Here is a 55,977-nt window from a genome sequence, read left to right on the forward strand (position 1 = left end):
CCGTGGGCGGCGCCGGAGGTCGGCAAGGCGGGCACCGTCCATCTCGGAGGCACCCGAGACGAGGTGTACGCCGCCGAAAACGCCATCGTGCGCGGGCAAGATCCGGACGACCGGTTCGTGCTCGTGTCGGATCCGATGGCGATCGACCCGTCGCGTGGGCTGCCGGGCAAGCGGCCGGTGTGGGCGTATTGCCATGTGCCGAATGGGGATCCGCGAGACGTCACCGAGCTCGTCCGGCGCCGGATCGAACGGTTCGCGCCCGGCTTCTCCGACACGATCCTGGCGAGCCGTTGCGTCACCGCGCCGGAACTGGAGGCCTACAACGCGAACTATCCCGGCGGCGACGTCGCGGCGGGCGCGGTGACTCTGCGGCAGGTGCTCGGACGGCCGGTCGCCCGGTGGAAGACACACCGGACGCCGCTCGGCGGTGTCTTCCTGTGTTCGGCCGCGACGGCCCCGGGCCCCGGCGTGCACGGGATGGGCGGCTGGTACGCCGCGAAAGCCGTGCTGGGGAAGGATTTCGAGCGGGTGATTCAGGAACCGCGCGGTCGCACGAGTCCCGTTTCGTAGGCCACCACCACGGCTTGGGCCCGGCTGGAGATCCGGAGCTTGGTCATCAAACGGTTCAGATGCGTTTTCACCGTGGCCTCGCTGACCAGCAGGCTCCGGGCGATGTCCGCGTTCGGCATGCCGGTGCCGACGAAACGCAGCACCTCGATTTCGCGTTCGGTCAGCCCGGCCAGCGCGGGCGGGGCCGCCGGCTTTTCCGGCGGGCCCTGGGTGAAGGCCTCCACCAGCCGCCGCGTGATGGTCGGGCCGAACAGCATGTCGCCGCGCGCGACGGCGTGGATCCCGGCGATCAGGGTCTCCGGCGGGCTGTCCTTGAGCAGGAAACCCGCCGCGCCCGCGCGCAACGCCGTGTAGACGTATTCGTCGAGGTCGAACACCGTCAGCATGAGCACGTGCGGCTTTTCCGCCCTGGTGTCCGCGAGGATCCGCTCGGTCGCCTTCACTCCGTCGAGTTCGGGGAGCCGGATGTCCATCAGGATCACGTCGGGACGCAGTTCACGAGCCTTCTCGACGGCTTCGAGCCCGTCTCGCGCCTCGCCCGCGACCCGGACACCGGGAACGGCTTCGAGCAGGGCGACGAATCCCGCCCGGACGAGATCCTGGTCGTCGACCACCAGCACACTGGTCACCGGGCTCGCTCCTGCGGCAGATAGGGAAGGGTCAGTTCGATCGCGAAACCACCGGATCCGGCCGGTCCCATTTCGATCGAACCACCGTACATTCTCGCCCGTTCACGCATTCCGATGAGGCCTTGTCCCGCCGGATTCGGTGGTGGTGTCCCTTCGGACGCGGAATTGCGGACACTCAGCACGAGCGCGTCTTCGCCGTATTCGAGGACGAGTTCCACGATCGCCTGATCCGCGTGTTTCAGCACGTTGGTAAGCGCTTCCTGTGCGATTCGGTAGGTGCACAGCTGCTGACCCGGCGGAAGTCGTCGCGGTTCGCCGATGGTCCGCGTCTTCACCGTGAGGCCGGCTTCACGCACTCGGGTGACCAGTGCGGGAAGGTCGGCGAGGCCGGGCTGGGGGCGGTACTCGTGGGTTTCGCGTTGAGGCGGGCGCAGTACGCCGAGCAGGCGCCGCAGTTCGTCGAGCGCTTCGGTCGTGGTCCCAGTGATGGTGTCGAGTGCGGTGCGCGCGGTGTCCGGGGAGGATTCGAAGACGTACCGGGCCAGATTCGCCTGCACCGCGATCACCGAAATGTGGTGGGAGACGACGTCGTGCAGCTCGTGGGCGATGCGGATGCGCTCCTCGACGACGGCCTGTTCCGCCTCGAGCCGGATCTCCCGTTCCGCGCGGACGGCGCGTTCCACCATCCGGTCCGCACGCAGGTAGCCGAGCCGTCCGACGATGATCGTGCCCGCGCACTGCGCGAGCAGGCGGGTCGTGTCCACCACGAAGGACGGCACTTCGCCGAGCACGAGTCCCAGTTCGAAAAGGGCGATCCAGGCGATCGTCGGCGGGACGGCCTTGGCGGGTGGATACCGCGCCCACACCGTGTACGCCGCGATGAACGCCGACGGCTCGCCCAGCGTGGCCCGGTAGCCCAAGGCGGTGTAGACGGTCATGAGGGAGACCGACGCGAGCAGGACCGCGATGGGATGACGGCGGCGCATGATCAGCGGGAGGGCGATGAGCACCGCGAGGATGACGCCCGCCCCGGCCGGGTCGCCGAACGAACCGCCGCGGGGTGCCGCGCCCAAGGCGAGAAGGGTGGCCGCCGCCGCGGTGATCAGGCAGTCGATGAGCAGCGGCCGTGCGCGGAGGAGAGAGAAGAGGGACGGCACTTCCGCAAGTTACCGTCGCGGCGAGAGGGCGCCCAATTCCTGCAACCAGCGCGGTATTCATCGCGTCATATACCGCCAAGGTTTACCCCGGCTTCCGACTCGCGGGGATTCCGCTCGGTGATCGGTCCGGATAACGTCGCAACAGGATGGATATTCCATTCCCCGACTCGGCGAAGAGGATGACCCGCTCCGGGTAAGAGGGCCTTCGGGAGGGGATATCCGGAACAGGCCGCCTCTTCGCCGAGCTTCAGCCCAGATAGGCGTCCAATGTAACGGCCAGCGCCCGCTCCGGTGTCGGCGCGAAGCTCGCGCCCGCCAGCCCGCCCCAGAGCCACAACTGGGCGAGGCCGTGCAGTGACGCCCACAGCGACGACGCGAGCAGCCGCGGATCGGTCGCGGGATGCCAGCCGCCTTCCTGCACGTCCTCGACCAACGCGGCGAAGAAGTCGAACACCGCGCTGCTCACCCGGGTGAGCTCTGGATCGTCCGGATCGATGAGATCGCGGCGGAACATCAGCTCGAACATCGCCGGATTGGCCAGCGCGAAATCGAGATAGCCGTGGCAGGCAGCGATGAGCCGCTCCCGGGGTGTCCCGGCCGGCAGGTCGGCGCCGCGTTCGAGCAGCTCGATGTAGCCACGGGTGGCGACCGCCGATAGCAGCGCCGCGCGGCCGGTGAAATGCCGCAGCGGCGCGCCGTGTGAGACGCCCGCGGCCTTGGCGATCCCGCGCAGCGTCACGGCGCCGACGCCTTCTTCGGCCAGCAGGGTCGCCGCGGTGTCGATCAGGCGGGTTCGGGCGCCCACGACCGGGTCTCCTCGAGAACGGGCAGCAGGTCGGGGCGTTTCGGCAGGAACCCGTCACCCGGCTGGCGGCCGATGAGCCGGTTGCGGAACCGGCTGACCGCGACCGGGAAGACCTCCCTGGTCAGCCAGCGCAGATCCGCGCGCAGGCCGGGCCGTCCGGCCGAACCGGGCAGCGGAGCGAGCCAGGCCGGGTCGTGGGTGACGTCGAGCTTGCCGAGCACGTGCCCGGCCAGGCGCCGGTGGCCCTGCTCGGACAGGTGCAGCCGATCCGGGCCGAAGTAGCGGGAATCGTGTGCCGCGTCGTCCGGCCAGAGGTCGACCAGCGTCGCGCCGTAGCTGACGGACGCCTCGCGGACGGCGTCGTTCAGCGCGACGATGCGCGGGCGCATGCGGTGGCCCATCGGCATGCGGTGGGAGATGTCGCTGAGGGTGAAGGTGACGACCCGCGGCGCGATCTCGGTGCACGCGCGGATGGCGGTGTCGACGCGGCGGGCGACCGTGCGCGCGTCCCAGCCGCGGCTCATCACGTCGTTGCCGCCGCCGAACAAGGCGATCAGATCCGGCTGGAGCCTGGTCGCCGCCGGGATCTGCTCGGCGTGGATCTGGTCGAGCCTGCGCCCGCGGACCGCGAGATTGGCGTAGCGGAAACCGGGCTCGTCCTCGGCGAGCCGGTGCGCGACGAAGTCGGCCCAGCCGCGGTAGAAACCGCCCGACGGATGCGGATCGGCCAGCCCTTCGGCGCAGCTGTCGCCGAGCGCGACGAAACGTTGGTAGCCCATCCAGATCTCCGTAACCGCGAGTTCACCTTGTAGACACTGTCTATCAAACTGATGTAGACGCTGTCTACTCAGCGGTCGAGACGGTTCCGATGGGTGAAGGCGACGGCGCGCCGCGGATCGCCGTCCGGGAGCACCCGGCACAGCGCGTCGACGATCTCCAGGTCGTCGGCCCCGCACGGGGTCTCCCAGTACGACCACAACGCCGACGCGTCGCCGCTGCCGAGGACGACCCGCCGGACCGACGCGGTGACGGCTTCACGCTCCTCGCGTACGGCGGGGGATTCCGATTCGGCGAGCAGCGGACCACGGAAGGCGTCCGCCGCGGCCGCGACGTCGCCTCGTTTGAGTGCCGCGCGGACGCGCAGGAAGTCGGCGTCCACCTCGGCGGAAAGCCGGTACGGCCGCGTCTGCACTATGTCCGAGCCGAGCTGTGTCCGGAGCCGGTGGATCTCGGCGCGCACGGTCACCGGATTGCCGCTCTCGCCGTAGAGCAGCAGGGCCAGCCGCTCCGCCGAGAGTCCGCCCGGGTTCAGTGCGAGCAGGGTGAGGATCTCCGCGTGCCGCAAGGTGAACGGCACCTCGCGACCGTCCACTGTGGTCGACGGTGGCCCGTCGGTGAGGAACTCCAGCGCGAGCCGCGGCCGCCGCGCCGCGGCCCGGTTCCGCAGGCGCAGCAGGTAGCCCTCGGTCAACGGCTCCACCGTGCCCAGCCGCCCGTCTGGCAGGGTGACCGCGCCGCCGCCCGGCCGGATGTCCACAGTGGAGGGAAGGTCGCCGCAGGATTCGGCCGCCAGCACGCGGCCCTTCGCCGAGAGTAGTGCTCCCGGCGCGCCACGCAACGCTTCCAGATGGGTCATGTTCGCGGCCCGCAGCCGCTCGTCGCGCATCGCGAGCCGGGCCCGCAGCTGGCCCTCGGCGAGCTGGGCGGCCGCCGTGACCAGCGCGAGCATCGCGGGATGGACGGTCCGCAGCGGACCGCTGACGTCGATCGACCCCAGCAGCGCGCCGGTCTCCGGATCGCGTACGGGCGCCGCCGCGCAGGTCCAGCCGTGATAGGTCCGCACCAGGTGCTCGGCCGAGTAGATCTGCACCGGCTCCCCAGTGGCGAGCGTGGTGCCCATCGCGTTCGTCCCGATGACGTCCTCGCTCCAGCGCGTGCCTTCGGCGAGCATCACGCCGTCCGCTCGCCGCAGCACACCCGCGGCGCCCTCCCGCCACAGGATGTGCCCGGCCGCGTCGGTCACGATCATCATGTGCTCGGCGTCGTCGGCGATGCTCACCAGCGTCTGACGCAGGATCGGCAGGACCGGGGCCAGCGGATGCTCGTCGCGCAGCCCGTTCACCTCGCCGGAGTCGTAGACGAGCGGGGCGACGCCGGTGTCCGGATCGACGTGCGCGGCGAGCGAGCGATTCCACGACGCGGACACGATCGACCTGGGGGAACGTGGCGCGGGAACCCCGGAGAGAACGGCGTCGTGGACGTCCTTCAGCAGCCGCGCGTACGCCTGAGGGTCACGCGGCGAGGACTCTCCAGCGGGCCGCTCTGCCACGTTTCCGAGAATAGGTGACCGCGCTCACTTCGTTGCAACGTGCGTGCAACCTCACCCGCCCTAGCTTCGCCGTCATCCGCCACCCCTAGCGATGAGGCAGGAAAGATGGCCAAGTACGCGGCACCGAACACCGAAGGCAGCGTCGTCAGCTACGAGTCGCGCTACGACCACTACATCGGAGGCGAGTACGTACCGCCCGCGAGCGGTCAGTACTTCGAGAACCCGACCCCGGTGACCGGACAGGTGTTCACCGAGGTCGCCCGCGGCACCGCCGCCGACATCGACCGCGCGCTCGACGCCGCCGAAGGCGCGGCCGCGGCCTGGGGGCGGACGTCGGTGGACGAGCGCGCGAACGTGCTGCTCCGGATCGCCGACCGGATGGAACAGAACCTCGAAGCGATCGCCGTCGCCGAATCGTGGGAGAACGGCAAACCGGTCCGCGAGACCCTGGCCGCCGACATCCCGCTGGCCATCGACCACTTCCGCTACTTCGCCGGCGCCCTGCGCGCCCAGGAGGGCGGCATCTCCCAGATCGACGACAACACCGTCGCGTATCACTTCCACGAGCCGCTCGGCGTCGTCGGCCAGATCATCCCGTGGAACTTCCCGCTGCTGATGGCGGTCTGGAAGCTCGCGCCCGCGCTGGCCGCGGGCAACGCGATCGTGCTGAAACCCGCCGAGCAGACCCCGGCGTCGATCCACCTGCTGATGTCGCTCATCGGCGACCTGATCCCGCCGGGCGTGCTGAACATCGTCAACGGTTTCGGCGTCGAGGCGGGCAAGCCGCTCGCGTCGAGCAACCGGGTGCGGAAGGTCGCGTTCACCGGCGAGACCACCACCGGACGGCTGATCCTGCAGTACGCCAGCGAGAACATCATCCCGGTCACCGTCGAGCTCGGCGGCAAGAGCCCGAACATCTTCTTCGACGACGTCGCCGCCGCGAACGACGCGTTCTATGACAAGGCGCAGGAAGGCTTCGCGCTCTTCGCGCTGAACCAGGGCGAGGTCTGCACCTGTCCGTCGCGGGCGCTGATCCAGTCCGGCATCTACGACCGGTTCCTCGGCGACGCCGTCGAGCGGGTCAAGAAGATCAAGCAGGGGCACCCGCTCGACACCGAGACGCAGATCGGCGCGCAGGCCTCCAACGACCAGCTGGAGAAGATCCTTTCCTACATCGACATCGGTCAGAAGGAAGGCGCGAAGATCCTCACCGGCGGCGAGCGCAGCGACCTCGGCGGCGAACTGTCCGGCGGGTACTACGTGCAGCCGACGGTCTTCGAGGGTGACAACAAGATGCGGATCTTCCAGGAGGAGATCTTCGGCCCGGTCGTCTCGGTGGCCAGGTTCGACGACTACGCCGACGCGCTGAAGATCGCCAACGACACCCTGTACGGCCTCGGCGCCGGTGTCTGGTCGCGTGACGGCAACACCGCCTACCGCGCCGGCCGCGACATCCAGGCGGGCCGGGTGTGGGTCAACAACTACCACGCGTACCCGGCGCACGCGGCCTTCGGCGGCTACAAGGCGTCCGGGATCGGGCGCGAGAACCACAAGATGATGCTGGACCACTACCAGCAGACCAAGAACATGCTGGTGTCCTATTCGGACAGTGCGCTCGGGTTCTTCTGATGGCCGAGCGGGTCGGCTTGACACCGGCCGCCGCGGATCTGCTGCGGCGGCTGGTGTCGCTCCACGGACCGGTGATGTTCCACCAGTCCGGCGGATGCTGCGACGGGAGCGCCCCGATGTGTTACCCGGCCGGCGAATTCCGCACCGGGGCGTCCGACGTCCACCTTGGTGACCTGAGCGTCGAAGGCGTCGGCGACGTTCCGGTGTGGATGTCGGGCCCCCAGTTCGAGTACTGGAAGCACACGCATCTGACCATCGACGTCGTCCCCGGCCGGGGGAGCGGATTCTCCTTGGAGGCGCCAGAAGGGGTCCGTTTCCTGGTCCGGTCCCGGTTGTTCAGCGACGAGGAGTCGGCTGAGCTGAACGGCCCAGCAACGCGATGAGCCGTGCGCCCGGTCCGGCGTCCGGCGATGCCTCGACAGCGTGGTCGAAGGCGCCGCCGGGCCCGCGGACCGGCGTGACGTCGGGATAGCGGCTCGCCACCTTCAACGCGGCCGTCGCGAGCTCGTCGTCCCAGCGGTGTTCACGGCCAAGAGCGGTGTTGAGGTCCCAGTCGTGGGTGAGCGTGTCGACGAACAGCACGGCCAGCGCGTTCTTCCCGGGGAGCGGGCCGAAGCTCCCGAAATCGAAGGTCTTCTCCAGCGCTTCGCCGTCGAAGGCCGCGAGGAACTCGGCGGAACTCGCTTCGTAGGACCCGGCGAGGTCGTCGTCGGCCGACGGCCGGCTCTTCATCGGCTGGCCCGTCGCCTGCGCGGTGCGGGAATCGTGGCCCTCTATCAGGTGTTTCACGATGTCACGGACGGTCCATTCGGCGCAGGGGGTCGAGCGGTCCCAGTCGTCCGCGCCGATTCCGGCGATCGTGGCTCCGGTGGCCCGATGGGCCCGGGTGGTGAGTGCGATGAGATCCATGGCGGCAATGTATACGAACGATCGTGCTATCTTCTAGAGGTGAACACTCTCGAAGTGAACGAGGTCTTCGTCGGCCGTCCGTCGGTGCTGGGGACGAAGCGCGACGTGCCGGTGTACAGCGCCATCGCGAAATCACGGGTCGAGACGCCGTTCCTGGAACTGGACGAGATCAATCTGGCCGGCGACGACCAGGCCGATCGCACCGTCCACGGCGGCGTCGACAAGGCGGTCTACGTCTACCCTGCGACGCACTACGCCGCCTGGGCGGAGCAGGGTTTCCCGGTGTCGGCGGGTGATTTCGGGGAGAACGCCTCGGTGACGGGTGCCGACGAGTACGACGTCAGGATCGGCGATGTCTGGTCCTGGGGAGACACGCTGGTCCAGGTCTCGCAGCCGCGGACGCCGTGCTTCAAGCTCGCGATGAAGACCGGGCGCAAGGACGTCATCCCGGCGATGATCGATTCCGGTCGCAGTGGCTGGTACCTGCGGGTGCTTCGGACGGGCGTGGTGCCCACGTCGGGACGGATGACGCTCGAAGAACGCGATCCGGTGAATCCGACGATCGCCGAGGTGTACGTCGCGTCGTTCACCAACGTCGCCCAGCTCGACGACGAGCGCCGGGAGGCGTACTGGGCCCTGCTGGACCGGGTGCTCGCGGCGCCGTCGCTTTCCCGGCAGTACCGTGACGGCCTGGCATCGGCGAAGAAGCGGCGAGAGGAACGGAATGCCGGTTGACGGCCGGGTGGCCCGCGGTGACGCGACGAGGCGGATCGTGCTTCGGCGCGCCGTGGACATCGCGTCCGTCGAGGGGCTCGACGGGTTGTCCCTCGGCAGGCTCGCCACCGAATTGGACTTGAGCAAATCCGGCGTGTTCGCCCTGTTCGGTTCCAAGGAGGAACTGCAGCTCGCGGCGGTCGAGACGGCGAGCGCGATCTTCGCGGAGAACGTCGTCGAGCCGACGCTCGAGGTCGAGCAGGGGATCACGCGGCTGCGCGCGTTGTGCGCGAACTGGCTCGACTACTCGGAACGCCGCGTGTTCCCGGGCGGCTGTTTCTTCTTCAACACCGGCGCCGAATTCGACGCGCGGACCGGCCGGGTGCACGACGCGGTCGCGAACGCGAGCCGGGCCTTCGCCCAGTTCATCCGGTCCACCGCCGTCGAGGCGCGGAAGGCCGGGCACCTGCGGGAGTCCGTCGACGTGAACCGGCTGGCCTTCGAGCTGCACGCGCTGGGGCGGGCCGCGAACGCCGATTCGGTGATGTTCGGCGGGACCGAGCCCTACGCGCTGGCGCGGGCCGCCATCACCGCCCGCCTCGACGCCGCGGCCGTGCAATGAACGGGACGTTCCTTGCAAATTTCGCAAGGAACGTCCCGTTCATGGCGCGCTACTTCCAGTCGACCTGCGTGGACCGGTAGAAGTCGATGCCCTGCTGAACCCACCGCGGGCTCTGCTTCGCCAGCCGGAGCCGATAGGCGTCCCAGGTGCGGGAATCCTTCGGCGACCACCCGATCTCGGCGTACCCCGGCAACCTCGGGAACGCCATGAACTCGATGTGGTCACTGGTGATCAGCGTTTCCGACCACAGCGGCGCCTCGACCCCGATCACGTTCTTCTCCGTCACGCCCTCCAGGTACGTGGCCGGATCCCAGTCGTACCCGGTCTTGACCTCGATCAGGCCCGCCCAGCTCAGTCCGAGCGGCGTCTGTGGGTGGTACTTCATGTCCAGGTACGCCTTGTTCGCGGGCGACATCAGGATCTTGTTGCCGCGTGCCGCCGCCGCGGCGACGTTCGCGTCGGTGCCCGTCGTGCCCCAGAACTGCGGGACGGCCGAAACCGGCGGATTCGTCTTGGCGATGTCGTGCCAGCCCGTGATCGTCTTGCCGTACTTCGCGACGATCGGGTGCACCTTCGTGGCGAAGGTCTGGTAGTCGGCCGGGGTGGTCGAGTGCGCTTCGTCGCCACCGATGTTGATGTACTTCCCGGGGGTGATCGCCGACAGCTCGCGGATGACGTCGTCCACGAACTTGTAGGTGATGTCCTTGCCGATGCACAGCGAGCTGTAGCCGACCTCGATGTCCGTGCGCGGCGGTATCGGCTTGCCGTCGCAGTTCAGTTCGGCGTAGGAATACTGGGCCGCGTTGGTGTGGCCCGGCATGTCGATCTCGGGAACGATCGTGATGTGCCGCGAAGCCGCGTAGCGCACCAGGTCCTTGTACTGCTCCTGCGTGTAGTAACCGCCGGGAGCACCGCCGACGGCCGTCTGGCCGCCCACGGTCGCCAGCTTCGGCCAGCTCTTGATCTCGATCCGCCAGCCCTGGTCGTCGCTCAGGTGCAGGTGGAGGTTGTTGATCTTGTACTGCGCGATCTGGTCGATGTACAGCTTGACCTGGTCCGGCGTGAAGAAGTGCCGGGCGACGTCGAGCATCGCGCTGCGGTAGCCGAAGCGCGGATAGTCGAGCACCGTGCCGCCCGAGACCACCCACGACCGCTTCTGGACGGTCTTCGCCTCGATCGCCGAAGGAAGCAACTGACGCAGCGTCTGCACGCCGAGGAACAGGCCTTCGTCGGTGTTCGCCTTCAAGGTCACGCCGGAGGGCGACACCTTGAGCTGGTAACCCTCGCTGCCGACGCGGTCGCCCGCGTGACCGGTTTCGAGCGAGATGGCCGGGCCGCCGCCACGGTGGCCGCTGACGACGGGCAGCCGGTAACCGGTGGCGGGCCGGAGCAGGCCCGCCAGGTATTCGGCGACCTGCTTGCCGTCGCGGTCGGTGCGGATGACGGTCGCGGGGCCGAGGCGGAAGTTCGCGCGGGGGTCGGGTTTCGCGTCGACCGGCGCGGGGACGACGTCGGTGACGGTCCGTTCGGCCTTCGCGTGCTGTCCCGCGCTCGCCGTGGCGGGGAGCCCGAGCGTCACGAGGCTCAGGACGGCCACGCCGAGCACGGTTCTGGACAGGCGTTTACTCATGGAGCACCTCCGGTCGGGGTACCTGGAGACTCTCTTCTTCTAGAGGTATAGACCAATAGGGCAAACACGACAACACCCGATCGGACCAGTACGCCGTACCGATCACCGGTCACTCGCCGCGCAGAACCGCTTTCAGGGCATCGAGAACGCTCGCGTCCTCGATCGTCGAGGGCACCTGCTCGTCGCGGCCGTCGGCAATGCCGCGCATGGTCTTGCGCAGGATCTTCCCGGACCGCGTCTTCGGTAACGCGTCCACAATGGACACGTCACGGAACGCGGCGACCGGGCCGATGTCGCGCCGCACCAGCGCGACCAATTCGGCCTTGAGCGTTTCGGCGTCGACGTCGGCGCCCGACTTCAGCACCACGAAACCGCGCGGAAGCTGCCCCTTGAGCTGATCGCGGACCCCGATCACGGCGCATTCGGCGACGGCGGGATGCGACGCCAGCACGGCCTCCATGGAGCCGGTCGAAAGCCGGTGCCCCGCGACGTTGATGACATCGTCGGTGCGGCCCATGACGAACAGATAGCCGTCTTCGTCGACGTACCCGGAGTCACCCGTCAGGTAGTGGCCTTCATACCGCGAAAGATACGCCTCGTGATACCGCTCGTCGTCTTGCCACAACGTCGGCAGCGATCCCGGCGGAAGCGGCAGTTTGATGGCGATGGCGCCCTCGCGCCCGGCGGGAAGCGGATCGCCGGCCTGGTCCAGGATCCGCACGTCCCAGCCCGGCACCGGTTTCGTCGCGGAACCGGGTTTGACCGGCATCGGTTCCAAACCGCGCGGATTCGCGGCGATCGGCCAGCCGGTCTCGGTCTGCCACCAGTGGTCGATCACCGGTACGCCGAGCTTGTCGTGCGCCCAGTGATAGGTCTCCGGATCGAGTCGTTCCCCCGCCATGAACAACGTCTTGAATCCGCTGAGCTGGTATTTTCCGATTTCGACGCCATCCGGATCGACCTTTTTGATCGCCCGCAGCGCGGTCGGCGCGGTGAACAACGCCTTCACCCCGTGATCGGAAATGACGCGCCAGAACGCGCCCGCGTCCGGAGTATTGACTGGCTTGCCCTCGTACATGACCGTCGTCGCCCCGATCAGAAGCGGCGCGTAGACGATGTAGGAATGGCCGACGACCCAGCCGACGTCGGACGCCGTCCACCACACGTCGCCGGGCCGGATGTCGTAGATCGCGTTCATCGACCAGGCGAGCGCGACCGCGTGCCCGCCGGTGTCGCGCACGACGCCCTTCGGCTTCCCCGTGGTGCCGGAGGTGTACAGGATGTACAGCGGGTCGGTGGCGGCGACCGGCACCGGATCGGCGGGGGAGGACTTCGCGACCAGTTCGGCCCAGTCGGCGTCGCGGTCACCCAGTTCGGCGCGGGCGCGCTCCCGCTGCAGCACCACGACCTTGCCCGGCTGGTGCGCGGTGCCCGCGAGCGCCTCGTCGATGATCGGTTTGTATTCGACGATCCGCGTCGGCTCGATCCCGCACGAGGCCGCGACGATGACCTTGGGTTTCGCGTCTTCGATCCGCGCCGCGAGCTCCTTGGGTGCGAAGCCGCCGAAAACGACCGAATGCACCGCGCCGAGCCGGGCGCACGCGAGCATCGCGACCGCCGCTTCGGGGACCATCGGCATGTACACGATGACGCGGTCGCCCTTCCCGACGCCGAGGGAAGCGAGCGCGCCGGCGAAGCGCGCGACCTCGTCCAGCAGTTCCGCGTAGGTGAACCGGCGAACCGAATCGGTTACGGGCGAATCCCAGATCAGCGCGGTCTGCTCGCCGCGGCCGTCCCGTACGTGCCGGTCGAGCGCGTTGAACGCCGTGTTCAGCTCCCCGTCCGGGAACCAGCGGTAGAAGGGCGCTTTCGACGCGTCGAGTGCCTGCGTCGGCGTGCGGGTCCAGTCGATCGCCTGCGCGGCTTCGAGCCAGAAACCCTCCGGGTCTTCGAGGCTCCGCTGGTACGACTCGGCGTGCATCGAATGCTCCTTCGCGTTCGGGTACGGGGACCATCATGGACTTCCGGACCGGCCGATGCCTGGTGGTAACGGCGGAGAGACGCCCGCGACAACCCGGCAACCCTGTGAGGGCATGGAGCGTCCTAAGCTGGACTAGGGGGAAAACCGCCGGAAACGGCCTCGACGAGCGAGGGGAGCAGGGTCCATGGGACTAGCGAGCGCGCTGCTTTCGTTCGCGCACAGCCTGTTCGGGCCAGGGATCTGGCCTGGGGACTGGGTGTGGGCGACGAGCACCGCGGGAGCGCTGGTCGCGCTGCTGCCCGCACTGGGAGCGATGATCGTCGCGATCATCCGCAAAGGCACCGGCAACCGCTACGACGTGGTGACCCTGTCCGTCTTCGGCGGGATCGGCGTCGTCGCCGTCTTCCTCCTGCCGTGGCTGCTGGCCACCGGGGTTTCGCAGACGTACCAGGAGGCCGCGTCCAAGTCGGGCGGTCAATCCGGCTTCTCCAGCAGTGATCTGGCGACCTACAACGCCGACTACAGCCCGCTGATCGGCAAGCAGAGCGAATACCTCGGCCGCGGCCAGAACGTGTACGAGGTCCTGTTCTACCCGAACGGGATGCAGCTCAGTTACATCTTCTACCTGATCCTGCTGGTCGGGCTGCCCGCGCTGTCGCTGCTGTTCGTGATGCTGCAGGCGCGTACCGCGTTCCGCCGCGGCCCGAAGTGGCCTTCGCGGTTCTTCTGGATCCCGTTCGTGCTGATGGTGCTGGCGAGTGTCGGCATGGGCGCGAACACGGCCGTGCACTTCTGGCTTGGGTTCTTGCCGTTCAGCGTGCTGGGCCTGATCCCGGTCGCGCTCGTCGGTCCGCCGCCGTGGTCGGTGATCAACCGGCCCGACCCGCAGCCCCGGCAGAAGGTGGAGCCGTACCGCCCGGAGCCGCCCGCCCCGAAGCCGCAACCGCAGCTGCCGCCCCCGCCCGCCAAGCAGTACCCGGCGACCGCGCTGGCGCAGGCGCCCGAACCACCCGCGCTGGCCGCGGCCCCGGGCCCGATCCCGCCTCCGCCGGGTTCCCGTAACTCCGGCGGCAGCCGCTACAAGCGCGTCCGGCGGCTCGGCCACGGTGGCTTCGGCACCGTTTGGGAAGCGGTCGACACGCAGCTCAACCGCACGGTCGCGCTGAAGATCGCGCACGCGCCGGACCGGGACACCGAGGAACGGATGCAGCGCGAGGCCCGTGCGCTGGCCGTGGTGAACCACCCCAACTGCGTCAAGGTGTACGACCTCGTCGAGGAACCCGACGGGCTCGCGCTGGTGATGGAGTACCTCGAAGGACGCTCGCTGGCCGAGATCGTCGACTCGCAGGGCCCGCTCGACGACATCGCCGCCGGGCGGCTCTGGTCGACCATGGCCGGCGCGCTCGCGGCGGCGCACGAGAAGGGTGTGCTGCACCGGGACCTGAAGCCGTCGAACATCATCCTCGACCGCAACGGGCTCGCCCATCTGATCGACTTCGGCATCGCCCGCAGTCAGGGCGATTCGAAGATGACCGCGACCGGGATGATGATCGGCACGCCGGACTTCGTCGCCCCCGAGCAGGCGATGGGCTCGCCGGCCAGTCCGGCGTCGGACGCCTGGCAGCTCGCCGCGACGGTGAGCTACGCGCTCTCGGGTCAGCCGCCGCGCGGCACCCGGGAGACCCCGATGGCCGCGCTGATGGCCGCGGCCCGCGCCGAACCGGTGTCGAAGCTGCCGAACCGCAGCGCCCACGCCCGGATCCTCATCGCGTCGCTCGACCAGGAGCCACGCCGCCGCCCGACGCTCACCGCCGTGCGGCGCGACGTCGAAGGCTGGCTCGCCCGGGCCGGGAAGTCGCCGGACGGCCCGGTGACGCAGATCGTGACGCGTCGCCCTCCGCAGCAGCAGCCGCAGCCCCGCCAGCAGCCGCAGCCTCAGCGTCACCCGCGCTGACCTGCGAAAAGGGAGCAAGGGACCTTTGCTACCACTTGTCTCGACATCGAGATAAGGGGTAGCAAAGGTCCCTTGCTCTCCCTCAGTCGACGATGACCCAGGTCCCGCCTCGCCAGGCCATGGTGAACGTCTTGGGCTGAGCCGCCATCATCGCGATCTGCGGAGCGATCGCACCCGGCGGGACGACGACCTTGTCCGGCCCCTTGCTCTGCAGTTTCGCCCGATCCACGCGGGTGGCCTTCAGCTTCTTCACGTCGTCGGCCGAGAGCATCCCGAACTGCATCGGGGTGAGCTGGCGGCATTCCTTCATCCCACCGTCGAACGCCGGCCCGGTGATCCGGCAGACGGTTTCGAGGTCCTTGTCGCCCAGCGCGTGGTGGTACTCCTCCATCACGCTCGCGGCGCCGTCCGGGGTGTGCGCGACGGTGCCACCGGCGGCGGGTGTGGTGGCCTCGGAGACGGTCGCCGCGGTCGCCGAAGGCCTCGAAGCGCTGGCTTGTGTCGTGCTGGTGGCAGGCGCTTCGGAAGTGCTCGGAACGGCCGAGGTCTGCGGCGACGCCGTTCCCGGCGTCTGCTCTTCGCACCCCGCGATCAAGAACAACGCCGCGGCCGCACAGGCCGCTCCGAGCGGTCGGATCGTCATGATGCCCCCTGTAGAGCTGCTGTTGACCAGCGAAGAGTAACAACTCGGGGGCAAGTGTCACACTTGAATCGGGAAAATCACGAGGTTGCTCGACCGATCGCGGTCACTTCCAGGACGGAAGCCACAATTCGGCGTTCCAATGCTCGTTCGTGATCGCGTTGCCGTTCAGGATCGGCCACAACCAGGCGAAGTTGGCCACGACGAGCCCCACGTAGAGGGCGACGACGAGCAGGCCGGTGCCCCGCCGCTCGAATCCGCGTTTCGCGCTGCCGAGGATCTGCCCGAGGACCAGCGTCAACCCGAGTACCAGGAACGGCGCCAGCGGCGTCGCGTAGAAGTAGTACATCTGGCGGTCGAGGTTGGTGAACCACGGCAGGTACCCGGCGAGGTAGCCGACGAGCACGGCGGCGTAGCGCCAGTCCGCGCGGAAGACCGAGCGCCACACGCTCCAGCCGAGCATCGGCAGCGCCAGCCACCACATCGCCGGCGTCCCGATCAGCATCGTCGCCCGCACACAGGTCGACTCGCCGCAGCCGGTCGCGTCGGTGCCGCCCGCGTACGCGTACAGCATCGGCCGCAGCCCCATCGGCCAGGTCCACGGCTTCGACTCCCACGGATGCGGTTTGTCCTTGGGCGTCACCAGGTTCGCGTGGAAGTCGAGCACGTTCATCGAGTAATCGCCGAGCGACCGCAACGCGGGCGGCACCCAGGCCCAGAAACCCGGATCGATTTCCTTGATCGCCACATAGTTGCGGTCGGTCGCGGTCTCGCTCGCGAACCAGGCCCAGTAGCAGGCGAAGTACACCAGGATCGGGATGACGACGATCGCCCACAGCGCGGGCAGCACGTCGCGGCGCAGCGTGCCGACCCAAGGCCGCTGCACCCCGGCGGCCCGGCGCGCGGCGACGTCGAAGAAGACGGTGAGCAGGCCGAACGCGGCGATGTAGTAGAGCGCCGACCATTTGACCCCGAAGGTCAGCCCGATCATCAGGCCGCCGGCGAACCGCCACCAGCGGAAACCCAGCTTCGGGCCGAACCGGGATTCGTCGATCCAGCCTTCGCGGACGGCCACGGCGAGCCGTCGCCGCACCTGGTCGCGGTCGCACAGCACACAGGCGAATGCGGCGAGGACGAACAACGCGATGAAGATGTCGAGCATGCCCATGCGTGACTGCAGGTGCAGGACGCCGTCGCTGATCACCAGGATCCCGGCGACCGCGCCGAGCAGCGTCGACCGCGTGAGCCGCCGGGCGATCCGGATGGTGAGCAACACGATCAGCGTGCCCGCCAGCGCCGGCATGATCCGCCAGCCCCAGGCGTTGTAGCCGAACAGCCACTCACCGATCGCGATGAGATGCTTCGCCAACGGCGGGTGGACGATGAGTTCGTAGCCGTAGTTGTCCTCGTAACCGCCGTTGCGCAGCATCTGCCACGCCTGCGGGACGTAGTGCTTCTCGTCGAAGACAGGGGTGCCCTTGTCCGTGGGCGTCCCCAGGTTCTGGATCCGGACGATGCCGCCGATGAGCGTCAGCACCAGCGTGACGATCCAGCCGCGCAGGCGGTCCGTCGGCATGCCGCGGCCGAGGAGGGTGGCCTCCCGGTCGTTCGGTGGCCTGAGCGCGTCGACCGGGTCCGGCCGCACGCTCTCGTTGTCGCGGGTCAGCAGTGCGGTCACGGGGCATGATCCTACGGGCGGAAGAGTGAACTCGGTGTCCGGATCTGCGAACCGGTTAACCTTCGGGAATGACCGAAGGACGCCTCGTGCTGGCAGCCACCCCGCTCGGAGACGTCCGTGACGCTTCGCCGCGCCTGTCCGAAGCCCTCGCGACGGCCGACGTGATCGCCGCCGAAGACACCCGGCGCCTGCGCTCACTCACCGCGGCCCTCGATGTTTCGCCGGTCGGACGCGTCGTCAGCTTCTACGAGGACGTCGAGACCGCCCGTCTGCCGAAACTGCTCGAATCGCTGCAAGCGGGCGAGACGGTGCTCCTGGTGACCGACGCGGGGATGCCGAGCGTCTCGGATCCCGGATTCCGTCTGGTGGCGGCCTGTGTCGAGGCGGACGTGCCGGTGACCTGCCTGCCCGGCCCGTCCGCGGTGACCACGGCGCTCGCGCTGTCCGGCCTGCCCTGTGACCGTTTCTGTTTCGAAGGTTTTGCCCCGCGCAAGCCCGGTGAACGCGCGAAATGGCTCGGTTCGTTGAAGGACGAGCCCCGTACGGCGGTGTTCTTCGAATCCCCGCATCGCCTCGCGAGCACGCTCGCCGACGCCGCCGACGTCCTGGGTTCCGAGCGTCGTGCCGCCGTCTGCCGCGAACTGACCAAAACCTACGAAGAGGTCAAGCGCGGCACTCTGCCGGATTTGGCCGCTTGGGCCGCCGAAGGGGTCAAGGGCGAGATCACCGTCGTTCTGGCGGGTGCGCCGCCGCGTTCGGTGAGCGTCGAGGACCTGGTCTCCGAGGTCTCGTCGCGGGTCTCGGGAGGTGAACGCCTCAAATCCGCCGCCGCCGAGGTCGCCGAAGCGGCCGGAGTGTCGAAGAAGGAGCTCTACGACGCTGTTCTCGCTTCCCGCAAGCGCTAGGACAGCAAGGCCGTCACGGCCGCGTGCGCCTTCCCGGCGTCGGGTTCGTCGCCGGTGATGACATCGGTGTAGATGAAGGACTCGCCGATCCGCACCAGCAGGTAAGCCAGGTCTTCGATCGGCAGCGGGGGAGTGAGCCGCCCGGCCTCGACCTCTTCGTCCAGGAACTCGCGCATCTTCGCGATCGCGCGACTCTGCACCACGCTGGCCTTCGTCGTCAGGATTCGCAACGCCCGCTCGGGCTCGTTGCGCAGGAACTCCCGGAACGGCTTCGAGCCGTTCACGGTCCGGACGAAGGTGCCAACGAGTTCCGCGATCCCTTCCGCGCCGCGCCCGAGCTTGCCGGAAGACCGCGCTTCGAAGACCTCCACGGTCATCGACCACAGGATTTCGCCGAGTAGCTGATCCCGGCCGCCGACCCAGCGGTGCAACGTCGCCCGGCTGATCCCGAGCTCGCTCGCCAGTTCGCCCATGTCCACCCGGCGCCCCTCCAGAAAGCGGTCGCGCGCGATCGTGAACGCGCGCAGGGCGTCCGGGCGCGGCGAGGTCAGCTGGCGTTCGAGTGCGGTTTCGATGCGTGAAACATATCACGCGGTGTCTCATGCATGAGACATATGCAAGAATGTCTCATCTCGACGAGGAGGATGCGGATGCGCGCAGTACAGGTGACCGAGTTCGGCGGACCCGAGGTGCTCAACCTCGTCGACCTGCCCGATCCCGTCCCCGGCCCAGGTCAGCGGCTGGTCGAGGTCGACCGGATCGGCATCAACTACGCCGACACGCATCAGGCCGAGAACTCGTACCTCGCGCCGAGCAAGCTCCCGCTCGTCCCCGGCGGCGAGGTCGTCGGCCGCACCGCCGACGGCAAGCGGATCGTCGCGCTGCTCAACGGCGGTGGCGGTTATGCCGAGCGCGCGGTGGCCGACGACGTCACCAGCTACGACGTTCCCGACGGCGTCGACGATCTGACCGCGCTTTCCTTCATCGTCCAGGGCACCACGGCCTCGCTTCTGCTGCGCAAGAGCGCCCACCTCGAACCGGGCGAAACCGTCGTCGTGCACGCGGCCGCGGGCGGGGTCGGCTCCATCGCCGTGCAGCTCGCGAAGGCTTGGGGAGCGAGCCGGGTCATCGCGACCGCCAGCAGCGACGAAAAGCGCGCCCTCGCCCTCGAACTGGGCGCCGACGTCGCCATCGATTCTCGGGCCGAGAACATGACCGACGCGCTCCGCGAGGCGAACGGCGGCAAACGCGTCGACATCGTGCTCGACATGACCGGCGGCCCGGTCACGGACCAGAGCATCGCGGCCCTCGCGCCGTTCGGCCGCCTCGCGTTCTACGGAATGGCCAGCCGGGAGAACCCGAAGCCGATCGAAGCCCGAAACCTCCTCGGGCACAGCACCGCCGTGGCCGGGATGTGGCTGCCGCACGCGTTCAAGCTTCCCGGAAACGTCTTCGGCCGCGCGCTCGACGAGCTTTTCGAGTTGGCTCTTGCCGGCCGGGTTCGCGCCGTCGCCGGTGGCGAGTACGCGCTGTCCGACGCTCGCGCCGCCCACGAGGCCCTGCGCTCGCGCGGCACGATGGGCAAGCTGCTGCTGGACCCCACCAAGTAGTCAGCCGAGCAGGCGCTCCAGCGGAGCGGATTTGTGCAGGCATTCCTGCCATTCCGCGTCGCTGTCGGAGTCGGCGGTGATCCCGCCGCCGACTCCGAGCGCGATCGTGTCTTCGTGGATTTCGAAGGTTCTGATCGCGACGTTCAGTTCCAGCCCGGCGATCGGCGAAGCGAGGCCGATCGCGCCGGTGTAGACGCCGCGCGCTGTGGGCTCCAGCTCGGCGATGAGGTCCAGCGCGCGGATCTTCGGCGCGCCCGTCACCGAACCCGGCGGGAATGTGGCCGCGAGCAGGGCGGCGTCGTCGATCCCGTCGGCGAGCGATCCCTCCACAGTGGACTCCAGATGCCAGACCCCCGGCGCGGGCCGGACCGCGAGCAGTTCGGGGACACGCACACTGCCGGTGGCGCACACCCGGCCGAGATCGTTGCGGACGAGATCGGTGATCATCACGTTCTCGGCGACGTCCTTGGTGGATTCCCGAAGCCGCCGCGCGAGGTGTTCGTCAGCGGCGTTCCGCCGCGGCAGGGTTCCCTTGATCGGCGTCGACCGGACAGTTCGCCCATGCCTGGCAAGGAAAAGCTCAGGCGAGAACGAGACGACGGAGCCCCAGTCCCCGGCGAGGAACGCCGCGCGGCGGGCTCCCAGGCGACGCACGCCTTCGGCGAACAACGCGATCGGATCGCCGGTGAACCTTCCGCCGAAGCGGGCGCAGATGTTCGCCTGGAAAAGCTCGCCGGCCTCGATCGCGTGCACGCACGCCTTCACGGCGTCGTAGTGTTCCGAAGGAAGCGGCCGTGACAACGGGCCGGAACTCCAAGTCGTCGCCTCGGGAAGCCGGGTGAGCGCGGATTCCACCGCGGACACTTCGTCGACCGGATCCGGATCGCCATCGGGAATCAGGGCTTCGAACCACCAGGTTCCGTCCGCGTCCAGCCGGAGAATCCGGTCGACCCAGCCCCACGCGGCCGGGGGGAGCGATCCGGAACGGCCCGAAGGATCGGTCAGGTCGTAGCTCAGGTAACCGAACCAGCCGCCCCCGACCGCACCGGGCACCGCGCCACGGACGTCAGGCATCCGAGAGGGGATCGAGAACGCTTCGGACACGTCATGGACCGGAGTCAGCGAAGCGTTCAGCGCGATGACCGCGCGCGAAGAGAACCACTCGCCGCAAAGCGCGGCGGGCGGTGCGAGCCCGAGCTTCTCGGCACGCGCGCCGAGGACCGCCAGTGCCCGTTCGGGCCCGACGTCGGTCCGCAGCTTCCGGCACATCAACCGCACGCGACATTGTCGCCGTTCGAGTGGCCGGAAAAGCAACCCGCCGCTGTCGGAAAGTGAGATCCGCGACCACATGGTGACGTCGTGCGCATCCTCCGTCACGCAGCGGAAATTACAAGAGCACGTCGGTCAGTTTGAAGGGATAGACCACCGCGTCCTGCGCGATCGGTCCGTCCACACCGGGCAGTCCGGCGCCGAAACCGTGCTGATGCAATCCCAGCCGCGAGTGGAACCAGCCCGGCCTTCCCGGGATTTCGTTGTGCCTGACCAGCCACAACACCACTTCGCTGTCCGCCCATTTGTCCGGCCGCAACCGGTTCGTCCAGCAGTCGAGCCCCGCGTACACGAGGACGCGTTCGACGCGCGCCGCCTGCCTGACGTGTTTGATCCACGCTTTGATGAACCGGTCGTCGACGCTGGGTGCCTCCACTTCGAGCGCGGGCGCGAGCGAACCGGGCGCGAAGGCGCCGAGCGCGCTCGCCGTCCGTACGAAATGCTCGGCTTGGTCGTGGACGGCACCAGGACGTGCGTAGTGCCGCGCGCCGGTGTGGATGCCGACGTGTTGCGCGCCGGCCAGATTGCGTTCCGCCGCGGCGTCCCGCCAGTTGGTGTTCTCGGTGACGGTGACCGACGCGAACCGGATGTCGGCGCCGCGCACCGCCGCCCAGTCCGTCACCGTCTCACGGTGGGACAGGGTGACGCCGTGCTCGCCTTCCGGATCTATCAAACCCACCCGCCTCGAATTCCGCCCCAGTACGACCGAAAGGTCACCTTACGTCCGCGGAGCGGCCGCAAGGTGACCTTTCGGTACAGCGTGTCTCAGGCGTTTTCGCGTTGGAACGTCCGCGAGCCCCACCAGATGGCCAGGACGGCCATGACCAGCACCACGACGCTCCCGGTGAACAGCGCGTCCATCGAGAAGTCGCCACGGAAACTGTTCCGCTCGACATCCACCACGTGCCGGAACGGATTGATGCGGGAAATCGTGTACAGCCAATCCGGCGCCGAGCCCGCGGTGATCGGGATCAGGATTCCGGAAAGCAGCAGCAGTGGCATGAGAACCGCGTTGAGCAAAGCCGGGAAGGCGTCTTCGCTCTTGAGGGTCAGCGCCAGCGCGTACGAGCACGACGCCAGCGTGACCGACAGAAGGAAGACGATCACCAGGCTGAGCACCACGCCGCTGAACGGTGCGTTCAGGTCGAAGACCAGATACGCCAGAGCGATGATGAGCAAGGCCTGGACGACGGTCTGCAACGCGTTGGCGAGCACCTTGCCCAGCAACAAGGCCACCCGGCTCACCGGGGTGACCCGCAGGCGTTCGACCACGCCCGACCGGTATTCCGCGAGGAGCCCGAACCCGACGAACGAACTGCCGAACAACGCGAGCTGCGCGATGATCGCCGGGGTGAAGATCATCCATCCGTCCACATCGGACAGCCCCTGCGCGTTGAGCGCCTTCACCAGGAGCGGCCCGAAGAAGAACAGATAGAGGAGCGGCTGCATGATGCCGATGGCGAGCCACGTCGGGTTGCGCAACGCCGCGAGCATGTCACGGCGGAAGATCAACCAGGTGTCATGCAACATGCGTGGTCTCCTTCTCCTCGGCGGGGCCGGTCGGCGCGCCCTCTTCGGCGTCGCGCAGGCTCCGGCCCGTCAGGGTCAGGAACACGTCGTCGAGCGTCGGCCGGTGCACCTGCATGGACGTCATCGCGATGCCACGCGCGTCGAGCGCCCGCAGCAGTTCGGGCATCGCGGTGTCCCCGCGCGGCACCCGGAAACGCACTGCGCCGTCGGTGACCGTCATTTCGTGAGCCCCTTCGAGGCGGCCCGCGACCTCCGCGGTCTCCTCCGCCGACTCCGGTGAGACGCCGATGACGACACTGTCGCCGGAAACCCTCGCTTTCAAGGAGTCCGGCGTGCCTTCGGCGACGATCTTTCCGTCATCGATGACGATCAGCCGGTCCGAGAGCGCGTCGGCCTCGTCGAGGTAGTGCGTGGTCAGGAAGACCGTGACGCCCTGCTCGTCGCGCAGCCTGCGGATGTGGTCCCACAGGTTCGCCCGGCTCTGCGGGTCGAGTCCCGTCGACGGTTCGTCGAGGAAGACGAGCCCGGGCGAGTGGATCAGCCCGAGCGCGATGTCGAGCCGGCGGCGCTGTCCACCCGACAGCGTCGCGGTCGTCCGCTGGTCGAGCCCGGCCAGGTCCAGCTGCTCGGCGAGAACGGCCCCACGAGCGAGCGCGTCCTCCTTGCTCATCCGGTACAGCCTGCCCTGGAACTCGATCTCCTCGACGACCTTGCTCGCCGGCGCGGTGCCGCCGCCCTGTGCGACGTAACCGATTCGCCGGCGCACCCCCAGCGGGTCGGCGAGCAGGTCGCAGCCGCCGACCGTCGCCTCACCGGCGGTGGGCTTGAGCAGCGTCGTCAGCATGCGCAGGGTCGTGGTCTTCCCCGCGCCGTTCGGTCCGAGGAAGCCGACCAGTTCCCCGGCCGACACGTCGAGATCGACGCCCTTGACGGCGTGGACCTCGCCCCCATTGCGGCCCTTGCGGCGGAACCGCCGCTCAAGGCCGCGTGCCTTGATCATGTCTACTCCTTTCGGTGCCCGGCTAGTCAAGTTTGACTAGTGGCTGGACGCACTGTGCCCTAGGAGTCGTTCCGTAGTCAAATTTGATTACTTGGGCGGCGCGCCGAACACGGCCTCGTCGTCCGCACCTTCGCCCGCCATGACGTACTCACCGGCTTCCAGACGGCCGATCAGATCCCTCATCCAGCTCACGTTCGCTTCCGCGTGCACGCTCCACAGGCGGTACAGCTCGCTCACGTGGGGAGGTTTTCCCAGATCGACGGCGTGTTCACGGGCGTAATGAGTCGATTGGGCGTGTGCTTCCATGTTCGCCAGCTGTTGTTTCAGCAGGGCCAGCACCTGCGCGCGGGGCAGCGTCGGCATGAACGTTACGGCCGCGGACAGCGAGTACCCCGTGGCGTCGTCGCTCGACAGCGCCCTGCCGAGTTGCACGAGGAACTCGGTTTCCCCGTCTTCGGTCAGCCTGTACGCGATCCTGTCGGGCCCACCGCCCGCTTCGGCATCCTCGACCTGTTCCAGAAGGCCTTCGGTGGTCATCTTCTTCAGCGCGTGATAGATCGAACCCGGCTGGACGTTGCCCCACTTGTCGGCCGCCCACGAGAGAAGCTCGCGCCGGACCTGGTAGCCGTGCGCCTTGCCGTACATGCGCACGACACCCAGCACCAGCAGACGCGTGGCGGACACCGAGGCCTCCGATCCTCTCCCGGACAACAATGCCTTAGACGACGTCCGTAGGCTAAACAAGCATGAGCACCCCAGTGTTGACTGCGGTGGCCTGGCCCTACGCCAACGGCCCCCGCCACATCGGCCACGTGTCCGGATTCGGCGTCCCGTCCGACGTCTTCTCCCGCTACCAGCGAATGGCCGGCAACCGGGTGCTCATGGTGTCCGGTACCGACGAACACGGCACCCCGATCACCGTCCAGGCCGACAAAGAAGGCATGACCTCCCAGCAGACGGCCGACAAGTACACCCGCCAGATCGGTCAGGACCTGCAAGGGCTCGGCCTCACCTACGACCTGTTCACCCGCACCACCACGGGTAACCACGCCGAGGTCACGCAGCAGATCTTCCTCGCGCTGCACCGCAACGGCTACGTCGTCCCCAAGACGACCCGGGGCGCGATCAGCCCCTCGACCGGCCGCACCCTGCCCGACCGCTACATCGAGGGCACCTGCCCGATCTGCGGCTACGACGGCGCGCGCGGTGACCAGTGCGACAACTGCGGCAATCAGCTCGACGCGGCCGAGCTGATCAACCCGAAGTCCCGGATCAACGGTGAAACGCCGAAGTTCGTCGAGACCGAGCACTATTTCCTCGACCTCTCCGCGTTCGTCGAGACCCTGGGCAAATGGCTGTCCAGCAAGACCGACTGGCGTCCGAACGTCCTCAACTTCACCAAGAACCTGATCGACGACATGCGGCCGCGGCCGATCACCCGCGATCTCGACTGGGGCGTGAAGATCCCGCTGGACGGTTGGCGCGACCAGCCGATGAAGCGCTTCTACGTCTGGTTCGACGCGGTCATCGGCTACTTCTCGGCGAGTGTGGAGTGGGCGCGCCGGACCGGGAACCCGGACGCCTGGCAGGAGTGGTGGAGCAACCCGGAGGCCCGCTCCTACTACTTCATGGGCAAGGACAACATCACCTTCCACGCCCAGATCTGGCCCGCCCTGCTCTTCGGCCACAACGGTGAGGGCGACCGAGGCGGCGTGCCCGGCAAGTACGGCAAGCTGCACCTGCCCGACGAGATCGTTTCCAGCGAGTTCCTCACGATGAGCGGCTCGAAGTTCTCGACCTCGCGCGGCACGGTCATCTACGTGCACGACTTCCTGCGCGACTTCGGCCCGGACACGCTGCGGTACTTCATCTCCGTCGCCGGCCCCGAGACCCAGGACACCGACTTCACCTGGGACGAATTCGTCCGCCGGACCAACTTCGAGCTGGCCAACGAATGGGGCAACCTCGTCAACAGGTCCATTTCGATGGCGCACAAGAACGTCGGAGCCATCCCGCGTCCCGACGCCCCCACGGCCGCCGACGAGGAGCTCAAGGAGCTCTCTCGCAAGGCGTTCGACACCGCCGGAGCCCACCTGCAGCGGTCTCGGTTCAAGGCGGCGGCGAGCGAGGCCATGCGCGTCGTCACCGCGGCCAACCGGTACCTCTCGGACCAGGAGCCGTGGAAGCTCAAGGACGACCCCGCGCGGCGCGACAGTGTTCTGCACACCGCCCTGCAGGTCGTCTCCGACGCCAACACGCTGCTGACCCCCTTCCTGCCGCACTCGGCGCAGAAGGTGCACGAGGCCCTCGGTGGCACCGGCGTCTGGGCGGCCCAGCCCGAGCTTCAGGAAGTCGAGGACCTCGACATCCCCGGCCGGATTAACCCCATCATCACCGGGGACTACAAGGCCGAGCAGGCGCGCTGGAAGTCCGTGCCCATCGAGGTGGGCAAGCCTCTGGAGAAGCCGACCCCGCTGTTCGCCAAGCTGGACCCGGAGCTCGGCGAGACCGGTCCCGAATGGGCGCCGATCTCGAAATGAGCAACTGATGGGTGCGGAGAAGAAGGAACTGCCGCCGATCCCGGACAGGTTGCCGGTTTCGGTGGTGGACGCGCACACCCACCTCGACGCGTGCGGCGCGGTCACCGCGGCTGATGTGACAGCCATGGTCGACCGCGCCGAGCGCGCCGGCGTGTCGCGGGTGATCACCGTCGCGGACGATCTCGCGGCCGCTCGCTGGGCCGCGCAAGCGTCCACTTGGGACCCGCGGGTGTGGGCCGCCGTCGCGATCCATCCCACGCGTACCAAGGAATTCGGCGAAGCCGAGAAATCCGAAGTGGAGAGTCTCGCGAAAGAGTCCAGAGTGGTCGCGGTCGGCGAGACCGGTCTCGATTACTACTGGGACTATTCACCCCACGACGCCCAGCAGGACGCTTTCCGGTGGCACATCGATCTCGCCAAGCGCATCGGCAAGCCGCTGATGATCCATGATCGAGACGCTCACGACGACGTTCTCCGGATCCTCGAGGAAGAGGGAGCGCCCGAGCAGGTCGTCTTCCACTGTTTCTCCGGGGACGAGCACGTCGCGCGCCGCTGTGTCGACGCGGGATACGTGCTGTCCTTCGCCGGGACGGTCAGCTTCCGCAACGCCCGAGGGCTCCATGAGGCCGCACGGATCGTTCCGGCGGACCAGTACCTCGTCGAAACGGACGCTCCCTTCCTGACCCCGCATCCGTTCCGTGGGCGGCCGAACGAGCCCTACTGCGCCGCCTACACGGTTCGGCACCTCGCCACCCTCAGGGGCGAGGCGGTGCACGAGGTGGCCGAATCGGTGCGAAAGACCGCTGAGCGGGTCTTCCGTTTGCCGACAGTCACCGCGGGTTGAACGGATTGCGACATTAGTGATCAGCAATGGTCCACTCTGATGAGTGACCAACGTCACGACACTCCGGGCGGTGTTTGCGCAACCCGGCGAGGTTCGTTACTGTCCCGTGATCGTGCCGGTCGGTACCCGCTCATGCGGTTTCCGGCTGTTACGCCCACAGTCACGTCAGTGCACGTCGGGGAAGCGGAACCAGGAGCGGTACGGCCTGGAACCGTGACGATGGCGCTGGCTGCGGGTGTCGGACTTCTAGAGGTGTGCCGAAGAGCGCATCGAGACGAAGGACGTAGTGGAGCGGTTGTCGAGCTCCTCGACGTCTTGGGAAAGGGAACGACCCAGTGACTGGTAGCAGTAGGCAGGATGGCTCGCGCCTCGGCGCAGAGACGAACACCTTCGCTTCCGCCGGCTCGGTCGCCGTGCTCGACCGCGACACCCACTACGGCGAGCTCGACTACTCCGACGATCCGCGCATCACGCACCAGGACGTCCTGGCCGCGCTCGGACCCGACGCCGACGCCCTGATGGCCGAGATCGACGTCGACGTCGACGAGCTGATCCGCCTCATCAGCGCCGAGACCACCATGCTCCCGCCGATCGTCATTCCGGACGAGGTGGCCGAGGACCGCACCGCGGGCGCGCCGATGAAGGTCGCGACCAAGGACGAGGTCATCTCGAACTCGACCCGCGTCTGGAAGAAGCGGTTCCTCAAGGGGACCGTCATGGCGGTGCTGCTCACCCTCGGCGGTGGGGGCGCGGCAGCGATGGCGATGAACAAGAGCGTCACGCTCGACGTCGACGGCAAGCAGCAGACCGTCCACAGCTTCGGCGACACCGTCGGCGAGGTCCTCGAAGACGCCGGTCTCTCGGTCGGCGCGCACGACTCGCTCTCGCCCTCGCCTCAGGCCGAGGTGGGCGACGGCGGCGTCATCAAGCTGGAGCGCGGCCGCAAGCTGAACCTGATCGTCGACGGCGCGCCGCAGCAGGAGTCCTGGGTCCGCGCGACCAACCTCGGCGAAGCGTTGAACCAGCTCGGTCGCGCCGACCTCGCCAAGGCCGGCACCTGGACCTCGCTCCCGCAGAACGGTGAGCTGCCGCTCGAGGGCGCCACCGTCGAGGTCAAGACCCTCAAGAACGTCACGGTCTACGACGGCGCGAACGAACCGCGCAAGGTTCAGACCAACTCGGTGACCACCCAGGAATTTCTCGGTGAGCTCCGGATGACCCTCGGCCCGGACGACGAGGCCGTCGGCGGTCTCGACGTCAAGCTGGTCGACGGCGCCGAGGTCCACATCAGCCGGACCGGCGTCACCATGGTCAAGCAGAACGAGGAAATCGCTCCGCCCGAGCAGAAGGTCGACGACCCGGAGCTCGAAAAGGGCAAGACCAAGGTCGAGGACCCGGGCACCCCGGGCCAGAAGACCGTGACCTACAAGGTCACCAAGCGCAACGGCAAAGAGGTCGGCCGCGAGAAGGTCTCGGAAGAGGTCATCACCGAGGCCAAGCCCAAGATCGTCAAGGTCGGTACCAAGAAGCCCGCCGATCCGGTCATCGGAGACGCCGGAGCCTGGGACCGCATCGCCCAGTGCGAGTCGACCGGCAACTGGGCCGCCAACACCGGCAACGGCTACTACGGTGGCCTGCAGTTCAACAAGAGCACCTGGGACGCCTACGGTGGCGAGCAGTACGCCGCCTACCCGCACCAGGCCAGCAAGGCCCAGCAGATCGCTGTCGCCGAGAAGGTCCGCGACGCGCGTGGTGGCTACAGCGCTTGGCCGCACTGCGGCAAGAAGGCCTGACGCCAGATCGTCCTCCTTTCCTGAAGGTCACCATGTGGGTTCGCCCGCACGGTGGCCTTCAGGCCGTTAGAGGCTTCTGCGGCTGTGTCGGATTCCCGGATCTAGGTTTCGACAGTCGTGCCCACCATCGAGGGGGACGTAGGTGGGCGACATTCCGGGGTCCTCCGGCTGCGGTGGCCGCTTGTACGCCTTCGTCACCGCGGTGGCGGCCCTGTGGCGGCATCTGGGTGGGCTTAGGGGGACTCGCTGGTTCCTCGCTGGGCTGTGCGGGCTGAGGCTCCTCAGCGGCCCGCTCCGCGGCCTGCCGGGGCGCGGGGATGTCCGGGCCGGCCTCCGCGAGATCGACGATCTCCGCGAACGCGTCGCCGCGTCTCTCCGCCGGTGCACGGTCGTCGGCTACTTCGCCGGGAGCCGGATACGTACGCGGCACCAAGAGCGCGTTCAGGCGGGCGCCTGTCTCGGGGTCGAGGTTCCCGCGCATGTCCCACCGGCCGGTCCGTTTCTGGCGCAACCAGAATTCGCTTCGTTGACGTTTCGGCTCGGGATCGTCTTTGGGCTTCCCATCCGGATCGTGCCGTGCGAGCAGGTCGGTACCCGCCATGGTGACGTCGCGCGGTCTTGCGACAGCCGCGAGTTCGACCAGGCCCTTTTCGGCGTCAAGCCGCTCGTCCGCCTCTAGGTGGTCCGGCAGCCTCTTCATGACGGTGACGATCCGGTCGATACCCGCCTCGGCCAACGCGCCGGTGCTGGCCGACTCGCCGGTCAACGGCGCGACGGGGTCGATCGACGTGCCGTCGCGCGCCCGTCTCGAATTGAGCGCGAGCGCTCTGCTTGCCACTTTCTGAGCCTCTGCTCGAGGCACTCGAGCCACATGCTCGTAGAAGGCGGCGATCGAGTTGTATCCGTAGAGGTCTCGGACCCCACGTGCCTCGATCTCGGCCAGGATCTGGCCGACTTCGGCGAACAGACGTCGCCCTTCGCGTAGCCGTGTCTGCAACTCGTCGAGGAGCAGTTCGGCGTCGCCTTCCGGCAGGTTGAGCGGGAAGGCCTTGGGAGTATTTGTGCTGGTCATCCCTCGATTGTCGAGGCAGATTCGAACGAATGCACGGTATCGATCGGGTGGATGATCATTACGCTCCGGCTGCGCTGACCTGCGCCGATCACACGGGAGTGGGATACGTGTCAGTTCGAAAACGCCATTCGGATGGTGGGGGGCGGGATCACGGCTCGGCGCTCAACTGGTTCATCCGGTCCCACTCCTCCCGGAGCACCCCATAGACGACGGCGTCATGCACGCCTCCGGACCAGCGTCGAGCGCGTCGGAACCGGCCTTCCTCGACGAATCCCAGCCGCTGCCCGACGGCGATCATCCCCAGGTTCCCCGAGAATGTGGCGAAGTCCAGGCGGAGCGTGTCGGTGCGAGCGAACAAATAGGTCGTCCACAGGCGTAAGGCCTCAGTGCCGTACCCGCCGCCCCAGTACCGCTCGTCGTAGATCACCAAGCCCATCCGCCGCCAGTCGGTCTGCCTGCTTTCCCAGTACCAGCTGACCCTGCCGATCAAGCCGCCGTCCTTCAGATCGCATACGGCGAGGCTGGTGCGGGGATCGGAGGGCTCGGCCGTGGGCGTGGTGAGTTCGCGGGCCGTCGAGTCGGCCGCTGCCGCGCTCGGGGTGCCGAAGTAGGGCCCGTTCGTTTCGTGCCAGGGCCGCGTGGGATCGAGTAGGTCGCGAAGCGGTCGAAGGTCACTCGGCGTCCAGTCGCGCAGCCGGACTTTCTCGCCTTCGAGTACGACGTCGTCCACCGGCCAATAGTGGCCCACCGGGGCTGGTTACGATCGTCGGGTGACTGAACTGCTCGGTCCTGCGGAGATCAGGGCGCTGGCGGCCGAGCTGGACGTACGTCCGACCAAGAAGCTCGGCCAGAACTTCGTGCACGATCCCAACACGGTGCGCCGCATCGTCGACCTCTCGGGGGTCGGCGAAGGCGACGTCGTGTTGGAGGTCGGGCCAGGCCTCGGCTCCTTGACGCTCGGACTGCTCGCGACCGGCGCCGAGGTCGTCGCGGTCGAAATCGATCCTGTGCTGGCGGGGCGATTGCCGAATACCGCCGCCGAACGGGGCGGAGCCGAACGATTGACGGTCGTCGGCGCGGACGCGTTGCGGATCACGGCGGACGACCTGCCCGCGAGTCCGACGGCGCTCGTCGCGAATTTGCCGTACAACGTCGCGGTTCCGGTCGTGCTGCACCTGCTGGCCGAGCTGCCGTCGCTGACCAGTGGCCTCGTGATGGTCCAGACCGAAGTGGCGGACCGGATGGCGGCCGGTCCGGGGAGCCGGACTTACGGCGTCCCCAGCGTCAAGCTCGCGTGGTACGGAAAGGCGCGCAAGGTCGCCGCGGTGCCTCGCGCGGTGTTCTGGCCCGTTCCGAACGTGGACTCCGCACTGGTCGCTTTCGAGCGGGGTGAGGTGGTCTCGTCCGTGGACCGGGAGCGATTGTTCGCGGTGGTCGACGCCGCCTTCTCCCAGCGGCGGAAGACCTTGCGCGCCGCGTTGGCGTCATGGGCCGGTTCCGCCGAACGCGCGGGGGCGCTGCTCGAGAAGGCGGGTATCGATCCCAAGACGCGCGGTGAGCAGTTGGATGTCCACCAGTTCGCGCGGATCGCCGCGGCCGCGGGTTGACCGCCTGCTCGGGATGTGACCGGCACCGCGCGAACGCCCCTCGGCCCAGGTCAGCACGAGTGCGTAAGTCTTCCTCTCGATCTGTATGAGCCGGCATTGTCTTAGCAGGTAGCACGCCTGGGGCAGGTCGAAGGCGCCTGCCTTTGTCCAATATATGGACAGCTCATCCTGTATGATGGACGCGACCAGACGTGTGATCTGCGCCTACGCGCTTGCTTTCATCCAGTGGGATCGGTTTTACTCAGTGAGCCATCCCGAGCGACTGAGAGACCTGGCTCGCCGAAGTCGCAGCAACCACCCTCCACAGGGCAGGTGCTACAGCCAGGACCGATGGAGGCTGTGCCTAATGAACAGGGTCACCCACCCGCTCCTGCTGACCAGGCGACGTGTCGTCGATGAAGGTCGCCGCACGGTAAGTGCGTGTCAACGCTCCACCGTTACTGCCTGAGTCCTTCTCCCTTACCTCTGAAAACCGTCCGTTTCCGGACGGTCACTCGGTGACGGTCGGCGCGCTCGAAAGAAGCAGCGCCCCATTCGCATGGAGCCTTTCGTGATCACTGTTGAAAACCTGTCCAAATCCTTTCCTCTCAACGGAAATCCCGTCGTCGCGCTGCGCGATGTGAGCGTGGACATCCAGGCGGGCTCGCTGTTCGGAGTCGTCGGCCCGGCCGGTTCCGGCAAGTCGACCCTCGCTCGTTGCATCGGTCTTCAGGAGCGCCCCGACCGCGGCGTCGTCCGCCTCGACGGCCTCAACACCGGGACCCTCGACGGACGCCGCCTGCGCGAGATCCGGCGGCAGGTCGGTGTCGTGAGCACCAAACCGGAATTGCTCGCTGAGCGCACCATCGCCGGCAACATCGCTTCCCCGCTCGAACAGCTCGGTCTCGACGGGCCGCAGCGCCGCAACCGGGTCGGCAACCTGCTCGACCTGGTCGGTCTCACCCCTCGGGCGGGGCAGCGGCCGGGCGACCTGTCCGAAGGGCAGCTGCGTCGAGTCGCCATCGCCAAAGCGCTGGCCGCCGGGCCGTCCGTGCTCTTGGCCGACGACCCGACCGCCGGTGTGCAGTCCGAGGAGACCGGCGCGGTCCTGACCGTGCTCGACCGGGCCCGTGCCGAGCTCGGAGTCACCGTGCTGCTCACCACTCCCGACGCCGGCGTGGTTCGCCGTGTCTGCGATGACGTCGCGGTTCTGGAGGCTGGGGCGGTCATCGAACGCGGGACCGTGCTCGACCTGGTCTCCGACCCGAACAGCCGGACCGCGCAGGCGCTGCTTCCCGCGATCGAGACCGGACGGGCGCAGGCCTCGAAGTACGACCGGGCAGTGGACGTCGTGCTCGTCGGCTTCGCTTCGGTCGGTGCGCTGCTCCCGGAGGCCGCCGGTCGCTTCGACGTCGAACTCGCCACCATCGGCGGCGGCCTGACCCGGATCGGCGACACGCCGGTGGGCCGGTTCCGTCTCGGTGTGCGCGGTGAGCGCGCGGACGCCGCGCTCGCCTGGATCGCCGAACGCGGCGGCCACGTGACCCACCCGGTCCGCGGACCGCAGGGTGTCGCTGCCTGATTCCTCCACGAACGGGCCGCTCAGGACGAAATCCGTCCGGGGCGGCCCGTTCGTGTCCGACTCGTCCTGTTCTCTTTTCTCCTGGTGACAGCGCAAGTGGAACGGCCACGTAGGCTTGACGGGTGCTCGCCGTCGTACCGCCCCCAGTAACCGTCAGGGTTCCCGCCAAGGTCAACCTGCACCTGTCGGTCGGTGACGTACGCCCGGACGGCTACCACGAGCTGGTGACCGTGTTCCAGGCGCTTTCCTTGACCGACGAGGTGACCGTCGCGGTCACCGAAGATCCCGGTGTCGAGGTCTACGGCGAAGGCGAAGGCTCCGTACCGACAGGGGCCAACAACCTCGCCTGGAAGGCGGCGCAGGCGCTGGCGGCACATGTCGGCAAGGCGGACGGCGAGTCCAAGGTCAGGGTCGTACTGCGCAAAGGCATCCCGGTGGCAGGTGGGATGGCCGGTGGTAGCGCCGACGCGGCCGCGACCCTGGTGGGGCTCGCGTCGCTTTGGAAGCTCGACATCTCCCGAGACGAACTGGCGGGTATCGCCGCGAAGCTCGGCAGTGACGTCCCGTTCGCGCTCTACGGCGGGACCGCGTTGGGCACCGGCCGGGGTGAGCAGCTGGTGCCGGTCTTGTCGCGGCACACCTTCCATTGGGTCCTGGCCTTCGACCAGCGAGGTCTTTCGACGCCGAGGGTGTTCGGCGAGCTGGACAAGTTGCGTGAAGAGGGCAGCCCGCCGCGGATCGGTTCGCACACCCCGGTGGTCGAGGCGCTGGCGTCCGGCGACCCGCGGCAGCTGGCGCTGCTTCTCGGCAATGACCTTCAGGCGGCCGCCGTCTCGTTGCGGCCGGGGCTGCGTCGCACCTTGCGGGCCGGGGTCAACGCGGGTGCGCTCGCCGGCACCGTCTCCGGCTCCGGACCGACCTGTGCCTTTCTGTGCGCGGATGCCCAGTCGGCCGTCGAGGTCGCCGCGGAGCTGTCCGGTGCGGGTGTCTGCCGCACGGTACGCGTCGCGCACGGGCCGGTGCCCGGAGCGCGGCTGGTCGGCGGCGACGACGCTCCGCGGCCGTCTCCGCCGCGGGTGCACGCGTGAGGATGTCCGAAATGGACATCGACTAATTCGTTGTGGTGCAAGCTTTTCGGAAAGGATCGGCTGAGGCATGGCCAACTTGGTCAACCTGGAGTCGGTGAGCAAGTCCTTCGGGGTGCGCCCGCTGCTCGACGGTGTTTCGCTCGGTGTGGCGGAGGGGCAGCGTATCGGTGTCGTCGGTCTCAACGGGGGTGGGAAGACGACGCTGCTGGAGGTGCTCGCGGGGATCAGCGAGCCGGATACGGGACGGGTCAGTCAGGTCCGTGGCTTGCGGATGGCCGTGGTCACCCAGCGGACCGAGCTGCCCGCCGGCAGCACTGTCGGCGATGTCGTGCTGGAACGTTACGGCGCGGAACACGAGTGGGCCGCTGACGCGCGTGTCCGGTCCATTATGGACGGTCTGGGGATCACCGCACTCGGCGTCGAGAAGGAAACCGCGAACCTGTCCGGTGGCGAACGCCGCCGGGTGGCGCTGGCGGCCGCTCTCACCGGTGAACTGGACCTCGTGGTCCTCGACGAGCCGACCAACCACCTGGACGTCGAAGGCGTCCGCTGGCTCGCGGATCACCTGCTGAACCGCAAGATCGCGGTCGTGGTCGTCACGCACGACCGGTGGTTCCTCGACACGGTCGCGAGCCTGACCTGGGAGGTCACCAACGGCCGCGTCGAGCAGTACGAAGGCGGGTACGCGGACTGGATCTTCGCGCGGGCCGAACGGGCGCGACTGGCGGCGACCGCCGAGGAGAAGCGGCAGAACCTGGCGCGTAAAGAGCTCGCGTGGCTGCGTCGCGGCCCGCAGGCCAGGACCTCGAAGCCGCGTTACCGAGTAGAGGCGGCCGAGGCGCTGATCTCCGATGTGCCGGAGCCGCGTGATTCGGTCGAGTTGCAGGCGTTCGCGCGTCGGCGGCTGGGCAAGACCGTGCTGGAGATCGAGGACGCCACGTTGACCGTCGGCGACCGCACCCTGCTCGATCACGTCACCTGGCGGATCGGCCCCGGCGACCGGGTCGGTCTCGTCGGCGTCAACGGGTCGGGCAAGACCACGCTCCTCAAGCTGCTCGGCGGCGACAAGGAACCCGAGACGGGGCGACGTATCCAGGGCAAGACGGTCAGCCTCGCGCACCTGCGGCAGGAACTCGACGACCTGCCGGGTGATCTGCGCGTGCTGCAGGCGATCGAAGAGGTGTCCGGCCGGGTCGTGTTCGGCAAGCAGGAGCTCACCGCTTCGCAGCTCGCCGAGAAGCTGGGGTTCCCCGCGGCGAGGCAGTGGACACCGGTCGAGGACCTTTCCGGTGGCGAGCGGCGCCGTCTGCAGCTGTGCCGGCTTCTGATGGCCGAGCCCAACGTGTTGTTGCTCGACGAGCCGACGAACGATCTCGACATCGACACTTTGCAGCAGCTCGAAGACCTGCTGGATTCCTGGCCGGGCAGCCTCGTCGTCGTCTCGCACGACCGGTACCTGGTGGAACGCGTCTGCGACACGATCGTGGCCCTGTTCGGCGACGGGCAGGTGACCCACTTGCCCGGCGGGATCGAGGAGTACCTGGACCGGCGCGCCAAGAGCCTCGAGAAGGCAGGCAGTGACCGGAAGGCGGGCAACGCGCAGACCGCCGCACCCAAGAAGAGCGCCGCGGAGCAGCGTGCGGCGCAAAAGGAGCTGTCCCGTCTCGAACGCAAGCTCGACCAGCTGCACGCGAAGGAAGAGAAGCTGCATGCGGCGCTGCTCGCCGCGGCGACCGATCCGACGAAGCTCATCGAGCTGAACACCGAACTGAAGGCTGTCGAAACGGAAAAAGAGGAGGTCGAAGCTCAGTGGCTCGAGACCTCCGAAGCGATCGAATGAGTTCACGCGACGGCGCGCGGGTCTTCCAGCGCGGACAGTAGTGTGACGCGCATGAGTCGGTTCGTGGACACGCTCGTCGCCACCGCGGCGGGGCGAGGTCAGCAGCGGGGAATGGTCACCGGGGAGCCCAAGGAGCCGGTTCGGCGGACCTGGGCCGAGATCCACGAGCAGGCCAAACGGGTCGCCGGGGGTCTGGTGGCGGCCGGGCTGGCGCCCGGCAAAGCGGTCGCGGTCCTGGCGGCGGCGCCGTCGCTGATCGCGCCGACGGTTCAGGCGGTTTGGCTCGCCGGCGGCAGCGTGACGATGCTGCACCAGCCGACGCAGCGCACCGACCTCGCGGAATGGGCCGAGGACACCGTTCGCGTGCTCCGGATGATCGGTTCCGGCCTGGTTCTGCTCGGTGAGCCGTTCGACCAGCTGGCGCCGGTGCTCACCGAGCACGGCATCGCCTTCCAGGTCATCACCGAGCTGCTCGAAGCGGAACCGTTGGCGGAGCCCGTGCCGACGGCCGAATCGGATACGGCGCTCTTGCAACTGACCAGCGGGTCGACGGCCGACCCGAAGGCCGTTCAGATCACCTACGGAAACCTGTATTCGAACGTCAAGGCGATGGTCGATCGGGCCGAGTTCGATTTCGACGTCGACGTGATGGTCTCGTGGCTGCCCACCTTCCACGACATGGGGATGGTCGGCTTCCTGACGGTCCCGATGACCTTCGGTGTCGAGCTCGTCAAGATCACGCCGCTCGAGTTCCTGTCCGGACCGTTGATCTGGCCGCAGCTGATCAGCAAGTACAACGGCACGACCACGGCCGCGCCGAATTTCGCGTACGCGATCGTGGGCAGGCGGATGGCCCGCGTCGAGGACGACAACGCGTACGACCTCTCGAAGCTTCGGATCGCGTTGAACGGCGCCGAGCCGATCGACGAAACGGCCGTGCAGACGTTCGTTGATGCAGGGGCGCGCTTCAAGATGCCCGCCGAATGCGTCTTCCCGGCGTACGGCATGGCGGAGGCGACTCTCGCGGTTTCGTTCGCGCCGTTGTTCACCGGCTTGACGCTGGACGTCGTCGAGGCCGACGCGCTCGAGACGGATAACCGCGCGGTGCCGGTCCCCGAGGGCGACCCGCGCCGCGGGACCGACGAGGTCCGGTCCTTCGCCGTGCTCGGGCCACCGCTCGACGGGCTCGAGGCTGAGATCGTCGACGACAAGGGAACCGTGCTCGGGGAACGCCAGGTCGGGGAGATCCGCCTGCGGGGCGAGGCCGTAACGCCGGGGTACCTGACCATGGACGGTCCGCTCGCGACCCAGGACGAGGACGGCTGGCTGCTCACCGGCGACCTCGGTTACCTGGTCGACGGCATGATCGTGATCTGCGGGCGCCGTAAGGACGTCATCATCATGGGCGGCCGGAACCTGTATCCGACCGACATCGAACGAGCGGCGACTTCGGTCGAAGGGGTGCGCGCGGGGAACGCCGTAGCCGTGCGGCTCGACGCCGGCAGCCGACGGGAACGGTTCGCGGTCGTCGTCGAATCGAAACTCGCCGGGGACCCGGAAACGGAGAAGGCGCTGGCGAAGGAGGTCGCGGCCAAGGTGCGCGGCGCCGTCGACATGCGGCCGTTCGCTGTTGTGGTGCTCCCCGCGGGGAGCCTGCCGAAGACACCCTCAGGCAAGGTGAAGCGGGCCGCGACCGCCGTTCAGTTCGCGGACAAGATCGCCAAGAACGCGGCGACCAGCTGAGACGAAAGGGCCGGGGCCGCGAGTATCGCGGACCCGGCCCTTTCGCGGCACCTCCCGTTGGTCAGCGGCGTCGCCACAATGGCTTGCGGTTATGGGTGTGCTCCAGTGCGGGCGCTATGTAGTAGCCGGAAGACTGGGACAACCCGGCCAACGTCCCCTCGACGTCTCGCAGGAACGCGTCGACGGCTGCCGGGTCGTAGCCTCGTTTCGAGAGCGGCGCTTTGGCGAACGCCACGTTGTGGACGTCCGAAACCGACAGGTCGTCGTCGCCGTCGAGAGTCGCCGCGACCCGTTCGAGGAAGGCGTCGACCTCGGGTTCGTGGTAGCCACGCGCACCGATCGGCGCCCTGTCGAACTGCCGGGTTCTGGCCTCGAACGCAGTGACGGGCACTAGCGCTCCCGGAGGGTCTCGATGGGACCGCGGTCCGGAACGGCGCGTTCGGCGGTGGCTTCGTCTTCTCCTCGGGCGCCGGGCACGTGGAGTGCGTGCTGGCCGGTGCGGTGGGCGAGTTGCCCCTCGACCTTGTCGAGGAAATCGTCGACTTCGCGTTCGTCGTAGCCGCGCTTCCCGATCAACGGACGCGAGAACATGACGTGGTGGACCTCGGCGGCCGTCAGGTCGTCCCGGTCCGAGAGCGTGTCGGCGATCCGTTCCAGGAACGCGTCGACCTCGTGTTTGGCGTATCCGCGCCGCCCGATCGGGGCGTTCGGGAAGGTGGCGCCGGTGATGTCTTCGGCCGTAAACGACATGAAACTCTCTCCGGTTTCGGTGGGGAATGCGATCTCCGCATTCCGTCCTAACGGGTTTGAGAGTTCCCCGGAAGAGCTCGCCCTATTCCACGACTCGATCAGGGGCGTGGTGAAACGCCTTCGAGTGACGAGGTGTAACGCACCGCCATGTGAGCGGATTCACCCAGCGTGGAAGGTGTTCTGAGCCGCCGCGAGACCGGTGCTGATAAGCGCTTCAACGGCGTCGGCGCAACGATCGATCTCGAAAGCGAGCTCTTTGCGTTCGACCGTCGAGAAGTCTTTCAGCACGAAATCGGCCGGATCCTGCCGCCCCGGAGGCCTGCCGACGCCGAAACGGACACGGTAGTAATCCTTCGTGCCCAGGGATTTGGTGATCGAGCGGAGACCGTTGTGGCCGTTGTCGCCGCCGCCCAGCTTCATCTTGATCGCGCCGAAGTCGACGTCCAGCTCGTCGTGGACGACCACGACACCGGCCGGGGGGATCTTGTAGAACCGGGCCGCGCCCACGACCGGGCCGCCAGAGAGGTTCATGTACGAACGCGGCTTGGCCAAAACCACCCGCTGGCCCGCCAGCCTGCCTTCGAGGATTTCGGCGCCGCTCTTGTGCGCTTTGAACTTGCCGCCGACGCGGCCGGCCAGTTCGTCGAGCACCATGAAGCCGACGTTGTGCCTGTTGCCCGCGTATTGGGGGCCGGGATTGCCGAGGCCGACGAGCAGGATCTGCTCGCCGGCCCCGGGAAGTACTGCTTCGGTCACACCGGTGACTTTATTCGGCGTCCTCGGCGGGGGTCTCCGCAGCCTCGGCCTCTTCGCCCTCGAGCGAGGACTCGGACGGCGCCTCGTTCACGGCGACGACCAGCGCCTCGGCGTCGGTGACCAGGGTGGCGCCCTGCGGCAGGGTGACCTGCGAGGCGAGGATCTGGGTGCCGGCTTCGACGCCCTCGACCGAGACCTCGACCTGCTCGGGGATGTGCAGCGCCTCGACCTCTACCTGGAGGGTGTCGAGGTCGGTGGTGACCAGGGTGCCCGGGCCCGCGGTGCCGGTGACGACGACGGGGACGTCGACGGTGACCTTCTCGCCGCGGCGGACGACCAGCAGGTCGACGTGCTCGATGTAGTTCTTCAGCGGGTGGACGACGATGGTCTTCGTCAGCGCCAGCTCGCTCTTGCCTTCGAGCTCGAGGGTGATGACGGCGTTGCTGCCGTTCTCACGCACGACGCGGGCGAACTCGAGGGCGGGCAGGGCATAGTGGCGCGGGTCCGAGCCGTGCCCGTACAGCACCGCGGGGATCTTGCCGGCACGACGCGTGCGACGCGCGGCACCCTTGCCGAATTCGGTGCGGGGCTCGACGGACAGGGTTACCTCGGACACGGTGTAGCACTCCTTCAATTCACCAACATGTTCAGCGAAAGCATGCTGAGGTGGGGATGGTTCGGGCGGTTCGGGTGTTCGGCGGCGAATTCCACAGGCGTGCTCGACCGCGTGTGGCCACTCAAGCCGCCGCGTCGATCACGTCGGGCACCAGGTGCTCACGGAACCCGCCTCGCCGAGACCGGGAAAGTGTAGACCAAGCGGTCGTGCCGGGGTCCCGCCGGGTGGCTCGTTCAGGTGACAAGTCGGTGACAGGTGCTTCGGGAACCCGCGGATGCGGTGGTGCGCGACCCCTTTTCTAAGGTGTGATCTCCTCGCACTCGAGACAAGGGGGCGGAATGGCGGCACGACGGTCGAGGATCGGCGCGATCGCCGCCTTGTGCTGCCTCCTGGCGGGGTGCGATGTCGCCATCGACGGGGCGGCCGGGATCTCGCCCGCCGAGCAACAGCGGGTGGACAGGCGCGCCGAGCAGCGCGGCGCCGTCGAGAGTGCGCTGAAGGCGCTCGAACAAGCGCCCGCCGTCATCTACAAGTCGACAATCAAGGACGCTTCGGGCAAACCCGCCGAGCTGCAGTTCCGGATCACTCGTAACGGCAGCGCGCAGGGGGCCCTCCCGGTCGACGGTCAGCCGATCCAGATCGTGTCCGCCGACAAACAGCTGTACCTCTCGGCGACGCCGGAGTACTGGAAGGCGCACGGGCTCGGCAACAGCGAGCAGTACGGCACCAACTGGGTCCGTACGGACGGCTCGGACCTGCCTGTGAACGCGGTCGAGGTGCTCAGCCCGCGCAAGGCCGCGTCGACGTTGAGGACCGCGGTGTCCGCGATGGACCCGCTGACCGATCCGGTCCGGTCGAAGTTGCCCGACGGGACCGAGGTCTACGACGTCGGGAGCGGGCTCGGGGCACTGCGGGTGACCACCGCCGCGCCGCACCGCGTCGTCAGCTTCGCGCCTTCCCTCGTCGCCGCCGCGGGCGGTAAGACGCTCGGTGCCGAGATGCGGGTCGAACCGCTCGCCGGGGACGCGCTGAAGAAACTTCAGACCGATCTGGACGGCGCGATCGGGGGAATCGGGCAGCCGTTCGACGCACTCGCCCAGGTGAGCGTCAGCGTCGTCAACGACAAGCTGGACTGCACGGATTTCGTCGGAACCTGCCGGGCGACCATCGACGTGGCCAACACCGTCATCGGTGGCGTGAGCGGGACGCCCGTGCATTTGACGCTGACCGTCGATTTCACCGCGCAATCCCTCGGCGCGCAGAGCTGCACGGCGAACGCCGACGCGGCCCCCGGCGCCACGACGAGCATGACCTGCGAGGTCAAGTTCAAGTTGCCGAATCGGAACGCCAGCTATCAGGTGCAGGCGAAGCCTTCGGCGCGCGGCGAGGTCCGGGCGGCGCTCGACGTCAACGCCGTCCGCGAGAAGCTCAAGTCCGAGTTCGCCGCGCTGGGTGGCTGACCTGCACACTCACCTCCGGGTGCGTTGCATACGTTGAAGTAGCCGATCTCGCGTTCTTAGCATCGGCGTGGTCGCCGATGAAAAGGGAGAAACGCGATGGCGAAGTTGGTTGTGTTCGGTGGAACCGGGTACGCGGGCGGAAAGATCGCCGCGGAGGCGCGCGGCCGCGGTCACGAGGTCCTAGTGGTGTCGAGGAACGCGGAAGGCGAGGGCACCCGGGCGGGCTCGCTCTACGACGAGGCCTTCCTGGCCGACGTCGCCAAGGGCGCCGATGTCCTGGTCATCGCGGTTCACGGGCAGAGCGGTCTACTCGAAGCGGTGCCCTCGATCGCCCAGGTCGCGAAAGACAACGGAGCGCGGATCGGCGTCGTCGGCGGGGCCGGCAGCCTGAAGGTGGCCGAAGACGGTCCGCGCCTGATCGACACCCCCGAGTTCCCGGACGAGTACAAGGGCGAGGCCGGTGCGCACGCCGAGGTGCTGGAGGCGTTCCGGAAACTTCCCGAGGACGTCGACTGGTTCTACCTCAGCCCGGCCGCGGAGTTCGGCGCGTGGGCCGAGGGCGAGCGGACCGGCGAGTTCCGGCTCGGCGATGACGTGCTGCTGACCGACGAGAACGGTGGGTCGAAGATCAGCGGCGCCGACTACGCGATCGCGTTCGTCGACGAGATCGACAAGCCGGAGCGCCGCCGTCAGCGTTTCTGCGTCGCCTACTGACCGGACAGTTCCTTGACGACCGGCGCGAACGTTTCCAGCATCGGCTCGAACACCGTGATGTAGGAGAAGCCGTACCTTTCGCGGCGCTCTTGGAGCTGCCGGACCATCTCGTCGGTGGTCCCGAACAGCAATTGGGGTGTTTCGAGCACGGCGTCGACGTCGAGGCTGTCCTGGTCCTTCAGCTCTTCGCGCCAGGACTCGGCGGCCGCGCGCCGGTCGTCCGTGACCACGACCCGCTGGACGAGCATGTTCAGTTCGGGATCCCGGCCGTTCGTGTGTGAACGGAAGAAGGCGACGCGCTCGTCCATGCGTTCGGCGTCGTCGAGCCGGAAGGTTCCCGGCGGTTTTCCCGGTGCTTGCCGAAGGCCCGCGAAGCCGGCGATGTCGGCTTCGCGGGCAGCGAGGGAGAGCACGCCGTCACTGTTGCCCGCGAGGAGCAGCGGAGGGGGAGTGATCCCTTCGGCGGCGAAGTGTTCGCGCAGGTGGTCAAGGCCCTTGGCGAGGTACTCGATACGGTCCTTGGCCGGGATCCACGGCAGGCCGGCCTCGTCGAATTCCGATTTCATGTGACCGGAGCCGAGACCGAGGTCCAGCCGATCGCCGGTCATCTTCACCGTCGTGACGACGTCGCGCGCGAAGAGCGCGAAGTTGTAGAAGGGCACGTTGGACACGAGAGTGCCGACGCGGGGCCGTTCCGTCACCGCGGCGGCCATGGTCAGCGCCGGGAAAGGCGAGTTCCGTCCTGAGCCGAGGTGATCCGGCACGGAGATGACGTCGTATCCGAGTGCCTCGACGCGGCGGCACTTCGCGACCCAGTTTTCGCGGTTCTCGGCGCCCCACAGGTTCACGCCGAACTTGAATTTCCCCATGCCGGAAACCTAGCCACGCGGGGAGGCCGGGCGCGCGCCGTTTCGCGAGGAGCCGAAAACGAAGCAAGGGACCTTTGCTCTCACTCTCCGAAAGAGAGTGGTAGCAAAGGTCCCTTGCTTCGTCGGGGATCAGGCGTTGCCGTCGAAGAGGGACGTGACCGACCCGTCCTCGAAGACCTGCTGGATCGCCTGCGCCAGCAGCGGCGCGATGGACAGCACGGTCAGCCCGGGGAACCGCTTCTCCTCCGGGATCGGCAGCGTGTTGGTGACGATCACCTCGCGCGCCTTGCAGTTCGACAGCCGCTCGGTGGCGGGGTCGGACAGGATGCCGTGGGTCGAGGCGATGACGACGTCGGCCGCGCCTTCGTCGAGCAGGGCCTCGGTGGCCTTCACGATCGTGCCGCCGGTGTCGATCATGTCGTCGATCAGCACGCACAGCTGACCGCGGACCTTGCCGACGACGCGGTTGGCGACGGCCTGGTTCGGCTTGTCCGGGTCGCGGGTCTTGTGGATGAAGGCGATCGGCCGGTCACCCAGCTGCGCCGCCCACTTCTCGGCGAGCCGCACCCGGCCCGAGTCCGGCGAGACGACGGTGATGTTCTCGTCCTGGTAGGTCTTGTTGATGTGCGCGGCCAGCACGTTCTGCGCGAGCAGGTGGTCGACGGGACCGTCGAAGAAGCCCTGGATCTGCGCGGTGTGCAGGTCGACCGTCATGATCCGGTCGGCGCCGGCGGTCTTGAACAGGTCCGCGATCAGGCGCGCGGAGATCGGCTCGCGGCCCTTGTGCTTCTTGTCCTGCCGCGCGTACGGGTAGAACGGCATGATCACGGTGATCCGCTTGGCGCTCGCGCGCTTGAGGGCGTCCACCATGATCAGCTGCTCCATCACCCATTCGTTGATGGGCGCCGGGTGGCTCTGGATCACGAACGCGTCGGTCCCGCGCACCGATTCGTTGAACCGGACGAAGATCTCCCCGTTGGCGAAGTTGTGCGCGGTCTGCGGGACGACCGACACGTTGAGGTGCTTGGCCACCTCTTCCGCGAGCTCCGGGTGCGCGCGCCCGGAGAACAGCATCAGGTTCTTCTTCGGTGTTCCGGACTTCGAGCTCATGCTGGCGACTCCCCGTCGTTTCCCTTATCTGAATCGGACACGGCGGTGGTGTCCTGCTTCGCGGCGGAAGCTGCTTCCGCCGCGGGTGTGCCCGGCCTGCGCCGGGACACCCAGTCTTCGATGTTGCGCTGCGGCCCGGTGGACACGGCGAGCGCGCCCGGGGGCACGTCTTGCCTGATCACGGTGCCTGCCCCACTGTAAGCGCCATCGCCGATGGTCACCGGGGCGACGAACGTGTTGTCCGCGCCGAGCCGCACATGGGAGCCGATCGTGGTGTGATGCTTGTTCACGCCGTCGTAGTTGACGAAGACGCTGGAACACCCGATGTTGCTGTTCTCGCCGATGGTCGCGTCGCCGACGTAGGTCAGGTGCGGGACCTTCGTGCCGGCGCCGATGTCGGCGTTCTTCGTCTCGACGAAAGCGCCGAGTTTGCCCTTGGTCCCCAGTTTGGAGCCGGGACGCAGGTAGGTGAACGGACCGACCTTCACGCCGTCGCCCAGTTCCGAATCGGAACCGTGCGTTCGCACCACCGACGCGCCCGCGCCGACGGAGACGTTCTCCAGAGTGCTGTCCGGGCCGATCTGCGAACCCTCGCCGACCGACGTCGAGCCCTTGAGCTGGACGCCGGGTTCGATGACGACGTCGCGCGACAAGGTCACGCCCGCGTCGATCCAGGTGCTCGCCGGGTCGACGACGGTGACACCCGCCCGCTGCCAGCCGCGGACGATCCGGCGGTTCAGCTCGGCGCCGAGGACGGAGAGCTGCACGCGGTCGTTGACGCCTTCGGTCACCCACGGGTCGTCGATGACCAGCGCGCCGACACCCTTGCCGTCGCCGCGGGCGATGCCGAGGACGTCGGTGAGATAGAGCTCGCCCTGGGCGTTGTCGGTCGAAAGCTTCGAAAGCCCGTCGACCAGGACCGAGGCGTCGAAGGCGTACACGCCGGAATTGATTTCGGCGATTTCGTGCTGCTCGGGGGTGGCGTCCTTCTGCTCGACGATCGAGGTGACGACGCCGTTTTCGTCGCGGATGATCCGGCCGTAACCGGTCGGGTTCTCGACGACCGCGGTCAGCACGGTGACCGCGTTTCCGGTGGAGGTGTGCTCCGCGACCAGGGAAGCGAGCGTTTCGGTGTCGAGCAGCGGGACGTCGCCGTAGCTGACGACGACGGTGCCGGTCAGCCCCGCGGGCAGCGCCGAGAGCGCGCACGAGACGGCGTGCCCGGTGCCCTTCTGCTCCTCCTGGACGGCCGTGACGACCTCGCGGCCGAGCGCCTCGCCGACGTTCGCCAGCCGGGCGCCGACCGAGTCGCGACCGTGGCCGATGACGACGACCAGGTGCTCCGGGTTCAGTCCCGCGGCGGCCCGCACCGCGTGCTCGACCAACGGGCGGCCGGCGATCGGGTGCAGCACCTTCGGGGTGGACGAGCGCATGCGGGTGCCCTCACCCGCGGCGAGGATCAACGTGCTCAGCGGGCCGGTCACGGCACTCCCAACATTTCACCAACGGTGGTTGTCGGGCATTGATCCTACGTGGGCTGCTCGGCGTCCCACGCGGGGTCGGTCGGAGCATCCTCGCCGGGCCATCCGGTCACCGGATCGATGGCCATCGAGTTCACCGACGAAACCTGGTTCCCGCCGCCGCGTTTCGCCTGGTACATGGCCGCATCGGCGCGTGCGAGGACCTGTTCGGCCCGTTCCTGCGGGCGGAGCGACACAAGGCCGACGGAGAGGGTGACGCCGTGCGAAAGATGATGCGGCAGAGATGCGACGGCATTCACAGAACGACCCAGCGCCTGTTTCGCCGCGGACGCCGGAGCCCCAGGTAGAAGCACGATGAACTCGTCTCCGCCGTAGCGGGCGACGACGTCGTCGCCGCGCAGGGCGTCACGCAGCGTGCTCGCAATGACACGGAGCACGTTGTCGCCTTCGGCGTGCGACTGCTTGTCGTTGACGTCCTTGAAGCCGTCGAGGTCGACCAGCGCCACCGCGAGCGGCTGGGCGTCGGCGGACGACGCCAGCGAACGCAGCTTTTCGTCGAGCGCGCGCCGGTTCGGCAACCCGGTGAGCGGGTCCTGCAGGGCCTGCTGGGTGATGGCGCCGTGCTCGGCGGAGAGCCGCTCGTGCTCCCGCCGCGCGTTGAGCGTGGCGATCTGCGATTCCCGCAGCGACCACATCTCGGTTTCCAGGATGGTCGCGTAGTCGATCAGCGACTGGCTCGCCCCGGACGCGTAGTCCGGCGTGGTGTCGAGCCTGGCCAGCTCGCGGGCGAGGTTCAACCGCATCGACGGCAGCGAGCCCTCTTCGTTGTCCTCGCGGACCTCTTTGAGCACCTGCAGCGCGTCCTCGCGGCGGCCGTCGTTGTCCAGGCAGCGGGCCAGCGCGATGGCGATGATCTCGCGTTCGTGCGGGAACACCAGTTCCGGATGCAGCAGCGAGGTCAGCCGCTCGATATGCGACGAATCGGGCGACGCCAGCGCGGCCGCGGCGGCGAGCACGCCGACCTGGTCGATCGCGGGCACCCCGGCCTTACGCGGGAACAGCGATTCGGTGAACGGGCCTTCAGCGGCCTGGGCCATCGACGCCGCGGTTCGGAACTTGTCCGCCCCTTCGTCGTACCGCTCGATCCGTTCGAGGCGCAGGCCCCAGCCCAGCAGCATCTTGACCCGGTTGATCAGCTGGAGCGCGATCTCGTGCGGGCTGGCGCTGTCGCGGATCGCCTGCGCGGCGCGGGCGATGGCCTCCTCGGCCGCCTCGTAGACGCCCAGCTGGTTCAGCACCAGCCAGCAGTCGACCAGGGTCGTGGACAGCATCCGGTCCCAGTTGCGCCTGCCGACCTGGCGGTCCGGGACCGCGGAGTCGTCGAGGATGGCCAGCGCCCTGGCGATCTCGGTGAGGGCGGCGTCCTCCTGTTTGGCGATCACCAGGCGGCGGCCGCGCATGGCGTGCGCGTCGGCCCGCATCAGCGCGAGACCGTGCCGCCGGGTGTGCGCGAGCATCTCGTCGAGCCTGGGTTCTGCTTCGGCGGCGAGACCGCGGGTGACCAGCCTGGCCATCGCGGAGTACCGCAGCAGCTGGGCGACCAGGAGCGGTTCGCCGCGGCGCTGCGTCTCGTCGAGGAGCTCGTCGAGGCTGGTGACGATGTCCAGCTGCTCGGCGAAGCTGACACGCTGTATGGCCGCACCGAGTTCGCGCGCGCGACCGTAGAGCCAGGCGTCGGACATCTCCGCAAGCGCCGGCCGCCTGCCACTGGTCGTCGCGTCCTCGGTCAGCCGCACACACCCCCACCGTTGAAAACGCCGCTGGTCATCTGTTCGTCTGCTCCGCCGCCAGGATTCGAACCTGAACTGTCAGAACCAAAATCTGAAGTGCTGCCGATTACACTACGGCGGATCGATCCTGGTCAGGATAGCCATGTCGGGGACGTCCACGTGCGCCCGGGGGTGGCGTCACCGTCGCGGGCACTCCACAGGGGACCAAACCTCCTGTACCGTAACTTACGGCATCGTAGGTAAGGTCACCCTTAGGGAAACCCTCAGGGTTGCGCGTAGAAAAGAAGTGACTGCATGACGGCTACCCTCGACCGTTCCCAGAAGCCCGCGAAGGGCCCCAAACCGGTAATCGACGGACAACGATCGGGCGCCGTGCAGCTCTCGGTCTACCTCGGGGTCATCTTCCCGCTCGCCGCGCTGCTCGTGGCCGTCCCATTCGCTTGGGGCTGGGGACTGACCTGGGTCGACGTCGGCCTGTTCGTGGTCTTCTACGCGATCAGCGGCCTCGGAATCACCGTCTCCTATCACCGCTACTTCACGCACGGCTCGTTCAAGGCCAAGCCGTGGCTGCGCGTCGCGATGGCGATCGCCGGCAGCATGGCCGTCCAGGGCCCCGTGATCACCTGGGTCGCCGACCACCGGCGCCACCACGCCTTTTCCGACCGCGACGGCGACCCGCATTCGCCGTGGCTGTTCGGCACCTCGCCGCTCGCCATCGCCAAGGGGTTCTGGCACGCGCACATGGGCTGGCTGTTCGATCGCGACCAGACCAACGCGGAGCGGTTCGCGCCGGACCTGGTGAAGGACCCGGCCATCAAGAAGGTCGACGACCTGTTCTGGCTGTGGAGCCTGCTCACCCTGGTGCTGCCCGCGATCCTGGGCGGACTGATCACCTGGTCGTTCTGGGGCGCGGTGACCGCGTTCTTCTGGGCCGGGCTGGTGCGGGTCTGCGTGCTGCACCACGTGACCTGGTCGGTCAACTCGGTCTGCCACATGATCGGCGAGCGCCCGTTCGCCGCCCGCGACAAATCGGCAAACTTCTGGCCGCTGGCGATCTTCTCCTTCGGCGAGTCGTGGCACAACCTGCACCACGCCGACCCGACCTCCGCGCGGCACGGGGTGCAGCGCGGCCAGATCGACCTTTCCGCGCGTCTCATTTGGATCTTCGAGAAGTTCGGCTGGGCCTACGACGTGCGCTGGCCGACCCCGCAGCGCCTCGCGCGCATCGCCGCTGAAAGCAAATAGCGAGGTCGCGTTAGTCTTCTGCGATGGCGGGGAGAAGGCGGACCAAACGTGAAGCGGTCACCGGGGCGCGTCCTGTCGCTCCGGTGGCCCGGGTGCGGATGACGGGGACCGAGCGCAGACAGCAGCTGCTCAACGTCGCCAGGGCCCTTTTCGCGGAGAAGGGTTTCGAAGGAACGTCCATCGAGGAGATCGCGCACCGCGCGAACGTCTCCAAACCGGTGGTGTACGAGCACTTCGGCGGCAAGGAAGGCATCTACGCCGTCGTCGTCGACCGCGAGACGCAGCTGCTGCTCGACCGGATGGTCTCCACCCTCCACGGTGGACACCCGAGGGTGATGCTGGAGCAGGCGGCGATCGCGCTGCTCTCCTACGTCGAAGACTCGCACGACGGCTTCCGCATCCTGGTGCGGGATTCGCCGGTCGCGAGTTCGACGGGCACGTTCTCGACGGTGCTGAACGACATCGCCAGCCAGGTCGAGCACATCCTCGCGCAGCAGTTCGCCGCACGGGGTTACGACGAGAAGCTGGCCGCGCTGTACGCGCAGGCGCTCGTCGGGATGGTGGCGCTCACCGGGCAGTGGTGGCTCGACGCCCGGAAACCGAAACGCGACGAGGTCGCCGCGCATCTGGTCAACCTGGCGTGGAACGGTCTGTCCAATTTGGAGCACAAGCCCAAGCTACGGTTGCACTGAGACCTGCGTCGCGCGGCAGTAACGTTTCCCGGGTGGTGAGCGCTAGGTCCCCCATAGAGATCATCCAACTGGGGGAACAACCGTGGAGAACTTTCCCGCGCCCGCCGTCGGGCAGATGGCGCCGCAGAAGAAGAGAACGTGGCTGAAGCCGGTCATCCGCTTGGGCATCTTCGGTGTCGTCGCCCTGATCGCGTTCTTCGTGGCGAATCCGTTCACGGCGTCGAGCACCGAGGTCGGCGCTTGCCTCAAGGGCAGTGTCGACAACGCGGACAGCGTCAAGAGCACCGAATGCGGAACTCCGGACGCGAACTTCAAAGTCGTCGGAAAACAGGAGAACAAGTCGGAAATCGGGCTCAGGCTCTCGGGCGGGTCCGAATGCGAGGACTACCCGACGACCGACGCGTACTTCTTCCAAGGAAAGAGGGGGGCCACCGACGGCACCCTGCTCTGCCTGGAAGACCTGAAGAACCCGGGCGAACGGGCGCCGGTCGTCGGTGACTGCCTCCCCGACGGCGTCGTCGGCGCGAAGAAGCTCACGAAGGAGGACTGCGCGACAGCGCGGTACAAGGTCCTCGCCATCGAAAAGAGCGCGACCTTCCTCATCGACGGCAGCACGGTGTGCACCCAGGTGCCGTCGACCGACGAGAAGATCCAGTGGCAGCGCTCGGGCGGCACGCTCCCGCAGTCGCGGGTGCTGTGCCTGGACGACCTCAAGAAGTAGCGGTCAGCGCAGGAGGCCGGTCTCCCGCAGGTGGTCGAAGATGAGCTTGCCCACCGCGGAGAGCCGGTCCCTGTCCTCGTGGCCCAGCCACGCGATTTCCTCGATTTCGCTGCTGGCCGTGGGTGTTCCGCTGAATTCGGCGAGATAGCAGGTCGTCCGGACCACGAGCCCTGACGGGTGCCCGTCGGCTTGAGCCTCGAACGAGCCGGCGGGCTCGATCGTCGCCGGATCGATCTCGACGTTCAGTTCCTCACGGACTTCGCGAACCAGGGTCTCGGCGTCGGTTTCACCGGGTTCGCGTTTGCCGCCGGGCAGATAGAACACGGATTTCCCGCGCGAGCGGGCGCCGAGGACACGGCCGTCCTGGAAATACAGCAAAGCGATTTTGTCGATCATGGTTCAGCCCAGCGCCGCGGCGGTTTCGGCGGTCGTGAGCACTTCGCCCAGCCGCGGGAACACCTTCGTGATCGCCGATTCGTGGGAGATCGCGGCGATACCCGCCATCGCGTCCGAAACGGCGATGGTCTCGTAGGCGTGGTCGATCGCGGCCCGCAGCGTCGATTCGACGCCGTACTCGGTGGCGATCCCGGCGAGCACCAGCGTCTTCACGCCGAGCCCGCGCAGGAGTTCGTCGAGTCCGGTGCGGTAGAACGCGCCGATCGTGTTCTTGGTGATCAGGTGCTCGCCCTCGCGAGGTGTCAGTTCGGCGACCAGTTCGCTGCCGGGCGGCTGCTCGTCGACGTCCGGCCGATGTGCCCGCACGTGGACGACCGGCGAGCCGGCCGCGCTGAAGGCGTCTCGCAGCAGGACGGCGTTCGCTACGACTTCGGTGCCTTCGATCGGCACGGTCTCCAGCGCGACGATCCGGGTCTGGAGGTCGATCAGGACGAGCGCCGTCGTCGCCGGGTCGATCTTCGTCATGCGGGCAGCCTAGTGGTCCCTATGCTGGAGACATGGGGCAGAACAGGGAAGTAGTGGTCACCGGCGGCGGAACGGGAATCGGCTACGCGGTCGCGGCGGCCTTCGCCGCGCGAGGTGATCGGGTGACGATCACCGGCCGCCGCGTGCAGGTCCTCACCGAGGCCGCCACGTTGCTCGGCGCGCACCCGGTCCCGTTCGACGCGGCCGATCCGGCGGCGGTGGAACGCGCACTGGCCGACCTGCCGGAGCGCGTCGACGTCCTAGTCAACAACGCGGGCGGGAACACCGACTTCCGCGGCGGGCAGGCCGAAGACCTGAAGTCGTTCGCCGCGAACTGGCAGGCGAATCTCGACGCGAACGTCTTCACCGCCGTCCTGGTCACCCGTGCCTTGCGGGAAAGGTTCGCCGACGGGGCGCGGATCGTCACCATCGGCTCGATCGCCGCGCGCACCGGGGCGGGTTCCTACGGTGCCGCCAAAGCCGCGCTGGAGGCGTGGAACGTCGACGTGGCAAGGGAATTCGGGCCGCGCGGGATCACCGCGAACATCGTCGCGCCCGGGCTGGTCGGCGACACCGAGTTCTTCCAGGGCAAGCTCTCCGACGAGCGCCGGGCGTGGCTGATCGGCAACACGCTGACCAAACGCGCCGGCGAGCCCGCGGACGTCGCCGAAGTGGTCGCCTTCCTGGCGAGCCCGGAGGCGCGGCACGTCACCGGGCAGATCGTCCACGTCAACGGCGGCGCGCACCTCGGCCGTTAAGCGCCGGGCGTGACCTTCAGCAGTTTGTCGTCCTGGCCTTCCGAAGTGGTGATGTAGAGGGCGCCGTCCGGCCCGCCGCGGACGGCGCGCAGCCTGCCGAACTTGTCGTCGAACTCCGGCGGCAGCGTCACTTCGGTGACCTTGCCGGAGTCGTCGAGGCGGAACAGCAGGAGTTTCTGTCCCTTCAGCGCCGTCACGGCGAGCGAACCTTCGAGCGCTCCCCACTGCGAGCCGGTGAGGAACTCGGCGCCGCAGATCGCCTCGGTGATCTCGCCGGTCGTCCACAAAGGACTGACGGCGTCCGGGAAACGCTGCTTGTCCGTCATCGGGACGCTTTCGTCGTAGCTGGTCTCGGTGCCGCCCTTGGACGGGTCCCAGCCGTAGTTCCCGCCCGCGGTCTCCAGGTTGACCTCGTCGTCGATGGTCGGCCCGTGTTCCGCGGTGAACACCTGCCCGGTGCCCGGGCGGACCGTGACGCCTTGGACGTTGCGGTGCCCGTAGGTGAACACGCGCTGTTCGTTCGGGTTCGCGGATTTCGCGAACGGGTTGTCCGGCAACGCGTTCCCGGTCTTCGCGTCGACGCGCAGCACCTTGCCGCCGAGGCTCGTCCGGTCCTGCGGGTGCTGCGGGCGGGCGGTGTCGCCGGTGCCGACGAGGAGCGCGCCGTCCGCGCCGAACGCGGGACGGCAGCCGGAATGCCTGCCGCTGGGGTTCACCGGCAGCCCGGTCAGCAGGTCCTTGACCTTCGTGGCGCTGGCGCCGTCGTCCGAAAGCCGCCAGGTGACCAGCCGGATGTCGACGGCCTTGTCGCCTTCCTTGTGGGTCTGGCAGGTGATGAACTCGCGCGACGTCGCGAAGTCCTTGCTGATCACCATCCCCATCAGACCGCCTTCGCCGCGTACGTGGACATCGGAGAAGTCCGCGGCGACGTCACGCTTCGCGCCGCCCTCGATCAGGGCCAGCTTCCCGGGGCGCTGGGTGACGAGGATCTTCCCGTCCGGCAGGAAACCGACGTCCCAGCCGTGTTCGAGCCCGGCCGTCACCTGCTCGACCTTCAGCTTCGACACCGCGGGCTTCGAGGTGACCGGCGGCGCGCTCTGCACCGTCTCGCTCGACGCCCCGGAACAGGCCGTGACCAGCAAGGACAGGGAAGCGAACGCGACGACGGCGGAGGTGCGCATGACATCAGCATGCCACCGTGCTCAACCGCCCGCGCGAACCAAACCGCTTTCGTAGGCGAACACGACCGCGTGCACACGGTCGCGCAGCGAGAGCTTCGCGAGGATCCGGCCGACGTGGGTCTTCACGGTCGTCTCCCCGATGTAGAGCTTCGCGGCGATCTCGGAGTTCGTCAGGCCGCGCGCGATGAGCGAGAGGACGTCCTTCTCGCGTTCGGTCAGCGTTTCGAGCCGCGCGCTCTCACCGGCGTCCCGTTCGTCGGCCAGGTAGCGATCGAGCAGCCGTTTCGTCACCGAGGGGGAGACCATCGAATCGCCGCGGAGGACACCTCGGATCGCCACGAGGATCTCGTCGGCGGGCGCGTCCTTGACGAGGAAACCACTGGCACCGGCACGCAACGCGGCATACGCGTACTCGTCGAGGTCGAACGTGGTGATCATCAGGACCCGGGTGTCCGGAAGCGACCGGCAGATCCGCTCGGTCGCCGCGACGCCGTCGAGCACGGGCATCCGGACGTCCATCAGGACCAGATCCGGCCGCAGCTTCTCGGCGGCCTCGACCGCTTCGGCGCCGTTGGTGGCTTCGCCCGCGACGGTCAGGTCGTCCTGGCTGGTGACGATCATCCCCATCCCGACCCGGACCAGTTCCTGGTCGTCGCAGATCAGCACCTTCACCGCCGTCATCCCGCCTCCACCACCAGATTCGCGGCGACCCGGTAGCCACCGTCGCGGGTCGGTCCGGTGTCGAGGGTGCCGTGGAACATCTCGACGCGCTGGGTCATGCCGGCGATCCCCCGGCCGGACGACGGGAGCCGCGGCGCGACGGGTTCGCTCCCGCCCGTGTTCGTCACCTCGATCCGGACGTTCCGGCGGTGGCCGCCCTGGCCGAAATCGATCTCGACCTGGCCGCTCGCGTCCCCCGGCGCGTGTTTGATCATGTTGGTCAGCGACTCCTGGACGATGCGGTACGCCTGCAGCGCGGCGCTCGGCGGCAACCCCTCGGCGTCCCCGGTGACCTGGAGATCCACGTCCCGTCCGCTCGCGCTGACCTGCGCGACCAGGTCGCGAAGCTCCGCGACGGTCGGCTGCGGGCTTCGGGCGGCTTCACCGGCATGGAGGACCTCCAGCAGACGGCGCAGCTCGGCGAGCGCGTCGCGGCCGGCCTTGCCGATCGTGTCGAGTGTCCGGTCGACGACCTCGGGATCCTTGCCGCGCATGAGTTTCGCGCCCTCGGCGTTGATCACGATGACGCTCACGCTGTGCGCGAGGACGTCGTGCAGTTCGCGGGCGATACGGGTGCGTTCCTCGGCGACGGCGGCCCGGGCGCGGGCCTCTTGTTCGGACGCGGCCAGCTCCGCCTTCGTCGCTTCCTCCGCCGAAAGCCGTTGCCGCGCACGGAAGAACTCGCCGAGCGCCCAAGCGGCGACGTGCAACGGGATCGTCGCGCCGATGGCGAGCCAAGTGCCCTGTTCGGTGGTGACTCCCCAGGCGAGACCCCACGTGACGTCGAGGGCGACGATCGCGGCGGCGATCACCGCGGCGAAGCGGCGGTTCCCCGCGCGGACCAGCGTGTAGAGCGCGACGGCCATGGCCAGTTCGCCCCGGCCGCGGTCGTAGGCCCAGAGCTCCGTCGTGTACTGCGCGGTCACCCCGGCGACGATCAGCACCGCGACGATCTCGGGGTGGCGCCGCCGCCAGAGCAGCGGCACGAGGAAGAGGTACGGCACCAGCAGGACGGCCTTGGGGGCCGACGACGATCCTGTCGGCGCGAGGAAGACGAACCACGCGTACAGGGGAAGGTCGGTCACCCACGGGTGGGCGCGGAGCCGGTCGAGCAGCCTTTGCACCGTTCGAACGTAACCCCGCCCGGCACGGGAGCGCGTCGTCCTGGGGTACTCCCGGGGTCCTCCCACGGGAGGACGGAATCGGCCGGCGAAGCCGACGCGGAGCCACGAAACCCGTTCCTAGCGTCGGGAACATGTCGATCACCAGGGAATTCCTCCGCCATCCCGTCCTGACCGGGGCCGTCGCGGCCAGCTCCCCGAAACTCGCGGAGGCCATGACCGCGGGCCTCGGCCTGGAAAGCGCCAGGCTCGTCGTCGAACTCGGCCCCGGGACCGGTGTGTTCACCGGCGCCGTCGTCCGTCGCCTGCCACCGGGCGCGCGGCTGATCGCGGTCGAGATCAATCCGCGGCTGGCGCGGGAACTGCGGTCCCGGCACGGGGACGTCGAGGTCGTCGAGGGGTCCGCCGAAAACCTGATTTCGTATGTGGACGAGGCCGCCGACGTCGTGGTCTCCGGACTGCCGTGGACGGTCATGCCCGGTGAACGGCAGCTTCGGATCCTCGACCAGGTGACGGAGATCCTCGCCCCGCACGGACGGTTCACGACGTTCGCCTACGCGCACGCGGCCTGGACGACACCCGCCCGCCGGTTCGCCGTGGCGCTGCGGGACCGGTTCGCGGTGACCGGCCGGACCCCGCTGGTCTGGCCGAACCTGCCGCCCGCCTTCGTGCACCGCGCGGCGCTGCCACAGAAAGCGGGGAGGCGTCGTGGACAGCCTGCTGCGGCCGCTTCTTGAGTCGCCGCCCGCGCTCGTCTACCTCGTCTGCGGTGCCCTGATCTTCCTGGAGACCGCGCTGCTGCCGGGAATCGTGCTGCCGACGTTGTCCAGTCTGTTGTTGATGGGATTCCTCGCCGGGCGCGGCACGCTCGACCTGCCGCTGGCGTTGACGGTCGCGATCGGTGCAGCCGTGGCGGGTGACCAGATCGCTTTCCTGGAGGGGCGGCGGCTGGGCCCGCGGCTGCGGACCACGCGGTTCGGGCGGCGGTTCGGCCGGGATCGGTGGGAGCGCGTGGAGCGGGCCGTCACCCGGTACGGCGTCCCGGCCGTGATCGCCGGCCGTTGCCTGGCCGGGGTGCGGACCGTGGTGCCGCGTATCGCGGGAGCCGCCGAGATGCCGTACCGGCGGTTCGTGCCCGGGAGTGTCTGCGCGGCCGTGCTGTGGGCGTGCGCGGAGCTGTTCCTGGGCCACGCGGGCGCTTGGGTCAGCGGGTGAGGATCGCCGCCGTCTCGGCGTCGGCGGGGAGGAACGTCTCCAGTTTCAATTCCGAAACCGTGACATCGGCCGCGGTCGCGAACGTCGTGATGGCCGTGATCAGCCGCAGTTCACCCGCGGAAGTGGAGAGGCGCATCGGCACGGCGAA

At 68.2% G+C, this 55,977-nt stretch carries 56 protein-coding genes, 1 tRNA gene and 1 riboswitch (2 of these 58 only partly in view); of the genes, 24 read left to right on the forward strand and 33 right to left on the reverse strand.

The genetic code is table 11. The annotated features are described in order from the left end of the window. Positions 1-570, forward strand: the final stretch of a protein-coding gene (locus tag ED92_RS19090; protein ID WP_037340564.1) for an NAD(P)/FAD-dependent oxidoreductase. The gene continues 894 nt to the left of window position 1, outside the view; 570 of the gene's 1,464 nt are visible here — the last part of the coding sequence; its start codon lies off the left edge, out of view; the stop codon is at positions 568-570. Here the strand turns inward: ED92_RS19090 and ED92_RS19095 are convergent. From ED92_RS19095 to ED92_RS19115, 5 genes are all read right to left on the reverse strand, one after another. Next, on the reverse strand, positions 534-1,199 hold the full coding sequence (locus tag ED92_RS19095; protein ID WP_037340566.1) for a response regulator transcription factor: 666 nt from the start codon (positions 1,197-1,199) through the stop codon (positions 534-536). The two genes, ED92_RS19090 and ED92_RS19095, sit on opposite strands and share 37 nt — an antisense overlap. After that, a complete protein-coding gene (locus tag ED92_RS19100; protein WP_037340568.1) occupies positions 1,196-2,356 on the reverse strand; it encodes a sensor histidine kinase in 1,161 nt (386 codons plus the stop codon). Before ED92_RS19100 ends, ED92_RS19095 begins: the two co-directional genes overlap by 4 nt. Before the next feature lie 247 nt (positions 2,357-2,603). Then, positions 2,604-3,161 (reverse strand): TetR/AcrR family transcriptional regulator, encoded by a 558-nt coding sequence (locus ED92_RS19105; protein WP_037340570.1) that lies wholly within the window; start codon positions 3,159-3,161, stop codon positions 2,604-2,606. Continuing rightward, complete coding sequence (locus tag ED92_RS19110; RefSeq protein WP_037340573.1) at positions 3,140-3,940, reverse strand: SGNH/GDSL hydrolase family protein; 801 nt, start codon at positions 3,938-3,940, stop codon at positions 3,140-3,142. The genes ED92_RS19105 and ED92_RS19110 overlap by 22 nt, the downstream gene beginning before the upstream one ends. 68 nt (positions 3,941-4,008) lie before the next feature. Continuing rightward, positions 4,009-5,490: a helix-turn-helix domain-containing protein gene (locus ED92_RS19115; RefSeq protein ID WP_037340576.1), complete on the reverse strand. Its 1,482-nt coding sequence runs from the start codon at positions 5,488-5,490 to the stop codon at positions 4,009-4,011. Between the two features lie 105 nt (positions 5,491-5,595). Here ED92_RS19115 and ED92_RS19120 point away from each other — a divergent pair, with 105 nt between their 5' ends. After that, positions 5,596-7,119: an aldehyde dehydrogenase family protein gene (locus ED92_RS19120; protein WP_037340578.1), complete on the forward strand. Its 1,524-nt coding sequence runs from the start codon at positions 5,596-5,598 to the stop codon at positions 7,117-7,119. After that, positions 7,119-7,502: a DUF779 domain-containing protein gene (locus ED92_RS19125; protein ID WP_037340581.1), complete on the forward strand. Its 384-nt coding sequence runs from the start codon at positions 7,119-7,121 to the stop codon at positions 7,500-7,502. The genes ED92_RS19120 and ED92_RS19125 overlap by 1 nt, the downstream gene beginning before the upstream one ends. Here ED92_RS19125 and ED92_RS19130 read toward each other — a convergent pair. Beyond that, on the reverse strand, positions 7,456-8,028 hold the full coding sequence (locus ED92_RS19130) for a TIGR03086 family metal-binding protein (protein ID WP_037340583.1): 573 nt from the start codon (positions 8,026-8,028) through the stop codon (positions 7,456-7,458). The two genes, ED92_RS19125 and ED92_RS19130, sit on opposite strands and share 47 nt — an antisense overlap. Positions 8,029-8,067: 39 nt before the next feature. Between ED92_RS19130 and ED92_RS19135 the strand changes: the two genes are divergently transcribed. Continuing rightward, positions 8,068-8,763 carry an MOSC domain-containing protein gene (locus tag ED92_RS19135; protein ID WP_037340584.1) on the forward strand — a complete coding sequence of 232 codons (696 nt, stop codon included), beginning with the start codon at positions 8,068-8,070 and terminating at the stop codon, positions 8,761-8,763. Continuing rightward, on the forward strand, positions 8,753-9,364 hold the full coding sequence (locus ED92_RS19140; RefSeq protein WP_037340585.1) for a TetR/AcrR family transcriptional regulator: 612 nt from the start codon (positions 8,753-8,755) through the stop codon (positions 9,362-9,364). The genes ED92_RS19135 and ED92_RS19140 overlap by 11 nt, the downstream gene beginning before the upstream one ends. Before the next feature lie 49 nt (positions 9,365-9,413). Here ED92_RS19140 and ED92_RS19145 read toward each other — a convergent pair whose 3' ends face one another. Next, positions 9,414-10,994 carry a beta-N-acetylhexosaminidase gene (locus ED92_RS19145; RefSeq protein WP_037340587.1) on the reverse strand — a complete coding sequence of 527 codons (1,581 nt, stop codon included), beginning with the start codon at positions 10,992-10,994 and terminating at the stop codon, positions 9,414-9,416. Between the two features lie 109 nt (positions 10,995-11,103). After that, complete coding sequence (locus ED92_RS19150) at positions 11,104-12,975, reverse strand: propionyl-CoA synthetase (RefSeq protein WP_037340590.1); 1,872 nt, start codon at positions 12,973-12,975, stop codon at positions 11,104-11,106. A 184-nt stretch (positions 12,976-13,159) separates the two neighbouring features. Between ED92_RS19150 and ED92_RS19155 the strand changes: the two genes are divergently transcribed. Next, positions 13,160-14,929: a serine/threonine-protein kinase gene (locus ED92_RS19155; protein WP_037340593.1), complete on the forward strand. Its 1,770-nt coding sequence runs from the start codon at positions 13,160-13,162 to the stop codon at positions 14,927-14,929. Positions 14,930-15,011: 82 nt separating this feature from the next. On the opposite strand, the gene ED92_RS43385 is transcribed toward ED92_RS19155, so the two are convergent. Together ED92_RS43385 and ED92_RS19170 are read right to left on the reverse strand one after the other, a co-directional pair. Next, on the reverse strand, positions 15,012-15,572 hold the full coding sequence (locus ED92_RS43385; protein WP_235213332.1) for a hypothetical protein: 561 nt from the start codon (positions 15,570-15,572) through the stop codon (positions 15,012-15,014). Between the two features lie 103 nt (positions 15,573-15,675). Beyond that, the gene (locus ED92_RS19170) at positions 15,676-17,247 is read right to left on the reverse strand and encodes a dolichyl-phosphate-mannose--protein mannosyltransferase (RefSeq protein ID WP_037340596.1); all 1,572 of its coding nucleotides are present in this window, start codon (positions 17,245-17,247) and stop codon (positions 15,676-15,678) included. Positions 17,248-17,315: 68 nt separating this feature from the next. On the opposite strand from ED92_RS19170, the gene rsmI reads away from it, so the two are divergent. Then, positions 17,316-18,152 (forward strand): 16S rRNA (cytidine(1402)-2'-O)-methyltransferase, encoded by an 837-nt coding sequence (gene rsmI / locus ED92_RS19175; protein WP_037340598.1) that lies wholly within the window; start codon positions 17,316-17,318, stop codon positions 18,150-18,152. Here the strand turns inward: rsmI and ED92_RS19180 are convergent. Further along, positions 18,149-18,625, reverse strand: coding sequence for a QsdR family transcriptional regulator (locus ED92_RS19180; RefSeq protein ID WP_235213362.1), 477 nt, complete (start codon positions 18,623-18,625; stop codon positions 18,149-18,151). The two genes, rsmI and ED92_RS19180, sit on opposite strands and share 4 nt — an antisense overlap. Positions 18,626-18,802: 177 nt before the next feature. Here ED92_RS19180 and ED92_RS19185 point away from each other — a divergent pair, with 177 nt between their 5' ends. Then, positions 18,803-19,762 carry a zinc-binding dehydrogenase gene (locus tag ED92_RS19185; RefSeq protein ID WP_037340602.1) on the forward strand — a complete coding sequence of 320 codons (960 nt, stop codon included), beginning with the start codon at positions 18,803-18,805 and terminating at the stop codon, positions 19,760-19,762. Here the strand turns inward: ED92_RS19185 and ED92_RS19190 are convergent, their stop codons facing one another. From ED92_RS19190 to ED92_RS19210, 5 genes are all read right to left on the reverse strand, one after another. Continuing rightward, positions 19,763-21,040 carry an aminodeoxychorismate synthase component I gene (locus tag ED92_RS19190; RefSeq protein ID WP_037342441.1) on the reverse strand — a complete coding sequence of 426 codons (1,278 nt, stop codon included), beginning with the start codon at positions 21,038-21,040 and terminating at the stop codon, positions 19,763-19,765. 109 nt (positions 21,041-21,149) lie between these two features. Next, complete coding sequence (locus ED92_RS19195; protein ID WP_037342442.1) at positions 21,150-21,764, reverse strand: glycoside hydrolase family 25 protein; 615 nt, start codon at positions 21,762-21,764, stop codon at positions 21,150-21,152. A 92-nt stretch (positions 21,765-21,856) separates the two neighbouring features. Then, a complete protein-coding gene (locus tag ED92_RS19200; protein WP_037340604.1) occupies positions 21,857-22,621 on the reverse strand; it encodes an ABC transporter permease in 765 nt (254 codons plus the stop codon). Beyond that, positions 22,611-23,621 (reverse strand): ATP-binding cassette domain-containing protein, encoded by a 1,011-nt coding sequence (locus ED92_RS19205; protein ID WP_037340607.1) that lies wholly within the window; start codon positions 23,619-23,621, stop codon positions 22,611-22,613. The genes ED92_RS19200 and ED92_RS19205 overlap by 11 nt, the downstream gene beginning before the upstream one ends. A gap of 87 nt (positions 23,622-23,708) precedes the next feature. Continuing rightward, entirely contained in the window at positions 23,709-24,305 is a 597-nt protein-coding gene (locus ED92_RS19210) for a PadR family transcriptional regulator (protein WP_037340610.1), read from the reverse strand. A 62-nt stretch (positions 24,306-24,367) separates the two neighbouring features. Here ED92_RS19210 and metG point away from each other — a divergent pair, with 62 nt between their 5' ends. The 3 genes from metG to ED92_RS19225 all read left to right on the forward strand — a co-directional run bounded on the left by metG (position 24,368) and on the right by ED92_RS19225 (position 28,798). Then, positions 24,368-26,161: a methionine--tRNA ligase gene (gene metG / locus ED92_RS19215; RefSeq protein ID WP_081975867.1), complete on the forward strand. Its 1,794-nt coding sequence runs from the start codon at positions 24,368-24,370 to the stop codon at positions 26,159-26,161. Positions 26,162-26,168: 7 nt separating this feature from the next. Further along, positions 26,169-27,005, forward strand: coding sequence for a TatD family hydrolase (locus tag ED92_RS19220; protein ID WP_037340614.1), 837 nt, complete (start codon positions 26,169-26,171; stop codon positions 27,003-27,005). A 413-nt stretch (positions 27,006-27,418) separates the two neighbouring features. Beyond that, on the forward strand, positions 27,419-28,798 hold the full coding sequence (locus ED92_RS19225; protein ID WP_037340616.1) for a resuscitation-promoting factor: 1,380 nt from the start codon (positions 27,419-27,421) through the stop codon (positions 28,796-28,798). 58 nt (positions 28,799-28,856) lie between these two features. On the opposite strand, the gene ED92_RS41975 is transcribed toward ED92_RS19225, so the two are convergent. Further along, a complete protein-coding gene (locus ED92_RS41975; RefSeq protein WP_081975868.1) occupies positions 28,857-29,870 on the reverse strand; it encodes a DUF222 domain-containing protein in 1,014 nt (337 codons plus the stop codon). 148 nt (positions 29,871-30,018) lie between these two features. After that, a complete protein-coding gene (locus ED92_RS19235; RefSeq protein WP_037340621.1) occupies positions 30,019-30,600 on the reverse strand; it encodes a GNAT family N-acetyltransferase in 582 nt (193 codons plus the stop codon). A gap of 40 nt (positions 30,601-30,640) precedes the next feature. On the opposite strand from ED92_RS19235, the gene rsmA reads away from it, so the two are divergent. From rsmA to ED92_RS19260, 5 genes are all read left to right on the forward strand, one after another. Then, entirely contained in the window at positions 30,641-31,477 is an 837-nt protein-coding gene (rsmA, locus tag ED92_RS19240; RefSeq protein WP_037340623.1) for a 16S rRNA (adenine(1518)-N(6)/adenine(1519)-N(6))-dimethyltransferase RsmA, read from the forward strand. 246 nt (positions 31,478-31,723) lie between these two features. Beyond that, positions 31,724-31,814, forward strand: a riboswitch (SAM riboswitch). 213 nt (positions 31,815-32,027) lie between these two features. Continuing rightward, positions 32,028-33,038 (forward strand): methionine ABC transporter ATP-binding protein, encoded by a 1,011-nt coding sequence (locus ED92_RS19245; RefSeq protein ID WP_037342443.1) that lies wholly within the window; start codon positions 32,028-32,030, stop codon positions 33,036-33,038. Between the two features lie 122 nt (positions 33,039-33,160). Beyond that, positions 33,161-34,126: a 4-(cytidine 5'-diphospho)-2-C-methyl-D-erythritol kinase gene (locus ED92_RS19250; RefSeq protein WP_007028772.1), complete on the forward strand. Its 966-nt coding sequence runs from the start codon at positions 33,161-33,163 to the stop codon at positions 34,124-34,126. 67 nt (positions 34,127-34,193) lie between these two features. Next, positions 34,194-35,966: an ABC-F family ATP-binding cassette domain-containing protein gene (locus tag ED92_RS19255; protein WP_037340628.1), complete on the forward strand. Its 1,773-nt coding sequence runs from the start codon at positions 34,194-34,196 to the stop codon at positions 35,964-35,966. Between the two features lie 51 nt (positions 35,967-36,017). Next, entirely contained in the window at positions 36,018-37,709 is a 1,692-nt protein-coding gene (locus ED92_RS19260) for a fatty acyl-AMP ligase (protein WP_037340630.1), read from the forward strand. Between the two features lie 61 nt (positions 37,710-37,770). Here the strand turns inward: ED92_RS19260 and ED92_RS19265 are convergent, their stop codons facing one another. The 4 genes from ED92_RS19265 to ED92_RS19280 form a co-directional block, all read right to left on the reverse strand. Then, positions 37,771-38,100 carry a DivIVA domain-containing protein gene (locus ED92_RS19265; RefSeq protein ID WP_037340632.1) on the reverse strand — a complete coding sequence of 110 codons (330 nt, stop codon included), beginning with the start codon at positions 38,098-38,100 and terminating at the stop codon, positions 37,771-37,773. Continuing rightward, positions 38,100-38,459, reverse strand: a complete 360-nt coding sequence (locus ED92_RS19270) for a DivIVA domain-containing protein (RefSeq protein WP_037340635.1) — start codon at positions 38,457-38,459, stop codon at positions 38,100-38,102. Before ED92_RS19270 ends, ED92_RS19265 begins: the two co-directional genes overlap by 1 nt. 159 nt (positions 38,460-38,618) lie before the next feature. After that, positions 38,619-39,215: an aminoacyl-tRNA hydrolase gene (gene pth, locus ED92_RS19275; RefSeq protein ID WP_037340637.1), complete on the reverse strand. Its 597-nt coding sequence runs from the start codon at positions 39,213-39,215 to the stop codon at positions 38,619-38,621. A gap of 10 nt (positions 39,216-39,225) precedes the next feature. Beyond that, a complete protein-coding gene (locus tag ED92_RS19280) occupies positions 39,226-39,831 on the reverse strand; it encodes a 50S ribosomal protein L25/general stress protein Ctc (protein WP_037340639.1) in 606 nt (201 codons plus the stop codon). Positions 39,832-40,169: 338 nt separating this feature from the next. Between ED92_RS19280 and ED92_RS19285 the strand changes: the two genes are divergently transcribed. Next, complete coding sequence (locus ED92_RS19285; protein ID WP_081975870.1) at positions 40,170-41,291, forward strand: hypothetical protein; 1,122 nt, start codon at positions 40,170-40,172, stop codon at positions 41,289-41,291. Between the two features lie 96 nt (positions 41,292-41,387). Beyond that, a complete protein-coding gene (locus tag ED92_RS19290; protein ID WP_037340641.1) occupies positions 41,388-42,005 on the forward strand; it encodes an NAD(P)-dependent oxidoreductase in 618 nt (205 codons plus the stop codon). On the opposite strand, the gene ED92_RS19295 is transcribed toward ED92_RS19290, so the two are convergent. The 5 genes from ED92_RS19295 to ED92_RS19315 all read right to left on the reverse strand — a co-directional run bounded on the left by ED92_RS19295 (position 41,999) and on the right by ED92_RS19315 (position 47,376). Then, positions 41,999-42,874 carry a TIGR03621 family F420-dependent LLM class oxidoreductase gene (locus ED92_RS19295; RefSeq protein WP_037340642.1) on the reverse strand — a complete coding sequence of 292 codons (876 nt, stop codon included), beginning with the start codon at positions 42,872-42,874 and terminating at the stop codon, positions 41,999-42,001. The two genes, ED92_RS19290 and ED92_RS19295, sit on opposite strands and share 7 nt — an antisense overlap. A 129-nt stretch (positions 42,875-43,003) precedes the next feature. Then, a complete protein-coding gene (locus ED92_RS19300; protein ID WP_037340645.1) occupies positions 43,004-43,984 on the reverse strand; it encodes a ribose-phosphate diphosphokinase in 981 nt (326 codons plus the stop codon). After that, positions 43,981-45,468 carry a bifunctional UDP-N-acetylglucosamine diphosphorylase/glucosamine-1-phosphate N-acetyltransferase GlmU gene (gene glmU, locus ED92_RS19305; protein WP_037340648.1) on the reverse strand — a complete coding sequence of 496 codons (1,488 nt, stop codon included), beginning with the start codon at positions 45,466-45,468 and terminating at the stop codon, positions 43,981-43,983. Before glmU ends, ED92_RS19300 begins: the two co-directional genes overlap by 4 nt. A 44-nt stretch (positions 45,469-45,512) precedes the next feature. After that, the gene (locus ED92_RS19310) at positions 45,513-47,261 is read right to left on the reverse strand and encodes a diguanylate cyclase (protein WP_037340650.1); all 1,749 of its coding nucleotides are present in this window, start codon (positions 47,259-47,261) and stop codon (positions 45,513-45,515) included. Positions 47,262-47,304: 43 nt separating this feature from the next. Beyond that, positions 47,305-47,376 (reverse strand) — tRNA-Gln (locus tag ED92_RS19315). Positions 47,377-47,549: 173 nt separating this feature from the next. On the opposite strand from ED92_RS19315, the gene ED92_RS19320 reads away from it, so the two are divergent. The 3 genes from ED92_RS19320 (at position 47,550) to ED92_RS19330 (ending at position 49,913) form a co-directional block, all read left to right on the forward strand. Further along, on the forward strand, positions 47,550-48,500 hold the full coding sequence (locus tag ED92_RS19320) for a fatty acid desaturase (protein WP_037340653.1): 951 nt from the start codon (positions 47,550-47,552) through the stop codon (positions 48,498-48,500). Between the two features lie 98 nt (positions 48,501-48,598). Then, positions 48,599-49,192, forward strand: coding sequence for a TetR/AcrR family transcriptional regulator (locus ED92_RS19325; protein ID WP_037342446.1), 594 nt, complete (start codon positions 48,599-48,601; stop codon positions 49,190-49,192). 82 nt (positions 49,193-49,274) lie between these two features. Continuing rightward, complete coding sequence (locus ED92_RS19330; protein ID WP_037340655.1) at positions 49,275-49,913, forward strand: hypothetical protein; 639 nt, start codon at positions 49,275-49,277, stop codon at positions 49,911-49,913. A 3-nt stretch (positions 49,914-49,916) separates the two neighbouring features. Here ED92_RS19330 and ED92_RS19335 read toward each other — a convergent pair whose 3' ends face one another. Both ED92_RS19335 and ED92_RS19340 read right to left on the reverse strand, forming a co-directional pair. After that, entirely contained in the window at positions 49,917-50,309 is a 393-nt protein-coding gene (locus tag ED92_RS19335; RefSeq protein WP_037340657.1) for an NUDIX domain-containing protein, read from the reverse strand. A 3-nt stretch (positions 50,310-50,312) separates the two neighbouring features. Then, positions 50,313-50,834, reverse strand: coding sequence for an isochorismatase family protein (locus ED92_RS19340; RefSeq protein ID WP_037340660.1), 522 nt, complete (start codon positions 50,832-50,834; stop codon positions 50,313-50,315). 32 nt (positions 50,835-50,866) lie between these two features. On the opposite strand from ED92_RS19340, the gene ED92_RS19345 reads away from it, so the two are divergent. Then, positions 50,867-51,592, forward strand: coding sequence for an SDR family NAD(P)-dependent oxidoreductase (locus ED92_RS19345; protein WP_037340661.1), 726 nt, complete (start codon positions 50,867-50,869; stop codon positions 51,590-51,592). Here the strand turns inward: ED92_RS19345 and ED92_RS19350 are convergent. From ED92_RS19350 to ED92_RS19360, 3 genes are read right to left on the reverse strand one after another with little or no spacing between them, the layout of a single operon-like run. Next, positions 51,589-52,773, reverse strand: a complete 1,185-nt coding sequence (locus ED92_RS19350) for a sorbosone dehydrogenase family protein (protein WP_037340664.1) — start codon at positions 52,771-52,773, stop codon at positions 51,589-51,591. The genes ED92_RS19345 and ED92_RS19350 overlap by 4 nt on opposite strands. A 21-nt stretch (positions 52,774-52,794) precedes the next feature. After that, the gene (locus ED92_RS19355; protein ID WP_037340667.1) at positions 52,795-53,454 is read right to left on the reverse strand and encodes a response regulator transcription factor; all 660 of its coding nucleotides are present in this window, start codon (positions 53,452-53,454) and stop codon (positions 52,795-52,797) included. After that, a complete protein-coding gene (locus ED92_RS19360; protein ID WP_037340671.1) occupies positions 53,451-54,617 on the reverse strand; it encodes a sensor histidine kinase in 1,167 nt (388 codons plus the stop codon). The genes ED92_RS19355 and ED92_RS19360 overlap by 4 nt, the downstream gene beginning before the upstream one ends. Before the next feature lie 131 nt (positions 54,618-54,748). Between ED92_RS19360 and ED92_RS19365 the strand changes: the two genes are divergently transcribed. Together ED92_RS19365 and ED92_RS19370 are read left to right on the forward strand one after the other, a co-directional pair. Continuing rightward, entirely contained in the window at positions 54,749-55,351 is a 603-nt protein-coding gene (locus ED92_RS19365) for a class I SAM-dependent methyltransferase (protein WP_037340672.1), read from the forward strand. After that, entirely contained in the window at positions 55,323-55,829 is a 507-nt protein-coding gene (locus tag ED92_RS19370) for a DedA family protein (protein ID WP_037340673.1), read from the forward strand. Before ED92_RS19365 ends, ED92_RS19370 begins: the two co-directional genes overlap by 29 nt. Here the strand turns inward: ED92_RS19370 and ED92_RS19375 are convergent. Continuing rightward, positions 55,819-55,977, reverse strand: the final stretch of a protein-coding gene (locus ED92_RS19375; protein ID WP_037340676.1) for a helix-turn-helix transcriptional regulator. The gene runs 606 nt beyond the window's last position; the window shows 159 of its 765 coding nt (coding positions 607-765); its start codon lies off the right edge, out of view; the stop codon is at positions 55,819-55,821. The two genes, ED92_RS19370 and ED92_RS19375, sit on opposite strands and share 11 nt — an antisense overlap.

The organism is Amycolatopsis sp. MJM2582, from assembly GCF_000754115.1.
Taxonomy (GTDB): Bacteria; Actinomycetota; Actinomycetes; order Mycobacteriales; family Pseudonocardiaceae; genus Amycolatopsis; species Amycolatopsis japonica.

What these genes read in the sequence shown, in the direction of transcription:
- ED92_RS19110 (WP_037340573.1), bottom strand. Translation starts at nt 3,940, where the DNA reads ATGGGCTACCAACGTTTCGTCGCGCTCGGCGACAGCTGCGCCGAAGGG.
- ED92_RS19120 (WP_037340578.1), top strand. Translation starts at nt 5,596, where the DNA reads ATGGCCAAGTACGCGGCACCGAACACCGAAGGCAGCGTCGTCAGCTAC.
- ED92_RS19125 (WP_037340581.1), top strand. Translation starts at nt 7,119, where the DNA reads ATGGCCGAGCGGGTCGGCTTGACACCGGCCGCCGCGGATCTGCTGCGG.
- ED92_RS19130 (WP_037340583.1), bottom strand. Translation starts at nt 8,028, where the DNA reads ATGGATCTCATCGCACTCACCACCCGGGCCCATCGGGCCACCGGAGCC.
- ED92_RS19140 (WP_037340585.1), top strand. Translation starts at nt 8,753, where the DNA reads ATGCCGGTTGACGGCCGGGTGGCCCGCGGTGACGCGACGAGGCGGATC.
- ED92_RS19145 (WP_037340587.1), bottom strand. Translation starts at nt 10,994, where the DNA reads ATGAGTAAACGCCTGTCCAGAACCGTGCTCGGCGTGGCCGTCCTGAGC.
- ED92_RS19150 (WP_037340590.1), bottom strand. Translation starts at nt 12,975, where the DNA reads ATGCACGCCGAGTCGTACCAGCGGAGCCTCGAAGACCCGGAGGGTTTC.
- ED92_RS19155 (WP_037340593.1), top strand. Translation starts at nt 13,160, where the DNA reads ATGGGACTAGCGAGCGCGCTGCTTTCGTTCGCGCACAGCCTGTTCGGG.
- ED92_RS43385 (WP_235213332.1), bottom strand. Translation starts at nt 15,572, where the DNA reads ATGACGATCCGACCGCTCGGAGCGGCCTGTGCGGCCGCGGCGTTGTTC.
- rsmI (WP_037340598.1), top strand. Translation starts at nt 17,316, where the DNA reads ATGACCGAAGGACGCCTCGTGCTGGCAGCCACCCCGCTCGGAGACGTC.
- ED92_RS19180 (WP_235213362.1), bottom strand. Translation starts at nt 18,625, where the DNA reads ATGGGCGAACTGGCGAGCGAGCTCGGGATCAGCCGGGCGACGTTGCAC.
- ED92_RS19185 (WP_037340602.1), top strand. Translation starts at nt 18,803, where the DNA reads ATGCGCGCAGTACAGGTGACCGAGTTCGGCGGACCCGAGGTGCTCAAC.
- ED92_RS19200 (WP_037340604.1), bottom strand. Translation starts at nt 22,621, where the DNA reads ATGTTGCATGACACCTGGTTGATCTTCCGCCGTGACATGCTCGCGGCG.
- ED92_RS19205 (WP_037340607.1), bottom strand. Translation starts at nt 23,621, where the DNA reads ATGATCAAGGCACGCGGCCTTGAGCGGCGGTTCCGCCGCAAGGGCCGC.
- metG (WP_081975867.1), top strand. Translation starts at nt 24,368, where the DNA reads ATGAGCACCCCAGTGTTGACTGCGGTGGCCTGGCCCTACGCCAACGGC.
- ED92_RS19220 (WP_037340614.1), top strand. Translation starts at nt 26,169, where the DNA reads ATGGGTGCGGAGAAGAAGGAACTGCCGCCGATCCCGGACAGGTTGCCG.
- ED92_RS41975 (WP_081975868.1), bottom strand. Translation starts at nt 29,870, where the DNA reads ATGACCAGCACAAATACTCCCAAGGCCTTCCCGCTCAACCTGCCGGAA.
- ED92_RS19255 (WP_037340628.1), top strand. Translation starts at nt 34,194, where the DNA reads ATGGCCAACTTGGTCAACCTGGAGTCGGTGAGCAAGTCCTTCGGGGTG.
- ED92_RS19260 (WP_037340630.1), top strand. Translation starts at nt 36,018, where the DNA reads ATGAGTCGGTTCGTGGACACGCTCGTCGCCACCGCGGCGGGGCGAGGT.
- ED92_RS19270 (WP_037340635.1), bottom strand. Translation starts at nt 38,459, where the DNA reads ATGTCGTTTACGGCCGAAGACATCACCGGCGCCACCTTCCCGAACGCC.
- ED92_RS19285 (WP_081975870.1), top strand. Translation starts at nt 40,170, where the DNA reads ATGGCGGCACGACGGTCGAGGATCGGCGCGATCGCCGCCTTGTGCTGC.
- ED92_RS19290 (WP_037340641.1), top strand. Translation starts at nt 41,388, where the DNA reads ATGGCGAAGTTGGTTGTGTTCGGTGGAACCGGGTACGCGGGCGGAAAG.
- ED92_RS19295 (WP_037340642.1), bottom strand. Translation starts at nt 42,874, where the DNA reads ATGGGGAAATTCAAGTTCGGCGTGAACCTGTGGGGCGCCGAGAACCGC.
- ED92_RS19300 (WP_037340645.1), bottom strand. Translation starts at nt 43,984, where the DNA reads ATGAGCTCGAAGTCCGGAACACCGAAGAAGAACCTGATGCTGTTCTCC.
- ED92_RS19320 (WP_037340653.1), top strand. Translation starts at nt 47,550, where the DNA reads ATGACGGCTACCCTCGACCGTTCCCAGAAGCCCGCGAAGGGCCCCAAA.
- ED92_RS19325 (WP_037342446.1), top strand. Translation starts at nt 48,599, where the DNA reads ATGACGGGGACCGAGCGCAGACAGCAGCTGCTCAACGTCGCCAGGGCC.
- ED92_RS19335 (WP_037340657.1), bottom strand. Translation starts at nt 50,309, where the DNA reads ATGATCGACAAAATCGCTTTGCTGTATTTCCAGGACGGCCGTGTCCTC.
- ED92_RS19340 (WP_037340660.1), bottom strand. Translation starts at nt 50,834, where the DNA reads ATGACGAAGATCGACCCGGCGACGACGGCGCTCGTCCTGATCGACCTC.
- ED92_RS19345 (WP_037340661.1), top strand. Translation starts at nt 50,867, where the DNA reads ATGGGGCAGAACAGGGAAGTAGTGGTCACCGGCGGCGGAACGGGAATC.
- ED92_RS19350 (WP_037340664.1), bottom strand. Translation starts at nt 52,773, where the DNA reads ATGCGCACCTCCGCCGTCGTCGCGTTCGCTTCCCTGTCCTTGCTGGTC.
- ED92_RS19355 (WP_037340667.1), bottom strand. Translation starts at nt 53,454, where the DNA reads ATGACGGCGGTGAAGGTGCTGATCTGCGACGACCAGGAACTGGTCCGG.
- ED92_RS19365 (WP_037340672.1), top strand. Translation starts at nt 54,749, where the DNA reads ATGTCGATCACCAGGGAATTCCTCCGCCATCCCGTCCTGACCGGGGCC.